This is a genomic window from Variovorax sp. E3, from assembly GCF_016082275.1.
Taxonomy (GTDB): domain Bacteria; phylum Pseudomonadota; class Gammaproteobacteria; order Burkholderiales; family Burkholderiaceae_C; genus Variovorax.
Window position 1 is genome coordinate 56441 of record NZ_MOWM01000005.1, and the last position, 56094, is coordinate 112534.

General features: G+C 64.8%; 51 protein-coding genes, 10 pseudogenes and 2 riboswitches (2 of these 63 only partly in view). Of the genes and pseudogenes, 24 read left to right on the forward strand and 37 right to left on the reverse strand.

Features of this window, described 5'->3' with window-relative positions; all coding sequences use genetic code 11:
- Window positions 1-990 carry the 5' portion of a glycosyltransferase gene (locus BMG07_RS03065; protein ID WP_198083253.1) on the reverse strand. It extends 879 nt beyond the left edge of the window, so only the first 990 of its 1869 coding nucleotides appear in the window; it begins with the start codon at window positions 988-990; the stop codon falls past the left edge of the window.
- Window positions 991-1331: 341 nt separating this feature from the next.
- Here BMG07_RS03065 and BMG07_RS03070 point away from each other — a divergent pair, with 341 nt between their 5' ends.
- On the forward strand, window positions 1332-2135 hold the full coding sequence (locus BMG07_RS03070; RefSeq protein ID WP_198083255.1) for an ABC transporter permease: 804 nt from the start codon (window positions 1332-1334) through the stop codon (window positions 2133-2135).
- A gap of 3 nt (window positions 2136-2138) precedes the next feature.
- Window positions 2139-2840 carry an ABC transporter ATP-binding protein gene (locus BMG07_RS03075; RefSeq protein ID WP_198083257.1) on the forward strand — a complete coding sequence of 234 codons (702 nt, stop codon included), beginning with the start codon at window positions 2139-2141 and terminating at the stop codon, window positions 2838-2840.
- A gap of 3 nt (window positions 2841-2843) precedes the next feature.
- On the opposite strand, the gene BMG07_RS03080 is transcribed toward BMG07_RS03075, so the two are convergent.
- The 11 genes and pseudogenes from BMG07_RS03080 to BMG07_RS03125 all read right to left on the reverse strand — a co-directional run bounded on the left by BMG07_RS03080 (window position 2844) and on the right by BMG07_RS03125 (window position 10805).
- Window positions 2844-3791, reverse strand: a complete 948-nt coding sequence (locus tag BMG07_RS03080; RefSeq protein ID WP_198083259.1) for a glycosyltransferase family 2 protein — start codon at window positions 3789-3791, stop codon at window positions 2844-2846.
- On the reverse strand, window positions 3788-4153 hold the full coding sequence (locus BMG07_RS03085; RefSeq protein ID WP_307866848.1) for a GtrA family protein: 366 nt from the start codon (window positions 4151-4153) through the stop codon (window positions 3788-3790). Before BMG07_RS03085 ends, BMG07_RS03080 begins: the two co-directional genes overlap by 4 nt.
- Window position 4154: 1 nt before the next feature.
- Window positions 4155-5072 carry a transketolase family protein gene (locus BMG07_RS03090; RefSeq protein WP_198083264.1) on the reverse strand — a complete coding sequence of 306 codons (918 nt, stop codon included), beginning with the start codon at window positions 5070-5072 and terminating at the stop codon, window positions 4155-4157.
- Window positions 5069-5881, reverse strand: coding sequence for a transketolase (locus tag BMG07_RS03095; protein ID WP_198083266.1), 813 nt, complete (start codon window positions 5879-5881; stop codon window positions 5069-5071). Before BMG07_RS03095 ends, BMG07_RS03090 begins: the two co-directional genes overlap by 4 nt.
- 25 nt (window positions 5882-5906) lie before the next feature.
- Window positions 5907-6116, reverse strand: coding sequence for a hypothetical protein (locus BMG07_RS03100; protein ID WP_198083367.1), 210 nt, complete (start codon window positions 6114-6116; stop codon window positions 5907-5909).
- Between the two features lie 72 nt (window positions 6117-6188).
- A pseudogene (locus BMG07_RS44645) lies at window positions 6189-6272 on the reverse strand (hypothetical protein); the annotation flags it as partial.
- 47 nt (window positions 6273-6319) lie between these two features.
- A pseudogene (locus BMG07_RS44650) lies at window positions 6320-6841 on the reverse strand (NAD-dependent epimerase/dehydratase family protein); the annotation flags it as partial.
- Between the two features lie 88 nt (window positions 6842-6929).
- Entirely contained in the window at window positions 6930-8261 is a 1332-nt protein-coding gene (gene rfbH / locus BMG07_RS03110) for a lipopolysaccharide biosynthesis protein RfbH (RefSeq protein ID WP_198083270.1), read from the reverse strand.
- Window positions 8254-9342, reverse strand: a complete 1089-nt coding sequence (gene rfbG, locus BMG07_RS03115) for a CDP-glucose 4,6-dehydratase (protein ID WP_198083273.1) — start codon at window positions 9340-9342, stop codon at window positions 8254-8256. The genes rfbH and rfbG overlap by 8 nt, the downstream gene beginning before the upstream one ends.
- Complete coding sequence (rfbF, locus tag BMG07_RS03120; RefSeq protein ID WP_198083274.1) at window positions 9339-10112, reverse strand: glucose-1-phosphate cytidylyltransferase; 774 nt, start codon at window positions 10110-10112, stop codon at window positions 9339-9341. Before rfbF ends, rfbG begins: the two co-directional genes overlap by 4 nt.
- Before the next feature lie 207 nt (window positions 10113-10319).
- On the reverse strand, window positions 10320-10805 hold the full coding sequence (locus BMG07_RS03125) for an acyltransferase (RefSeq protein WP_198083275.1): 486 nt from the start codon (window positions 10803-10805) through the stop codon (window positions 10320-10322).
- Window positions 10806-10878: 73 nt separating this feature from the next.
- Between BMG07_RS03125 and BMG07_RS03130 the strand changes: the two genes are divergently transcribed.
- Together BMG07_RS03130 and BMG07_RS03135 are read left to right on the forward strand one after the other, a co-directional pair.
- Window positions 10879-11232 (forward strand): hypothetical protein, encoded by a 354-nt coding sequence (locus tag BMG07_RS03130; protein WP_198083278.1) that lies wholly within the window; start codon window positions 10879-10881, stop codon window positions 11230-11232.
- A 22-nt stretch (window positions 11233-11254) separates the two neighbouring features.
- Entirely contained in the window at window positions 11255-12571 is a 1317-nt protein-coding gene (locus BMG07_RS03135) for a DUF563 domain-containing protein (RefSeq protein WP_198083280.1), read from the forward strand.
- A 41-nt stretch (window positions 12572-12612) separates the two neighbouring features.
- On the opposite strand, the gene BMG07_RS03140 is transcribed toward BMG07_RS03135, so the two are convergent.
- The 13 genes and pseudogenes from BMG07_RS03140 to BMG07_RS03200 all read right to left on the reverse strand — a co-directional run bounded on the left by BMG07_RS03140 (window position 12613) and on the right by BMG07_RS03200 (window position 24652).
- Window positions 12613-14325: a hypothetical protein gene (locus tag BMG07_RS03140; RefSeq protein WP_198083282.1), complete on the reverse strand. Its 1713-nt coding sequence runs from the start codon at window positions 14323-14325 to the stop codon at window positions 12613-12615.
- The gene (locus BMG07_RS03145; protein ID WP_198083283.1) at window positions 14322-14732 is read right to left on the reverse strand and encodes a GtrA family protein; all 411 of its coding nucleotides are present in this window, start codon (window positions 14730-14732) and stop codon (window positions 14322-14324) included. The genes BMG07_RS03140 and BMG07_RS03145 overlap by 4 nt, the downstream gene beginning before the upstream one ends.
- A gap of 13 nt (window positions 14733-14745) precedes the next feature.
- Complete coding sequence (locus BMG07_RS03150; RefSeq protein WP_198083284.1) at window positions 14746-15663, reverse strand: glycosyltransferase family 2 protein; 918 nt, start codon at window positions 15661-15663, stop codon at window positions 14746-14748.
- Window positions 15660-16331 (reverse strand): bifunctional 2-polyprenyl-6-hydroxyphenol methylase/3-demethylubiquinol 3-O-methyltransferase UbiG, encoded by a 672-nt coding sequence (locus tag BMG07_RS03155; RefSeq protein ID WP_269758592.1) that lies wholly within the window; start codon window positions 16329-16331, stop codon window positions 15660-15662. The genes BMG07_RS03150 and BMG07_RS03155 overlap by 4 nt, the downstream gene beginning before the upstream one ends.
- 70 nt (window positions 16332-16401) lie before the next feature.
- Window positions 16402-16872 (reverse strand): N-acetyltransferase, encoded by a 471-nt coding sequence (locus BMG07_RS03160; protein WP_198083287.1) that lies wholly within the window; start codon window positions 16870-16872, stop codon window positions 16402-16404.
- Window positions 16869-17831 carry a hypothetical protein gene (locus BMG07_RS03165; protein ID WP_198083289.1) on the reverse strand — a complete coding sequence of 321 codons (963 nt, stop codon included), beginning with the start codon at window positions 17829-17831 and terminating at the stop codon, window positions 16869-16871. The genes BMG07_RS03160 and BMG07_RS03165 overlap by 4 nt, the downstream gene beginning before the upstream one ends.
- A gap of 3 nt (window positions 17832-17834) precedes the next feature.
- The gene (locus BMG07_RS03170) at window positions 17835-18803 is read right to left on the reverse strand and encodes a hypothetical protein (protein WP_198083290.1); all 969 of its coding nucleotides are present in this window, start codon (window positions 18801-18803) and stop codon (window positions 17835-17837) included.
- On the reverse strand, window positions 18800-19498 hold the full coding sequence (locus tag BMG07_RS03175) for a WbqC family protein (protein WP_198083292.1): 699 nt from the start codon (window positions 19496-19498) through the stop codon (window positions 18800-18802). The genes BMG07_RS03170 and BMG07_RS03175 overlap by 4 nt, the downstream gene beginning before the upstream one ends.
- A gap of 29 nt (window positions 19499-19527) precedes the next feature.
- Window positions 19528-20634, reverse strand: a complete 1107-nt coding sequence (locus BMG07_RS03180; protein WP_198083293.1) for a DegT/DnrJ/EryC1/StrS aminotransferase family protein — start codon at window positions 20632-20634, stop codon at window positions 19528-19530.
- 21 nt (window positions 20635-20655) lie between these two features.
- A complete protein-coding gene (locus BMG07_RS03185; protein ID WP_198083295.1) occupies window positions 20656-21966 on the reverse strand; it encodes a DUF563 domain-containing protein in 1311 nt (436 codons plus the stop codon).
- Window positions 21861-22367, reverse strand: a complete 507-nt coding sequence (locus BMG07_RS03190; RefSeq protein WP_198083296.1) for a lipopolysaccharide assembly protein LapB — start codon at window positions 22365-22367, stop codon at window positions 21861-21863. The genes BMG07_RS03185 and BMG07_RS03190 overlap by 106 nt, the downstream gene beginning before the upstream one ends.
- A 301-nt stretch (window positions 22368-22668) precedes the next feature.
- The gene (locus tag BMG07_RS03195; protein ID WP_198083297.1) at window positions 22669-23613 is read right to left on the reverse strand and encodes a glycosyltransferase; all 945 of its coding nucleotides are present in this window, start codon (window positions 23611-23613) and stop codon (window positions 22669-22671) included.
- Window positions 23614-23627: 14 nt separating this feature from the next.
- A pseudogene (locus tag BMG07_RS03200) lies at window positions 23628-24652 on the reverse strand (DegT/DnrJ/EryC1/StrS family aminotransferase).
- On the opposite strand from BMG07_RS03200, the gene BMG07_RS43940 reads away from it, so the two are divergent.
- Window positions 24572-24757, forward strand: a complete 186-nt coding sequence (locus tag BMG07_RS43940; protein WP_307866856.1) for a hypothetical protein — start codon at window positions 24572-24574, stop codon at window positions 24755-24757. The pseudogene BMG07_RS03200 and the gene BMG07_RS43940 overlap by 81 nt on opposite strands.
- Here BMG07_RS43940 and BMG07_RS03205 read toward each other — a convergent pair.
- From BMG07_RS03205 to rfbB, 6 genes are all read right to left on the reverse strand, one after another.
- Window positions 24732-25169: an FdtA/QdtA family cupin domain-containing protein gene (locus BMG07_RS03205; RefSeq protein WP_198083298.1), complete on the reverse strand. Its 438-nt coding sequence runs from the start codon at window positions 25167-25169 to the stop codon at window positions 24732-24734. The genes BMG07_RS43940 and BMG07_RS03205 overlap by 26 nt on opposite strands.
- Before the next feature lie 17 nt (window positions 25170-25186).
- Complete coding sequence (locus BMG07_RS03210; RefSeq protein WP_198083299.1) at window positions 25187-26173, reverse strand: DUF563 domain-containing protein; 987 nt, start codon at window positions 26171-26173, stop codon at window positions 25187-25189.
- 819 nt (window positions 26174-26992) lie between these two features.
- Window positions 26993-27541 carry a dTDP-4-dehydrorhamnose 3,5-epimerase gene (gene rfbC, locus BMG07_RS03215; protein WP_198083301.1) on the reverse strand — a complete coding sequence of 183 codons (549 nt, stop codon included), beginning with the start codon at window positions 27539-27541 and terminating at the stop codon, window positions 26993-26995.
- Window positions 27538-28425, reverse strand: a complete 888-nt coding sequence (rfbA, locus tag BMG07_RS03220; protein WP_198083302.1) for a glucose-1-phosphate thymidylyltransferase RfbA — start codon at window positions 28423-28425, stop codon at window positions 27538-27540. The genes rfbC and rfbA overlap by 4 nt, the downstream gene beginning before the upstream one ends.
- A gap of 20 nt (window positions 28426-28445) precedes the next feature.
- Window positions 28446-29336: a dTDP-4-dehydrorhamnose reductase gene (rfbD, locus tag BMG07_RS03225; protein ID WP_198083303.1), complete on the reverse strand. Its 891-nt coding sequence runs from the start codon at window positions 29334-29336 to the stop codon at window positions 28446-28448.
- On the reverse strand, window positions 29333-30403 hold the full coding sequence (gene rfbB / locus BMG07_RS03230) for a dTDP-glucose 4,6-dehydratase (protein WP_198083305.1): 1071 nt from the start codon (window positions 30401-30403) through the stop codon (window positions 29333-29335). The genes rfbD and rfbB overlap by 4 nt, the downstream gene beginning before the upstream one ends.
- A gap of 152 nt (window positions 30404-30555) precedes the next feature.
- Window positions 30556-30656: riboswitch (glycine riboswitch) on the forward strand.
- Window positions 30657-30663: 7 nt separating this feature from the next.
- A riboswitch (glycine riboswitch) is annotated at window positions 30664-30783 on the forward strand.
- 94 nt (window positions 30784-30877) lie between these two features.
- On the opposite strand from rfbB, the gene BMG07_RS03235 reads away from it, so the two are divergent.
- Complete coding sequence (locus BMG07_RS03235; RefSeq protein WP_198083306.1) at window positions 30878-32179, forward strand: D-amino acid dehydrogenase; 1302 nt, start codon at window positions 30878-30880, stop codon at window positions 32177-32179.
- 27 nt (window positions 32180-32206) lie between these two features.
- Here BMG07_RS03235 and BMG07_RS03240 read toward each other — a convergent pair.
- The 3 genes and pseudogenes from BMG07_RS03240 to BMG07_RS03250 all read right to left on the reverse strand — a co-directional run bounded on the left by BMG07_RS03240 (window position 32207) and on the right by BMG07_RS03250 (window position 35836).
- Window positions 32207-33486: pseudogene (locus tag BMG07_RS03240) on the reverse strand (FIST C-terminal domain-containing protein).
- A gap of 45 nt (window positions 33487-33531) precedes the next feature.
- Window positions 33532-34299: a PhaM family polyhydroxyalkanoate granule multifunctional regulatory protein gene (locus tag BMG07_RS03245; protein WP_198083307.1), complete on the reverse strand. Its 768-nt coding sequence runs from the start codon at window positions 34297-34299 to the stop codon at window positions 33532-33534.
- A 91-nt stretch (window positions 34300-34390) separates the two neighbouring features.
- A complete protein-coding gene (locus tag BMG07_RS03250; protein WP_198083308.1) occupies window positions 34391-35836 on the reverse strand; it encodes a PLP-dependent aminotransferase family protein in 1446 nt (481 codons plus the stop codon).
- A 120-nt stretch (window positions 35837-35956) separates the two neighbouring features.
- Between BMG07_RS03250 and BMG07_RS03255 the strand changes: the two genes are divergently transcribed.
- From BMG07_RS03255 to BMG07_RS03305, 11 genes and pseudogenes are all read left to right on the forward strand, one after another.
- Window positions 35957-36556, forward strand: a complete 600-nt coding sequence (locus tag BMG07_RS03255; protein WP_198083310.1) for a LysE family translocator — start codon at window positions 35957-35959, stop codon at window positions 36554-36556.
- A pseudogene (locus BMG07_RS03260) lies at window positions 36553-37520 on the forward strand (DMT family transporter). The gene BMG07_RS03255 and the pseudogene BMG07_RS03260 overlap by 4 nt, the downstream one beginning before the upstream one ends.
- Window positions 37521-37690: 170 nt before the next feature.
- Window positions 37691-38893 carry a PLP-dependent aminotransferase family protein gene (locus BMG07_RS03265; protein WP_198083312.1) on the forward strand — a complete coding sequence of 401 codons (1203 nt, stop codon included), beginning with the start codon at window positions 37691-37693 and terminating at the stop codon, window positions 38891-38893.
- Between the two features lie 8 nt (window positions 38894-38901).
- Window positions 38902-39525, forward strand: coding sequence for a DJ-1/PfpI family protein (locus BMG07_RS03270; RefSeq protein WP_198083313.1), 624 nt, complete (start codon window positions 38902-38904; stop codon window positions 39523-39525).
- A gap of 50 nt (window positions 39526-39575) precedes the next feature.
- A complete protein-coding gene (locus BMG07_RS03275; RefSeq protein ID WP_198083315.1) occupies window positions 39576-40220 on the forward strand; it encodes a LysE family translocator in 645 nt (214 codons plus the stop codon).
- 10 nt (window positions 40221-40230) lie between these two features.
- Window positions 40231-41067, forward strand: coding sequence for a PhzF family phenazine biosynthesis protein (locus tag BMG07_RS03280; RefSeq protein WP_198083317.1), 837 nt, complete (start codon window positions 40231-40233; stop codon window positions 41065-41067).
- A 38-nt stretch (window positions 41068-41105) separates the two neighbouring features.
- Window positions 41106-41747: a glutathione S-transferase family protein gene (locus BMG07_RS03285; protein ID WP_198083319.1), complete on the forward strand. Its 642-nt coding sequence runs from the start codon at window positions 41106-41108 to the stop codon at window positions 41745-41747.
- Between the two features lie 134 nt (window positions 41748-41881).
- Window positions 41882-42804, forward strand: a pseudogene (locus BMG07_RS03290) (PhzF family phenazine biosynthesis protein).
- A gap of 17 nt (window positions 42805-42821) precedes the next feature.
- A complete protein-coding gene (locus tag BMG07_RS03295) occupies window positions 42822-43514 on the forward strand; it encodes a VOC family protein (protein WP_198083321.1) in 693 nt (230 codons plus the stop codon).
- Window positions 43515-43519: 5 nt separating this feature from the next.
- A complete protein-coding gene (locus BMG07_RS03300) occupies window positions 43520-44152 on the forward strand; it encodes a LysE family translocator (RefSeq protein ID WP_198083323.1) in 633 nt (210 codons plus the stop codon).
- Window positions 44153-44195: 43 nt separating this feature from the next.
- The gene (locus BMG07_RS03305) at window positions 44196-45167 is read left to right on the forward strand and encodes a threonine dehydratase (RefSeq protein ID WP_198083324.1); all 972 of its coding nucleotides are present in this window, start codon (window positions 44196-44198) and stop codon (window positions 45165-45167) included.
- 283 nt (window positions 45168-45450) lie between these two features.
- On the opposite strand, the gene BMG07_RS03310 is transcribed toward BMG07_RS03305, so the two are convergent.
- The gene (locus BMG07_RS03310; protein ID WP_198083326.1) at window positions 45451-46281 is read right to left on the reverse strand and encodes a creatininase family protein; all 831 of its coding nucleotides are present in this window, start codon (window positions 46279-46281) and stop codon (window positions 45451-45453) included.
- A gap of 452 nt (window positions 46282-46733) precedes the next feature.
- Between BMG07_RS03310 and BMG07_RS03315 the strand changes: the two genes are divergently transcribed.
- The 6 genes and pseudogenes from BMG07_RS03315 (at window position 46734) to BMG07_RS03340 (ending at window position 54050) form a co-directional block, all read left to right on the forward strand.
- Window positions 46734-47831: a hypothetical protein gene (locus tag BMG07_RS03315; RefSeq protein WP_198083327.1), complete on the forward strand. Its 1098-nt coding sequence runs from the start codon at window positions 46734-46736 to the stop codon at window positions 47829-47831.
- A complete protein-coding gene (locus BMG07_RS03320) occupies window positions 47756-49171 on the forward strand; it encodes a hypothetical protein (RefSeq protein ID WP_198083329.1) in 1416 nt (471 codons plus the stop codon). The genes BMG07_RS03315 and BMG07_RS03320 overlap by 76 nt, the downstream gene beginning before the upstream one ends.
- Window positions 49171-51168 (forward strand): annotated as a pseudogene (pgaB, locus tag BMG07_RS03325) (poly-beta-1,6-N-acetyl-D-glucosamine N-deacetylase PgaB); the annotation flags it as partial. The gene BMG07_RS03320 and the pseudogene pgaB, both read left to right, overlap by 1 nt.
- A gap of 124 nt (window positions 51169-51292) precedes the next feature.
- Window positions 51293-52570: a poly-beta-1,6-N-acetyl-D-glucosamine synthase gene (gene pgaC / locus BMG07_RS03330; RefSeq protein ID WP_198083366.1), complete on the forward strand. Its 1278-nt coding sequence runs from the start codon at window positions 51293-51295 to the stop codon at window positions 52568-52570.
- A complete protein-coding gene (gene pgaD, locus BMG07_RS03335) occupies window positions 52560-53147 on the forward strand; it encodes a poly-beta-1,6-N-acetyl-D-glucosamine biosynthesis protein PgaD (protein ID WP_198083331.1) in 588 nt (195 codons plus the stop codon). The genes pgaC and pgaD overlap by 11 nt, the downstream gene beginning before the upstream one ends.
- A 106-nt stretch (window positions 53148-53253) precedes the next feature.
- Window positions 53254-54050, forward strand: a pseudogene (locus BMG07_RS03340) (SDR family oxidoreductase).
- A 16-nt stretch (window positions 54051-54066) separates the two neighbouring features.
- Here the strand turns inward: BMG07_RS03340 and BMG07_RS03345 are convergent.
- Window positions 54067-54972, reverse strand: a complete 906-nt coding sequence (locus tag BMG07_RS03345) for a LysR family transcriptional regulator (protein ID WP_198083333.1) — start codon at window positions 54970-54972, stop codon at window positions 54067-54069.
- 86 nt (window positions 54973-55058) lie between these two features.
- Between BMG07_RS03345 and BMG07_RS03350 the strand changes: the two are divergent.
- Window positions 55059-56068, forward strand: a pseudogene (locus tag BMG07_RS03350) (zinc-binding alcohol dehydrogenase family protein).
- A gap of 4 nt (window positions 56069-56072) precedes the next feature.
- Here BMG07_RS03350 and BMG07_RS03355 read toward each other — a convergent pair.
- Window positions 56073-56094: pseudogene (locus tag BMG07_RS03355) on the reverse strand (chloride channel protein) (it continues 1743 nt past the right edge of the window).

The window sequence follows — 56094 nt, forward strand, 5'->3', positions numbered from 1 at the left end:
CCGATAGCCGAAGCCGAGGTATTCCGCCGTCGCGCGAACCTGCGTGCGTTCGAAATGCTCGTTGAGCGCCCGCTCCCCGGCCAGCGCGGCATAGGGCTTGGCGTTCATCGACTTGGCCGTGCTTTCCGCGTGCACGCGCCAGTGGTAGAGCACGCGCGGGATGTGGCGTATCTGGCGAGCCTCGACATGCTCCATGCAGCGCAGCACCAGGTCCCAGTCCTGCGAACCCTCCAGGCCCTGGCGGAAGCCGCCGACGGCGCGCACGAGGTCCGTGGACAGCACGCCCAGGTGGCTGAACATGTTCTGCGAGCGGAAAAGGTCGATGTTCCAGTCGGACTTGAAATACGGCCCCGAGCGGTTGCCGGCCTCGTCGACCTTGTCCTCGTCGGAATAGATCAAACGCACATCGGGGTGCTCGGCGATGCATTCGGCGACCCAGAACAGCGCGTCCACCGGCAGGAGGTCGTCGTGGTCCATGAGCGCGATCCAGGTGCCGGACGCGACTTCCAGCGCGCTGTTCGATGCCGCCGAGATATGGCCGTTCTTTGGACGGAACACCACCTTGATGCGCGGATCGGACTCGGTGTACGACTGCAGCACCGCGCGCACCTCGGGCGAGGGCGAGGCGTCGTCGGCAATGCACAGCTCCCAGTTCGGGTAGATCTGCGCGCGCACCGACTCGATGGCTTCGCGCAGCCAGGCCGGATTGGGGTTGTAGGCCGGCATGACCACCGAGATCAGCGGGCGGTTCTGCATCGCCGCCACGCGCTGGGCGACCTTGTCCCTGCGCTCGGGGGTGGGCGTGTCGTAGTCGCGGACCCAGCGCACGTAGTCGTTGTGCCCGGCAATGCGCCGGCCCAGTTCCCACTTCATGCCGCGCCAGCCCGCCTTGCGGAAGACCCGCCAGGCGCGCTGGACACGGCCGGCGACGCCCGGGCTTTTCCAGAGCACTGTCCAATAGAAGTCGAGGAGCCGAGATACAGATTTCATAGACGAGCCGTCGGCCGGGACGGGCGAGGGGAACTTTTTCTTGGGTTGCACGCCGAATGGGCTGCTGCGGACGGGAGGCGCAGGACTGAAGGCCCGCAAGACGGCAATTATCTTCGCTTGGCCCGCGCCTCCCCGCGCGGTGCATGGAACGCCTGGCCAAACCACGCCCGGGCTCTCTCCCTTCCCTGCCCGGTAAAATCGTTCAGATCACACAAAGGACAAGAAATGAGGCCGCTCTCCGACGCCGTTGACGAGGCATCCATGCCCGCCAAGGTAGAGTCCGGAGGCTCTTCGGGCGAAGACGCTTGCGTTTTCCGCACCGCAGACTCGTATCGACGCACATGAGCCAAGTTCATTCCAACCTTCACCGCAGCGCGCTGGCCGACTGGTGGGGAGGCACACGCCGCACGGACATCTGGTGGACCCTCGCATGGTTCGACATCGTTCTGCGCTACAGGCGCTCGATGCTGGGACCGCTGTGGCTCACGCTGAGCATGGGCGTGATGATCGGCGGCATGGGTCCGCTGTATGCCTCGCTCTTCGGCACCCATCTGGACAAGTTCTTCCCGCACCTGGCGCTTGGCGTGATCTTCTGGAGTCTCTTCTCCACCGTGGTCACAGACGCCTGCAATGCCTTCGTCGGCTCGTCCAACTATCTGAAGCAGGGTTACTTTCCGATCAGCCTGTTCGTATGGCGAGGCTTGGCGCGCAACCTGATCCAGTTCGCCCACCAGATCGTGCTGTACATCCCCGTTGCCCTCTGGGCCGGCGTCTCGCTGTCGTGGTCGGCCTTGTTGATCATTCCGGCGTTCCTGATCCTTATCGTCAACGCGCATGCGCTCGGCCTGCTGCTGGGCCTCATTTGCACCCGCTACCGCGACGTGACTCAGATCGTCACCAGCATCATGCAGATGCTGATGTTCCTCACGCCCGTCTTCTGGCTGCCCGAGAACCTTCCGGGCCGCGCCAAGTACGTGCTGTGGAACCCCTTCGCACAAATGCTCGACCTGCTGCGCACACCGCTGATGGGTGGCGTCGCCCACATCCACAGCTGGATCGGCATCGGCGTGTGGACGGTGTTGTGCCTGACGCTCGCGAGCGTGCTGTTCGTCAAATACCGCCGCCGCGTCGTCTACTGGCTCTGATCCATGGCATCCATTTCACTCAAGAACGTTTCAGTCAGCTTTCCCATCTACGGCGCTGGCTCGGCCTCCCTCAAGAAGACGCTGGCGGCTTCGGTCACCGGCGGGCGCTTCGGCAAGGAAACCGGGGTCACCGTGGTGCAGGCGCTCAGCGGCCTCAACCTCGAGCTCAAGAGCGGCGACCGGCTGGGCCTGATCGGCCACAACGGCGCGGGCAAGTCCACGCTGCTGCGCACGCTGGCGGGCGTCTACGAGCCGTCCTCGGGCGAATTCACGCGCCAGGGTTCAGTGGCCAGCCTGATCGATCCCGCGCTGGGCATCGAGATGGACGCCACCGGCGTCGAGAACATCATGCTGCGCGGCCTCGTGATGGGCATGAGCAAGAAGGAAGTCGACCGGCTCACGCCCGAGATCTGCGAGTTCAGCGGGCTGGGCGAATACGTCAACATGCCGGTTCGCACCTACTCGACCGGCATGATGATGCGCCTCGCGTTCTCGATCTCGACCAGCGTCGAAGCCGACATCCTGCTGATGGACGAATGGCTGTCGGTGGGCGATGCGGCCTTTACCGAAAAGGCCGAGAAGCGGATGCGCGACGTGGTGTCGAAGTCGGGGATTCTGGTGCTGGCGTCGCACTCGCCTGAGCTGATTGCCAAGGAGTGCAATCGGGTGATCCACCTGGAACACGGGCGGATCGTCGAGCGCTAGTAGCTAGTCGGCTGGCGAGTTGTCGAAGTTCAGCCGTTCACGCTCCACGACCAGGGGACGCTTCATGACGTGCGTGAGGATTGCCCCTACATATTCGCCCAAAAGGCCGATGAAGAAGAGCTGAACCGATGCGAAGAAGAACATCCCGATGAGGATGGGCGCGGTACCGGCTGAAAATTCGCTCCAGAACAAGATCTTCAGAAAGAAATAGAGCAGCGACACCACAAGGCTCAGCCCCGACAACGCAAAACCCGCCATCGTCGCGATGCGCAACGGCACGCGGGAGTGCGAAGTGATGCCCAGCATGGCAATGTCGTAGAGGGTGTAGAAGTTGTTCTTGGTGATCCCGCGCTTGCGGCGCGGCTGGTTGTAGGGCACCTGTACCGCTTCGAAGCCCACCTCCGACACCAGGCCACGCAGATACGGATATGGATCGTCGATGCGGCGGAGTTCTTCCAACACCTTTCGGTCGTAGAGACCGAAGCCCGTGAAATTCTGGATCAGCTTCACGTCGGCAATGCGCGTCACCGTGCGGTAGTAGGCGCGGCGGATTGCAAACATCAGGCCGGATTCGTCGGCCGTGGGTTTGACACCCACCACCAGCTTGGCGCCATCGCGCCAGTGCTCGACGAAGGCCTTCATCAGCTCGGGCGGGTCTTGCAGGTCGGCGACCAGCAGAATCGCGGCGTCGCCCCGCGCCTGCAACAGGCCGTAGTACGGGGAACGGATGTGCCCGAAATTTCGGGCATTGAAGATCACCTTCACCTTGGGATCGGCCGCGGCCATGGCGCGCAGCAGCTCGGGGGTGCGGTCGGACGAAAAGTTGTCGATGAACAGATGCTCGTACGTCACGCCCTCGATCGACTCGAGGACCGCGCGCGCCTGCCTGTGAATCTCCTCGACGTTCTCTTCCTCGTTGTAGCAGGGGGTGACGACGGTGATGTGTTTCATGGAGAGGCAAAGACAAAGCGGCGCTGCAGCACGAAGGCCACCAACGCCAAGGGAAGAAGGACTGCCGCGTTCGCCAGGTACACATTGAGGCCGAGGCGCAGCAAGAGCGCGACCGACCCGACATTGAGCAGATAGACGACACCGTACACGGCCACGAAGCGGCCGAGCTGCGACAGGGGCGCGCCACCAAAGACAAGTCGCCCCGTACTCTGGAAGTTGAAGGCGACTCCGAGAACAGTGGCCAACGCGATGGCCGCCGGATAGGGCAGGCCCGCCCAGACGAACCCCGCGAACAGCGCATAGCCGACGGCGGTGTTCAGCCCTCCGACCAGCAGGAAACGCAGCAGCTGCGAACTCAGCACCTCAAGACGCCTTCCACTTCGCGACGAATGGCGCCACGCGTTCGCGCACCGATGCCAGGTCGAGCCCGTGCTCGCGAAGGGCGTGCGCATAGGATCCGCAGGTCTCGGAGAAGCGCTCGCCCACGCCGATGCGCAGCAACGGCACAGGGCAAGTCTCGGAAATGCTCTCCAGAACGGCCGCGCCGAGCCCGCCTGCAACCGAATGCTCCTCGAGCGTCACGAAGGCCTTGGTCCGCGAGGCCAGCGCACCCAGTTGCGCCGCGTCCAGCGGCTTGATCCAGGGCGCACTCCACACGGGCACATCGAGTTCTTCGCCCAACGCGCACGCCGCCTTGACCATCGAGCCCGTGGCAATCAGGCTTACCGCATGCCCACCAGTGCGAACCGGGATCAGCGCACCGCGATGCAGATCGGGCATCGCCTCATGAACGGCGCCCAGGTCCGCCTTGCCCATGCGCAGGTACACCGGGCCGGCCTGCCGCAGCGCGGTTGCCATGCATGCGGTGAGTTCATGCGCATCACAAGGCGACATGATGTCGATGTGCGGCACGGCGCGCAGGCAGGCAACGTCCTCGAAACTCTGATGGCTCGTGCCCAGCGTGCTGTACACGAGCCCGGCACCGTCGCCAGTGAAGATGACAGGCAATTTCTCGTAGCAGACATCGATCTTGATCTGCTCGACCACCCGCACCGGCACAAACGCACTCAGCCCATAGACGATGGGCCTGAAGCCGGCCTTGGCCAACCCCGCGGCCACGCCGACCATGTTCTGCTCGGCGATCCCTGCGTTGATGTACTGCCCGGGGCAGCGCTTGCGGAATTCGTCGAACAGCGCGTAACCGTGATCTCCCGTGAGGAGCACGACACGCTCGTCGCGGGTCGCGGCCTCGACGAGGGCGGCGGAAAACGCGGCCCTCATGCCACGGCTCCGTCGAGTTCACGCAGTGCCTGCGCGTAGAGATCGGCGTTAAGGCGCGAGTAGTGCCAAGCGTTGACATTCTCCATGTAGGACACCCCCTTGCCCTTGACCGTCTTTGCGACCAGCGCCTTCGGACGGCCATTCCGCCCCGCCTCCAGCTCGCCGACGGCCACGGAGATTGCATCCATGTCATGACCGTCGACCGCCAGCACGTCGAACCCGAAGGCCGAGAACTTGGCGTTGAGATCGCCCAGTTGCATCACTTCGTCGGTGGTGCCCATGGCCTGAAAACCGTTTGCGTCCACGATGACCATGAGGTTGTCGAGCTTCGCATGCGCGGCGAACAGCATCGCCTCCCAGATCGGCCCCTCGTTGATTTCGCCGTCGCCGATCACGGCATAGCATTTCTGCCCGGTCTTCCGGCGCGAGGCGGCCAATGCCAGCCCCACGCCGACCGAAAGCCCATGCCCCAGCGTGCCCGAGGTGACCTCGCAGCCGGGCACGTGCGCATCGGACAACCCCTTGAGCCGCGAACCGTCGTGGAAGTAGTTGTCGATGTCCGAGCGATCGAGCCATCCGAGTTCATACAGGCACGCGTACTGCGCCATCACGCCGTGTCCCTTGCTCAAAACGAGGTAGTCGCGCATCGGGTCGGCGGCGTCGAGTTTGTCGTAGCGCATGTGGCGCCCGTACAGGCACGACAGCAACTCGATGATCGAGAAGGCACACCCCAGGTGAACGGCGTTGCCCGCATAGGCCATCTCGACCACTGTCTTGCGCAGGGAGGAAGGATCGAATTGAGATTTCATGCTGAAAAAAGAAAGATGATTTGCATCAATCGAGCGGCGCGTGCCACGACAGCGTTCTGCGGATGCCCTCTTCGAGGTCGACCGCATTGACCAGGCCGAGCTCTTGCGCGGCGCGCCGCAGCGAAGGCACGTAGCGCGGCCCCGCGAGTCCTGGCGTTGGCTGCCCGACGACATGCACTGGGATGCCCGTGCCGGCCGCACGCGTCACCTCATCGGCAAGCTGCGCGATCGTCACTTCAGCATCGCCACCGACGTTGTAGGCGCGCCCCGGCTTGCCCAGCACCAGGCAGCACAGGAGCCAGCGCGCCATGTCGCTCGCGTATTGGTAGGAACGGACGGCCTCGCCCGTCCCCTGCACGACGATGCCTTGGCCGCGCGCCGCCTGTTCCACGAACTGGGCCGCGGCGGCACCGCTCGCGCTTGCAGGCAAGGGCCGAGAAAAGCGAAGCAGCGCGCAATCACCACACCGAACGGCCAGCCTTCGGCGACAACGCTTTCAGCACCGCGCTTGGCGCGGGTGTATGCATTGGCACTCTCCGCTTCGCTCCACGGTTGGTCTTCGGCGAATGCCTCGACGCCGATGGCGCTGCCGTATACCGCGCCCGAACTGACATGCAGAAACCTGCGCGCACCACTTGCCGCGGCAAGCTCGCAGGCCCGACGGGCCCCTGCCATAGCCAGCCGCTCAAGATCCTTGGCCGTCGATTGCACAGGCGCGACGGGCAATGCCGCATGAATGACCGAGGAGAACGGCCTGCGAGGAAAAGCGAAGTCGGCGATGTCACCCTTCAGCAATTCCACGGCCGCGGCATTTGCCAGATGCGGGCTGCCTTGCGCGAACCGGTCCGGCTCGCGGGTCAGCACGGTCAGTGTCAGCCCGAGCTTCAGCACATGCTCGGCATGCAGCAGGCATTCGAGCAGCCACTTGCCCACGAAGCCGGTGCCACCGGTCAGGAACATCGATTGACCGCGAAGCTCCGCCCAAACCTCCGGTGCGGTCAGCCGCAAGACTTCATCGAGTTCCGCGACCGGAACGGGACGGACCAGGTCAGTCAAAACGCAGGCCGAGATAGGTCTCGATGCTGGCGACGGAATGGTCGAGCATGGCCTCGGTCAGGCCGGGGTACACGCCGATCCAGAATGTGTCGCTCATGATCCGGTCGGTGTTCTTCAGCTCGCCAACCACCCTGTAGTTGCGCCCGACCATGTAGGGCTGGCGCAGCAGGTTGCCTGCGAACAGAAGCCGCGTGCCGACCTTCTGCTGGTCGAGATAGGTCAGCAGATCGACGCGCCGGGTGTTCGCCGCTTCGCGCAGCGTGATCGGGAAACCGAACCACGATGGCTCGGAGCCGGGCGTGGGCTCGGGCAACTCCAGGAATTCTTCACAGCTGCTCAGGCGGTCCTTGAGGTAGGCGAAATTCTTCTTGCGCGCCGCGACGAACCCGTCGAGCCGGTCGAGTTGCGCCAATGCGCATGCGGCCTGCATATCGGTGATCTTGAGGTTGTAGCCCAGATGGGAATACGTGTACTTGTGGTCGTAGCCTTCGGGCAGGTCGCCGAGCTTCCAGCAGAAACGCTTGCCGCAGGTGTTGTCCTTGCCAGGCGGGCAATAGCAGTCGCGACCCCAGTCCCGGATGGACTCGGCAATCAGCCGCAGTTCGTCGTTGTTGGTGAACACCGCGCCGCCTTCGCCCATGGTGATGTGGTGGGCGGGGTAGAAGCTCAGCGTGCCGATGTCGCCGAAGGTGCCGACCATCTGCCCCTCGTAGCGGGCACCGAGTGCATCGCAGCAGTCCTCCACCAGCCAGAGCCCGTGCTTTTCGCAGGCCGCCTTGACGACCTTCAGGTTGTACGGATTGCCCAGTGTGTGCGCGAGCATGATCGCCTTGGTGCGCGGTCCGATCGCGGCCTCCAGTTGATCCGCATCGATGTTGTAGGTGGGAATATGCACGTCGACGAACACCGGGACAGCGCCGCATTGCAGGATCGGATTCACCGTGGTGGGGAACCCCGCCGCCACGCCGATGACTTCGTCACCGGGCCGGATGGCCCGATCACCGAGCTTGGGGGACGTCAGCGCGGAGAACGCAACCAGATTGGCCGACGATCCTGAATTCACGGTCATCAGGTGCTTCACGCCCAGATATTGCGCCAGGCGGCTTTCGAAAAGCGTGTTGAAACGCCCGGTGGTCAGCCACGCATCCAGCGAGGCATCGACCATCAATTGCATTTCCGGTGCGCCCACGACTTTGCCCGAAGGCGGGATCAAGGTCTCGCCTGGAACAAAGGAGGCGGGAGCGCTGGCCAATTCGCCGTATTCGGCCACGAGCGCAAGGATTTTCTTGCGCAGTTCATTTTTCTGGAAAGAGATTTCAGTCATCGGTGGGAGTGCTTTCGTATTTTTCGATTTGTGCGAGCGTGAATGCGGTCATGTCGCGACCGTCAAGCCAGGCGCGCTGCCAGTCGACGATCACGCCGAGGCTCCGGCCAAGATTCCAGCGGGGGAGCCAGCCCAAGGTCTGGCGCGCCTTGGAGCAATCGAGCTTGAGCCAATTGGCTTCATGCGGCTGCCCCTGCCCCGTCTGCGAGTCGGTATGCCAACGCGCACCGTCGCCCCAAAGCCCCACCAACTGGTCCGCGATCCAGGAGACAGGACGGGCGTCGGCATCGGCCGGGCCGAAGTTCCAAGGCTGCGCCCACACAGGCCCTTGCGTGAACAAGCGCTCCGCCAACATCATGTAGCCGTGCAATGGCTCCAGCACATGCTGCCACGGGCGTATCGCATGAGGATTCCGGATGTCCGCCGTGCGCCCTTCGCCGAAAGCCCGCAGCAAATCCGGCACCAAGCGGTCAGCAGACCAATCGCCGCCGCCAATCACATTGCCCGCGCGGGCAGTTGCAAGAGCGACACCGTGCTCGCCATGGCGCGCTTCGTTGAAAAAGGAAGAGCGATACGACGCCACCACGAGCTCGGCACACCCTTTGCTGTTGCTGTAGGGGTCATACCCGCCCATCGGCTCGTTCTCACGGTAGCCCCATGGCCACTCACGGTTCTCATAGCACTTGTCACTGGTCACGACCACGACCGCTTTGACGCTGCCGCAGGCGCGCACGGCCTCCAGCAGATTGACGGTGCCCATCACGTTGGTGGAATAGGTTTCCACCGGGTCTGCATAGGAATGCCGCACAAGGGGCTGCGCCGCCAGATGAAAGACGACATCCGGACGGCACTCCTGCAGGGCCGACCGAAGCTTGGGAAGGTCACGGATATCGGCAATCACGGAATTGGCGACCGAACGGCCCGATGCCAGCGCATACAGACTGGGCTGCGTGGACGGCTCCAGCGCATAGCCTGTGACAACCGCACCGAGCTTTTCAAGCCAAAGCGCAAGCCAACCGCCCTTGAAGCCGGTGTGCCCCGTCAGGAATACCCGCTTGCCGCGCCAAAAAGAAGCGGTCATTTCCAGACCTTCCATGGCGCGTTGGCTCCCGCCCAGAGCTCCTCGAGATGTGTCTTGTCGCGCAGGGTGTCCATCGGCTGCCAGAAGCCGCTGTGCTTGAATGCGGCGAGTTGTCCCTGGGCCGCCAGACGCTCTAGCGGTTCGTGCTCCCATACGGTGGTGTCGTCCTTGATGTAGTCCAGCACTGCGGGAGAGAGCACGAAAAATCCGCCGTTGATCATGGCGCCATCCCCCTTGGGCTTCTCCTTGAAGCTGCGGACCTTGTCGCCTTCGAAATCAAGCGCACCGAATCGGCCTGGCGGCAGAGCCGCAGTGAGTGTGGCACTGACTTTCTGGGCCTTGTGGAACGCAATGAGGGCCGTGATGTCGACGTCGGCCACGCCGTCGCCATACGTGAAGCAGAAGTGCTCTTCGTCCTGCACGTAGGGCGCGACACGCTTGAGGCGCCCCCCGGTCATGGTGTTCTCGCCTGTATCAATGAGCGTCACCCGCCAAGGCTCGGCGTTTCGCTGATGAACTTCCATGGAATTTCCCAGCATGTCGAAAGTGACATCGGACATGTGAAGAAAGTAATTGGCGAAATATTCCTTTATTACATAGCCCTTATAGCCACAGCAAATCACGAAATCGTTAACGCCGTGCGCGGCATAGATTTTCATGATGTGCCAGAGAATCGGCTTTCCGCCAACTTCAATCATGGGCTTCGGCTTGACGCCGGTCTCCTCGGAAATTCGTGTTCCCAAGCCCCCTGCCAGAATTACCGCCTTCATTCACCCTCCTTGCGCATTTAAACTTCAATCACACCGAGATCGATCGATCTTTACCACTCAAAGTCACTCCACTCAACAGTCAACACTGTTTTTCAATCGACGCAGAGATTGCCGTTTACTGTTATTTTTAGATTTGATAATTATCTGCCGCGAAAGCGGCCCACGACATCCATGCCACCGCTCTTGCAGGCACACCCGATTACAGCATCATTTTTCAGGGGTCAAAAACTTCACATGGCGCGCAGGCGACCCCACCACCAGAGAGAACGGCTCTACGTCGCGGGTAACGACAGCCCCTGCGGCTATCATTGCACCTCGCCCAATGGTCAAGCCAGGCGTCAAAACAGCCCCCGCACCGATCGATGCCCCCTGGCAGACGGTGGTGCGCAGGAAGGCAGCCGGATAAACCTTTGACCTCGGATACATGTCGTTGGTGAATCGGACACCAGGACCTACAAAAACATTGTCCTCAAGGGTAATTCCATCCCACAAATAAACACCCGATTTCAGGGTGACGTTGCTTCCAACAACAACATCACTCTCTATGAAACAATGCGCAGATATATTGCAATTACTACCAATGCGCGCACCCGCAAGCACCACGTTAAATTGCCATATCTTGGTTTCCGCGCCAATATCCGTGGCCTGAACGTCGGCCAGAGGGTGAATGAAAGCTGCACTATTTGAAGTCATTGTGTAAAAAATTCGTTATTTCGTCGCGGAAACCAGATAATTTGAATCAGACTGCAACACACAGAGCTCTGCTATGAAAAAAATTCGCTCTCTGATACTGCGCGCCCTCTCATTGACCGGCGTCGTGGATGACAAATATTATAAACAAAAATACCGTGACGTCGCAATGTCGGGGCTCGATTGCAACTATCACTATTTCAGGTACGGAATAGTCGAAGGAAGACATCCGAACCTCACACTGGAGAAATTCTCGATCTGGCGCTGGAACACCACGACAAAATGGCTGATCAGGCTTTTTCTCGATGAGAACTTTTATCTAAACTCATATCAGGACGTTAAAAGTGAAGGCCTGTCCGCAGCTGACCACTACACACTGAAAGGCCGAAAAGAAAAAAAGAAATCTCAACCAGCTGGCGGCAAGCATTGAAGATCTTTTATTTTTCCTCAAATTGGAGATCAAACTCCGGACCCAAGGAAAATCCATTCAAGAGTCGACGCTGGAAAACTATAAATACATGATTTTCGAGGCGGCACGGCAAGGCCGCGTCGCAAAGCTCAAGGCAAAAGCGATCTCTCGGCAACTCAATGCCCGGGATTCGGGAGAGAACATTCTCCTGAAAAAATTCGCGACCATCGATTTTTCGGGCCTGCCGAAGGTCGGCCAATCACTCGAAGAAATAGAACCCCCTTTTCCGATGACCTTTCACGAACCGGAAGTCATCGGATCGAGACAGGAGCGTCCTCTCAGGACCGTCGAGGTACCTCAAAAATGGATCGCCTCCATCGACAACGCAACGGTTGTCGGCGGATTCCAGGTGCTGGCGAACAATCGGCTGGTCATTTACGAGCCAGCAGCCAATCCGCACCGGGGCTTTGTTGCCGGCATTTGGCAGTACATCGTTTCTCTCGATCAGAAGAGCGAAATCCTTTTGTGGTTTCGCTATAAGAAAGAAGTCGCTCTTCCATCGGCAATTCTGCTGAGTGGCCGCTGCAGTCCGAACTATTACCACTGGCTCGTCGAATATCTGGGAAGGTGCTACATTCTGGCAAAAAAAGAGACGCTTCAGAATATCCCACTGATCGTCGACGACGGCATGTTTCCCCAGGAATTCGACTCCCTGCAAGCCATGCTTCCAGATTGGCCCATATATCGACTGGATAACTCGACGCTGCTGAAAGTCAAAAAACTTTATGTGCCGTCGACGTGCACCAACCTCGCCGACAACCTGCGAGAACCCATGTGGAAGTGTTCGGCCATCTGCTTTCGCACACTGGCTCACATGCAAGCCACGGTCTTCAGGAAATTCGGAATCGACCCTGCGCAGACAGGGCGTCGAAAGATCTTTCTGGCGCGCCGAAGCGGAAGAAACATCACGAATACGGCGGAACTGGAAGAGGTATTGACCTCGTTCGGCTACGAGATCGTCGACACGGGGCAGCTGTCGTTCGAGCAGCAAGTGCGCCTTTTCTCCGAGGCGGGCGCGATCGTCGGAGCGATGGGGGCGGCATTCACCAACCTGATTTTCTGTCGCCCTGGAACCAAGGTCCTGGCACTGTCTTCCCCCTATACCCAGCTCTTTTGCTCACAGTCCAACATGGCGCTGTTTGCCGGCTGCCAGTACCGGATCCTGACGGGCGAACATCCGTTATTCAACCCGGGCGATGAACACACAGTGTCCGACCCTAGCCTGTTTCTCGACAGCTACACCATCGATGCGACAAAGCTCGCCAGTGCACTGGCAGACATCGAGGCCCTGGCAGCTTGAAATCACCCGATGAAACATTGCGATGACCTTGCCTCGTGGACTCAAGAAGCCGGAACCCGACCTTTCCAGATGCGGATTCGCTGCTCGCCGTATGGATAAGTCGCTTCACCGCAATAACGAAAAGCAGATGGAAAGTCGGCCAGTTGCGACGGGAACGCGGGGAGGCTGCCGTCTGCATTCATCTTGACCGCGATCGCCGCCTCGTTGACGACGGAAGGCACACGCGCCAGCACCGCCTCGGCCTGGGCAACGTTGTTGAGCCAGGGTGTGATGGCTGGCACGGCATTCAATGCCAATGCCGCTCCCGGGATGTTGTAGAGCCCCAGGAACGGGGTTCCAGCCGTGATGCCGCAGCGTGCTGCTGCCGCGTCCATGTCATGCACGAACTGCTTCGTCGGCGCATCGACGCGAACAAGCCCCAACGCACCGATGGAAACCGGCAGATCCTGTTCGCGCATGCTCGAACTCATGTTGTAGGGCAGCTTCGACTGATAGACCAGAATTTGCGTGCTCGTCATGAGCACGAAACCCGCAAGAAGGGCAAGAGAAACGAAACGCTCCCGGAAGGCACTTTTCCGGGCGTAGGCGGCCAGTGCGGCAAGGCCGCCCCATGGAGCCAGCGAAACGATGACCTGGCTGAATAGCGCATTGCCCGTGCCCATCGCAACGCTGTACGGCAAAAGAACGAGACCGGCGGCGAGCCACCGCTCACGCACCGAAAGCGACGTCCAACCGCTCAGCACCAACAGCGCAAGCAGTATCAGCGCGTGCTGCATGTACTTGATGTATTGGTCGGCGCCGTAGGCAAAGTAGTCCGCACTGACGATCACGTGTCCGAGCGCGACCACAACCAGAACCGCCGACGCCCAACGACGCCAGACAGCGTGAACGATCACCGCCCCAATGAGGAACGCGTGAACCTTCAACGCGGCGACCGTGTGAACGGAGAATTCGACGGCGTAACGCCAAAGCCGCGTCAGGATCGGCTCGCCTTGGACCATGCGAAACAAATCCATGCCCCCCACGAAAGCCTCGAGCGCGGCGCCCGGGGTCGTCTGAAGCAGAAGGAGCACAGCCACGCACGCTGCGGCACCTGCCCCGAGGAATATCACAGCCGACCAGCGCGGGCGCCCAGCACCATCAAGCAGCGCAGCGCAGACGGCAACGAGCAGCCAGGTGGCCACCCCCGCGGACGGCTTGCATACGAACTCCACACCGACAGCCGCCCCTGCGGCGATCAACGATGCGAAGCGCAACATGCCCGAAGGCTGCCCACATGCAATCAGCATCCACCCAAAGGCAGCGTACGCGCCCGCAGATGCCAACAGGTTGTAGCTGGGCGAGACATTGATGGTGATCGCGTAGAGCAAGCCGCAAATGACGGAGACACTCAAGACCGACAGGCGTTGAGGCCACGAGCCGCGGTTAGCGGTCATCCGGAGAATGCCCAGGCCCAGCACCGCCGAACTCCCGATCAGCACCACGAGACCGGCGGCCCTGAAAGTTGTCAGGCTGCCGGTGATGTCCCAGAGCGGGCTCATGGCCCATTGCTGCGCGCTGATGTAGAGCCGCGTCGCGTCGGGATACATGGCCAGCAGCAGGTAATAGGCCTCGTCGGTGATCTCGAAGCCCCGGTTCAGCGACCATCCGCAGTAGAGCAGCACAGCGGCCAGCGCGACCGACGCGAACACCGCAACACCGCGATCCGTCAGTGCGTTTGCGCGCCGGCTCGGCTCGCGCACAGCGTCACTCACTGACCCACCTCTCGCTCAGCCCGCAGCGACCACAGCTTTGCCGACAGAAAATTGAAGACCACGATCACCGGGATCAACAGCATCTGCCCGTAGAAAGGCGGAATGCGGGTTCTTGAAGTCAGCAGATGCAGAAGCACGACATTCAACCCCACGGAGACGAGCCCCGCGGCAATGTACTTGGCGAAACGCGCGCCGAACGTGATTCGTTCGCTCGGCTTGAACACCCAGAAATAGTTGAGGGTGTATGTGAGGCACATGCCGATGAGCGCGACGATGACCAATGCAATCAGATGATTGACATGCAGTACGACGACGCCCAGGTAGAAGAGAACCAACGTGAAAACGAAGTTCAGCGCCCCGATGACGGTGAACTTCGAAAACTGCTTCGTGAGGGCCGGAAGACTCACCGCAAGGCCGGGCTCAGAGCCTGTCCCTGATCACGTAGTTCGGCCGCTTGCGCACTTCCTCGTTGATGCGCCACACGTACTCGCCCACCACGCCGAGCATCACCATGATCAACCCGCCCACCAGCAGGATGGCAATCATGATGGGAGCCCAGCCGTTGAACGGCGTGTCGCCCCGCATCCATGCAAACACGATACTGAGGCTGTACAACACACCGAGTGCGGATGTCACGAGGCCGACGAGCGAAATGAAGCGAATCGGCAGATACGATGCATCGAGCATCGCATCCAGAAAATTCTTGAGCTTCTTGGCAAAGTTGTATTGCGACTTCCCGATGGTTCGCTTCTGCCGTTCATAGGGAATGAAACTCGTCCGGTAGCCCGTCCACAGCAGGTCGCCCTGGAAGAAACGGTGGCGCACGTCGATGGCATTGAACTCGTCCATCACCCGGCGGTCCATCAGCACGAAGTCGAAGCCGCCCGCGGGCATTTGCGGAATGGCCATGCGAAGCATCCCATAGGCCATGCGGGAATAGGTTTTGGCGAGCCAGCTGTCTTCACGCTCGATGCGATGGCAAATGACGATTTCCGAGCCGGCCAGCCACTGATCGACCATCTGGGGGATCAGCGTCACAGGGTCCTGCAGATCGGCCGAGATGTTGATGACCGCGTCTCCCGAGGCCTCCTTGAAGCCCGCCAGCATGGCGGCCATCTGGCCGAAGTTGCGCGTGAAGGTCAGTCCCTTCACGTTCGGATCGGCCGCGCAAAGCTGGCGTATCTCCGCGAGAGACCCATCGGTCGAGCCGTCGTCCACGAAGATGACTTCGTAGGCATGCGCCGCCAGTTGATCGGCGAACACGCCCCTGATCTTCTCGAAGGTCTTGGAGATCGCGCCTTCGTTCTGATAGACGGCGACAACGAACGAGACCTTCATTTGCTCGGTCCCCGTTCACACATCAGGAAGATGCTGGAGCAAAGATCGGGATAGACCTGCCCGAGCTGATAGCAGCCCTCGAGGTACTCCTTCGAGATGATGTCGGTCGCCAGCAGGCGGTCCCACTGGAAGTTCGCGAGCGCCTTGAAGAAGATGCCGCTGCGATGCACGACACGCAGTCCGGCGGCCACGGCATCACGCTCCAGCGTATCGAGCGAATAGGTGCAGCGGTGACCATGCTGGTCTTCCGCCGGCGTGACGGCCGCGTTGTGCGTGATGAGCCCCATCTTCACGGCGATCTGCCGCGAAGGCGCGTTGGCATTCGGGCAGACCAGGAAGAAGCGCCCGCCATCCGCCAGCCATTCGTCATTGATGCGCTTGAGCAGGCCGACGGGGTCGTCCAGGTGCTCCAGCACATGGGTGAGCACGATGTTGTCGTACCGGCGCGGCAGCTTGGCCGTTTCGAATCGCGAATGGATGAAATCGATCTTGTCGCCCAGCTTGCGCTTCGCTTCCGTCAGGGCGACATCCGATGCTTCCACGCAGGTAATGTCGTTGAAGTAGCCGGTCAACCGCCGCGTGAAATCGCCCTTGAAGCTGCCCAGTTCCAGCACGCTGCCCGCACGGTTCATGAACGGCTCGAAGGACCGCAGCATGTAGGGGTGCATCACGTCGAAGTCGAAGCCATAGGCGTATTGATGGTCCGCCGTGTCAGCGATTTCTGCGTCGTAGTTGCGTTCAGTGTTCATCTGTTCCTCCGCTCACCGCGGGTCGTTGCATGTGTATCTGGTCGCCCGTCCGGGATTCGGGCTCGAAGCCCATCCTGGCGTACAGGCGGACAGCCGCCTCGCTGTTGCCGTTGACTTCGAGCCTGAAGCGCTTGAGCCTCTGTGCATCCAGGCGGGCAAAGCAAAGCTGAAACAGCCGCTGCGCCAGCCCCGCCCCGCGGCACGTCGGTGCTACGCTGACATTGGTCACAAACAGGTCCGGCCCCGTATTTTCGTACACGGCCACAAGCCCGACGAGGCGCCCATCGGGGCTCCAGGCTTCGAAGCGAACCGCCTTGTCGGCAATCTTGGCGCTGTACGCCCCGATGTCGACGCGAGCGGCCAGGGGCGGCTCGAAACTGTCGCTGCACTCCAGGAGATGCCCGGCGATCTCGGCAGGCGACGCCCGATTGACCGCGAGTTCGAACTGGCCGCAGGTCATTCGAGCACTGCGAGTCCGAAGCCATGGCGCCCGAACTCGTTGCCATTGTAAAGAAGGTAGGTCTTGTCCCGGAACGTGAAGGCATGCGGATAGCACTGCATATCGGAGTCCCACTCGCCCTCCGGCACCGCGAGACCAGGCTCGTCGTCGTTCCGGACCCAATTCTGAAGATCGTCCGAATAGGCGTGGCCGATTGCATAGCCCCGCCCCTTGGTCTGGCGAAAATCGAAAGATTGGCGGTAGCAGAAGAACATGTGGAACCGGCTACCCACCTTGACCACCGTCGGCAACGCCTGGCTCTCGTCGGGGCCCAGGCGATCCGGAATGATCTGTTTCGCCTCTTCCTTCGTCCAGTTGACGCGGTCCGTCGACGTGGCGTGGCCGATCTTGTAGGTACGGTCGGGGGCCGCGCCGTCCTGATACTGCTTCCAGCCGGTACCGAAGATGTACCACATGTGAAACACGCCATCGATGGGCAGGACGAACGCATCGCCCACCAAGCAAGGCTCGTGCAAAGACGCGCCCATGACCGGCCCATGCCCGAGCTTGGAGAAAGTCAGCCCGTTGTCGCTGCTTTGCGCCAATCCGACGGCCGTATCGACCGAGACCGACACCCGGCGGTTCCAGCCGCAAGTGAAGGCGAAGATATCGCCGTCGTGGCGCACGATGTTGATCGGGAAGATGCCGTGCTCGTCGAAGCAGCCGAGTTCGCCGAGCGGAATCACCGGCTTGTCGGACACGCGAATGACCGTGCGCAGGTCGGCAGCCATGTCGACGAACGCCACGTGGCTCAGGAACTTGCCGTTCCTGGGATCGACGGCGCGCGTAGAGAAATAGATGCGCACGAAGTCGTCGAAGACCAGCGTCTGCGGCGATTGGGCGAACTGCACACAGCCGTTGGGCAGCGCGTGCGCCGTCGGGTCGAAGATCTTCCCGAGTCTTTTCCATTGCTTCGTCATGTCTTACTCCAGCCTTCCGTCCAGCAGGGCCAGGCCGAAGCCCTCACGACCCACGCCGTTGCCCAGATAAGCCATGTAGGTGCGTCCGTCGACCTCGAAGACATGCGGATAGCTCACCATCTCCGAATCCCAACCCGTTTCCGAGACATCGATTCCCGCCTTGCTGTCGTCTCGCGTCCAGTGAAGCAGGTCCTCGCTGGAGGCATAGCCGATCCGATAGCCGAAGGTCTTTCCGCGATAGCCCGCGCTGTAGCGGTAGCAGAAGAACATGTGGTACTTCCCGTTGGCATGAAACACGTCCGGGCTGGCTTGGGCCTCGTCTTCCTCGATGCGGCTCTCGATGAGATCGCGATCTTCCTTGCGCCACGTGGTCCCGTCGTCCGAGGTGGCCATGCGGATCTTGTAGACAGGCTCGGCCCGGCCGTCGACCATCTTCCATTTGCGTCCGGCGATGTACCAGAGGTACCACTTGCCGTTGAAGCGCCGGATCTTGGGCCCGCTCATCACGAAAGGTTCGTTGGGCGAGTAGCCGATCACCGGCCCCGCGCCCAATTTGGTGAATGTTTCGCCGTTGTCGCGGCTGACCGCGCAACCGATGGCCACGTTGAAAGGCACCGACTCGCAGCGCGTCCATCCGGCGTAGTAGGCGCGAACCTCGTCTCCGTTCCTTGCGACCGACACGGGATAGATACCGAACTCGTCGAACGCACCCAATGGACCCAACGGCAGGATCGGGTTCTGGCTGATGTTCACGACCTTGCGAAGATCGCGGCGATCCAGATCGAGAAACGCCGAGTAGCTGACGTATTGGCCCTTCGCGTCCGCCTTCGGACGGCACGAGAAGTACACCCGCACGAAATCGTCGAACAAAAGCGTCGCGGGCGCCTGTGCGAATTCGTTCATCCACTCGCGGCCATGCTGTTCGCCGGGGCTGAAAATCTTGCCCCATTTTTTCCAGGTGAACATCTTCAAATCAATTCGTATTGGGTTAACAACGAGCTCTTGATCTCGTCGACGGGGTTGAACATGATGACGTCGATCATCGACAACCAAGGCACGAAGGGCGCACCGAACTGCCTGTATTCGAACGGCTTCGAGCGAATGAACTGCAACACGATGTTCTGGCCCGCGAAGCGCTCGCGCGAATAGAGCTCCAGGCCTCCGATGGTGTTGATGTAGGTGTCCGCGTTGCAAGCCGTGCAGATCGACAGCACGCGATCTTCGCCCTTCAGCTCGTGGTCGGCGGGTACATGCGAAGAGATCTCGATGCGCGTTCCGATGTCGAGGTACTTGCAGGTTGCCACGATCGATGCATGAAGATAGCGAAACAGGTTCGTCTCGTTGCTCATCACGATTTCGTGGGCCAGTTCGATGCCTTGCTCGAAATACGGCGCTCCCCGGTACGAGCCGATGAACTGGTTGAGCAATTTCTGCCTGTTGAAGTCCGCCGACAGTTCGCGCTCCCGAACGTCCAGCACATCGGAATCCTTTTTCAGCGGCAGCGAGAACACCGCGTCCGCGCCGTTCTGCAGCAGCCGGTTGCGGTTGATCCAGCCCTTCTTCGTGTACTTGATGTTGTCGTACACCACGAAGAGATCCACGGCCGCAATCAGCTGGAAGTACCCGATGTACGGCAGAAAGTAGGGCTGCATGATCCCGACTTTCATCGTTGCTCGCTCCAGTTCGGCCGCAGTGCTCATGCGGCCGCGATCAGACTGACGATCCGCTCGACCTGCGACATCTCGAGGTCCGGATAGATCGGCAGGCAAAGAATGCGCTCCGCCGCGCGGCTGGCATTCGGCAAGTGATCACGGCTTGCCGTGGGCAGGCCCCGGTACATCGGGAACTCGGAAATGAGCGGATAGAAGTACCGGCGCGGGTGAATGCCGTTTGCCTTGAGATGCTCATAGAGCCCATCGCGCGACAGGCGGAATTCGGGGCCCACGAGAATCGGGAAGTAGGCGTAGTTGGCCACCGTCTCACCGGCATCCGCCAGGCACACGATGCCTGGCACGTCTTGCAGCAATCGCCGATATGCGGCGTCGATGGCGCGCCTCAGGTCCAGTGCCTTGTGCAGATGTTTCAACTGCAGCAACCCGAGCGCGGCATTGAACTCGCTCATCTTTCCGTTGATGCCCGGCGCGACGACCGTCACCTCCCCGACGTGACCAAAATTCTTCAACTGGTCGATGCGAGTCTTGGTGATCGCATCCTTGCAGATGATTGCGCCGCCCTCAAAGGTATTGAAGACCTTCGTGGCATGGAAGCTCAAGACCGACATGTCGCCGTGATTGAGGATGCTGCCGCTTTCGTCCTGCACGCCGAACGCATGCGCCGCGTCGTAGATCACCCGCAGGTTGTAGTTGTCCGCAATCGCCTGGATGGCGCGCGTGTCGCAGGGATGCCCGTAGCAATGCACCGGCATGATCGCTGTCGTCTGCGGCGTAATGAGCGCTTCGATCCGCTTCGGGTCCAGATTCAGCGTATGCGGATCGACGTCTGCGAACACCGGCTTGATGCCGTTCCACAGCAGTGAGTGCGATGTGGCAACGAACGAGTACGGCGTGGTGATCACCTCGCCAGTGATCCGCAACGACTGCAGCGCCGTGACCAATGCGATGGTCCCGTTGGTGAAAAGCGCGATGTGCTCGACCCCCAGGTACTCGCAAAGCGCCTTTTCCAGTTCCTGATGAAACGGCCCGCCGTTCGTCAGGATCTTGTTGTCCCAGATCTGCTGCAGGTAAGGCAGGAATTCGTCCAGCGGCGGCAGGTACGGCTGGGTGACGTAAAGAGGCTTGTTCATGGGGTTTCTGGTTTCTGAGCGTCAGGATTGCAGCATCTGGTGCACCTTGGCGTGCACCTTGGCGGCGGAAACAACGTAGTCGGAATGCTTGAAGTCTGTGCTCTCCACAGCCTCGCCCTCAAGAAATTCGGGATGAAACCCGAGATCGAGCATCGGCCCCAGCCAGCCGCCCCAGTTGAAGCTGTTTTGCTGCCCCAGGATCAACGCCTTGACCTCTGGCGCAGCGAAGATGAGGCTGTTCAGCGCGGAGCCGTTCGGCGCCACGACGAATTCGGCTTCGCCGAAGGTGCGGACTTGCTGCTCGAAATCGAGTTCTTCCATGAAGACCGTCTCGAATCCCATCGACTGCAAATCTTCAATGAGTTCGCTTTCGTTGCGCAGCAGCCGCCAGCTGCTGTTCTTCCGCGAAAGAAACAAGCGGCGCGAGCGCTGGCCGGGAAGCTTCCAACGCTCGGCGATCCTGTCCTTGATGTATTGCATGGACTCGGCGCTCCACGAGGCCTGATGCTCCGGCGGAACACCATGATCCCTGAACAATTCCACGGGGAAGAACGTGGTCGTCGGCGCGACATGGAGGCACCCTACTTCCAGTACCTGGCCACTTTCGATGCGATGCAACGAGTTGCCGACAAGCGCAGCCAAAAAGTCGAAATGCGACTGCGGCATGGCGGCATCGACAACGATCGGCAACTGCGCGAAGCGCGGACTTCTTTCAAAGTAGCGCAGCTTCGGAAGAAACTCGGCAAACCAGTGGCCATAGGCATTGCTGGCAAGTCCAGAGAGCATGATTCCTTCGTCCAGCCTGTTGCTGGCACCCAGCGGCGCAAGCAACAGGGCGTCGGGCCGTTGCGCAATGACAGTCTTGTCGTAGGCAAGACTGACCTGCTCACCGTAATGCGGATGCGACAGCACATCCGACAACACATCCGTCTCTCCGGCGTAGATGAGGCTCGAGTTACCCACGATCTTCGCATTGCGTACTTCGGCAATGTACGGCGCACTGCCCAGCACATGCTTCTCCTGGGGGTCACGGCTGTACGTCTCCGTTGGCGTGACCAGCCGAATCGACACCGGCTCGCCCAGGCTCACATAGCTCTCACCATGTGCGAGTGCCCAGTCCTGCACAGCACGAACGCGGCGGAAAGACGCCTTCGACTCCCCTGCCTCTTCTGCCCGGCTCAGCAAGGCGATCAGATCGGCATCGCGCCGCCAGAAGAACAGGAACTTCAACACCAGCGGATCGGGGAGCTTGCCCTCGGCATGAAGCTTGTCGAAAAGCGCCGAGAGCGCCGCCCCTTCTTCGGCCTCCCGCATCGGCAGCGCAATATCCATGGCCGCCTCGAAGGCTCGACGACCGATGCGGCCTCCAGGGTGCAGCAGGTCATGTACCTGACGAGCGCTTCTCGCGGATGGCCCAAGGCTTTCTCGGCCTGAGCGAGCAGCAGATTGGCGTAGAAGTCGCCGGCGTTCAGTGCCACGGCCGGGATGAGATGCCGCTGCGCTTCAGCGGGCCTTCCGCTTTGGAAATAGGCGTAGCCCAGGAACAGCGACGCCACGAAGCTCGTCTCGGGCTTCTTGATGGTCGAAAGACAAAGTTCGATGGCGCCATCGAAATCACGTTGCCCCGCCAGCGCCATCCATTTGGCATGCTCTGCATAAATGTCGATCGGGGGCGATGCCACTACCGCCTCACTGACCGGCACGATCGGGGCCGGTTCGGCATCGGCACTCACGGGCGCCGGCGCTCCACCTCTAAGCCTGCGTGCGACGGTTTGAATTATTCTGGACAGCATCGGAAAGGATCTATTCCTGAGTTGGGGAGGCCCGGTGCGCCATCGATGCCGGCGCTGCATGAATGCAGGGAGCGATCCAGGGCTTGCCGAGGTTGGATTTCTGCAAAGAGGCAAGATTTCTTCGCTGGACCGATGAATCCCTGCGAGCACCGCGAAGGCACCGAACTGCCTTCAATCCGACGGATTCATGCTGGCGCAGAGCGCATCCGCATTCACGAGAATCGGGCAAATTTTACGATTGTCACAAAGATTTCTGGGCCAATCGGTTGAGATTCAGGCCCAGGCGGCTTGCCTTTGCCATGAAAGACGGATCCTCGGCCAATGCGATGGCGTACTCGAGGCCCGCCATGCGCAGTTCGTCCCGAGGATGCGACAGAAGCAGGCTGGCCTTGTCGAACAGGGTCAATGGCACCGAACTGTCAGGCACGGGCTCGAAGAAATAGGGGAAAGCACGTCGAAGCTCCTCCGGCATGCCAGTGTCGAGCAAGGTCTTGATGACTGGAATCGTTTCGGCGGCCGAAGCCAGGCTTCCGCCCTGCAAGGACAGGTTGCCAGAGTGGCGGCGGTACCGAACCACACGAGGCCCCAATTCGGCAAGACTCAAACCGGCCGCCGCGGCTCTCAACCAGTAGTCGTAATCCTGCAGTTGCACGAGCCCCGGGCGAAAAACGCCCAAACTCTGCACAGCCTCTCGGCGCATGAAGGCCGTCGGCGCGCACAGGAAGTTGCCCTGCAAAATCAACGCCCGCAACATCGACGGAACCGGCGAATTGTTGAAGAACACCGGAAAACTCGCATCGGCCATTGGCCCCCCGACTTCGTCGATCAGGAAGGGCTTGGAAAAGACGATGTCATGCGACGTCGTGCGCATGATTTCCAGTTGCACCTCGATCCGGTCTTCAACGCAGAGGTCATCCCCTCCGAGCAGCGCAATGAAAGAGCCGGCGGCCGCGGCCAAGCCGGTGTTGATGGCGGCTGAAGGCCCCGCATTCTTCTGTCGCAGCAGAACGATCTGCTCGCCAAACTCAGCTTCAAGAAGTTCCGGCCCGTTGTCCGTAGACCCATCGTCCACGGCGATGACCTGCAGATTCCGATAGGTCTGCCGAACGGCGCTGCCCACTGTCTCAACAACAAACTTGGCTTGGTTGAAGATGGGGATGACGACACTGACCAGCGGCAAGGGCATTGACGTGGCGTGACCTATGCGAAGAACTTGCGAATCTGCGCCACCACCGCGTCGACCTGCTCGGGCTGCATTTGCGGCCAGATCGGCAGAGACAAGGTTTCGTTGGCTGCAGCCGTTGCCAAGGGAAGGCTGTCCGCGGGCAAGCCGAGCTCGGCATAGGCCCCTTGCACGTGCGGCGGAATGGGGTAGTGAACCAACGTCTGGATACCTTGCGCCGTCAGGTGCGCTGACAGTTCGGCACGACGGCCGGTGCTGATCACATAGAGGTGGTACACGTGCGTGCTGTCGCTCGGCACGTGCGGAATGCGGATGTCACCCACCCCGCGGAGTCCTTCGGAATAGCGCGCCGCCAGCGCACGACGCTGCTCATTCCAGGCATCGAGCCGACCAAGCTTCGTGCGCAAGAGCGCAGCCTGTAGTTCGTCGAGCCGGGAATTCACGCCCGCGACCTCATGCACGTACTTCTGGCTCGAGCCGTAGTTGCGCAACATGCGCAGTTCGGCAGCGAGTTCATCGTCGTTGGTGACAACGGCACCGGCGTCGCCCATGGCGCCCAGATTCTTGGTCGGATAGAAGCTGAAAGCGGCCGCATCGCCAAGGACGCCGGTCCGCTTGCCGTTGTGCGTGGCACCGTGGGCCTGTGCCGCGTCTTCGAACACGAAGATGCCGAGCGGGCGGGCAATCTCATTGATCGCGTCCATTGCAGCGGGCAGCCCATACAGGTGCACCGGAATGATCGCCTTGGTCCGGCTGGTCAACTTCTCCTTGATGCGCGCGGGATCAAGAAGGTAGGTTGCCGGATCGATCTCGACCGGGACAGGCGTTGCGCCCACCATCGAGACACCCAGCCATGTCGCGATGAAGGTCTGCGAAGGCACGAGCACCTCTCACCGGCCTTGATGCCGCGCGCGCGCAGCGTCAACGCGAGCGCGTCGAGACCGTTGCCCACGCCAATGCAATGCTTCGCGCCACAGTAGGCAGCGAATTCATTTTCGAAGGCGACGAGTTCGCCACCCATGATCACATGGCCGCTCTTCATGACCTTGGAAAAGGCCTGCGTGAAATCGTCGGCCATTTCGGCATGGCCAGCGTGAATATCAAAAAACGGAATCATGGGTTTATCCTTTTCGCGCAACAGAAATGAAATCTTCGTAATTTCGGATGTAGTCGGACTCTTCGTATTTCATGGATGCCAGCACCAGACAGACCGCACCCGAAGAAAAATTGTTCAACTCCCGCCAGACCAGGGATTTCATCAGAATCCCTTGAAAAGGACGATTGCAGGTAACGGTTTTTCTTTCGAAGCCATTGTCCAGAATGACATCGAAACTCCCCGCCACCGCAATGATCAATTGCTGCAGGTTATGGTGCGCATGCCCTCCACGGGCTTCGCCCGCTGGAACATCGTACAAATAGTACACACGCTGGACATCAAAGGGAATATGTCGACCACCCTCGATGAAAGTCAAATTTCCTCTTGGATCACTCAAGCGCTCCAAGTCAATCAATTCAACCGCATCAGACAGGGATGTCCCGGATTTTTTAATCTCTTTCATCATTGTTCCCTTGCTCATTATCTTATGCGCGAGATGGCCTCGATCACGGCATCTTCGTCGACATAATAATCATCGTGTAAGCTGTAAATATCGTCTCGCGCGTTCGCACGGGGTCCCTGCAAAACCGTCACCGCCGCGGCGGACACCCGCCCCAGGAGCTCCCAGAAGTAGAGCTGGTGACTCGGATGATCTGAAGCCAGCACAAGCACACGAGTGCCCGGTCGACACCAAACCATATTGCTCATCTGCGCGCCCGTGGGGCCCACAATCATTTCGGCGTCCTGGAATATTCGAATTTGCTCTTCGAGATTCAATTCATCAGGGCATACGATCTCGAAGCCGTTTTCCAGCAAGCGATTTTCAATCTGCTTTTGATTCAATAAATTTCGGTAACTTCCGTTGCGACTGGCAAAAATCTTTCGCCTTCCACTGCCGGGAGCAATGGGGAAGAACTGTTTGCAACGATCAATGGCGATGCTGATGCGCCCCACGTCAAGACCAGTTTGCCGAGCCGCACGGCCCCCCTCGTAGGCATCAATGACCGACGTGAGGTCGGAGGGATAGTACATCTCCTCCACGCGATACAGCGTCCCCTTCTCCAGGGCAATGACGGGCCTGCGCGCTGTATTTGAAATATCGAAAAGCTTCGCGATATTGGAATGAAGATCGCCAGTCACGAGAAATGGCACCATCGGCGGAACCCCCGCTTCTTCCGCGAGAACCATTCGCGGCAATGTTTCCGCGATGAAATGAAAATAATTATTTTCATATTCATGCATGACATTCAATCCCGACTCGACCCAGGCACCCTGACGCAGCATTGCCTCTATGTTCAACCGACCGGGAACCGCCGAGCGGGTAGCCTTTTTGTATTTGATGGCGACGTCCGGCTGCGCGAGAAAATATGCATTCTCGTCATGCAGCAACGCTCCAGAAGGAGCAACAAGATAGCGCGTGCCAGCAAGCAGAATCGATTTCTCCAAGCGCGCAACGTAGGCACCCATCGGGTAGTCCGGCGCACCATCCACCCCTTCGCAGACCCTCTGGCCACCTGGAAAGTATCGTGGGCGTCATGCCCTCCGCTCAAGTCCTCCGAGGACCGCACGGCGCGCACTGGCAGCTCGACCGAGCAAGGTACAGCCGACAGGGCAGGAGGCAATTCCGCCAGAAAACTCGAGAGCGCCGTCCAGGAATCGAAATGCACGGGCCGCTTGGGGAGGCGCCCTTCGGCAGCGCCAAATCTCAAGAAGTGCGCCAGAGGGCTTGCTCTTGTCGCGGCAACATCGGGGTATTTCTCGAGGTACCACTTCGGATCGAATTTGGGACTCGGTGGATCACCGGCGCGCTCGCCTACTTCGAAATAATGAACGAAAGGATTTTTTCGGCCCGAGCGCAATTCAGGATGCCGCGCCACATACCACGCCGTATCGAACATGGGGTTGGGGTCCCCCGTCATGAATCCGACCTTCAGGTAATGGTCGAGGGGATTCTCGAGGACGGCTTTTTTTCCAAGCCCCTTTGCATACCAGCCCGCGTCAAAAAGCAGCGCAAGGGACGGCACCTTTCTTGGTACTCGCTTGCGGAATGCGCTCCTGGCAGCCCTGTAGAGGTGCCTGGCTTGTTCCTTGATTGGCAAACTGCTCACGAACTGCCGCCTTCAGGCGCTGGCGAGACTCTTCAGAAACAGCGAACCCCAGAGGCACTTGCGCCCGATGGGTGCAGCAGAGTCAAGGCGTTTCGTCATTTCTTGGGGATTCTCAAAAGTGGGCAAGCACTGATGCTTGCTCGAGCATCAGGAATTCAAACCGTCGTCGGGTGGCTACCTAGTCGCCCAGATCGGCCGAGGCAAAAGTGGGCGCCGCAGCATCCTTCGCTGACAGCTTGGGTGCTACGCCGATATCGGGCCAGGCAATCGACAATGTCTTGTCGTCCCATGCGATGCACCGCTCATGCTTTGGCGCATAGTAGTCCGTCGTCTTGTAGAGAAAGTCCGCGGATTCACTGAGTACCAGGAAACCGTGAGCCAACCCTGGAGGAACCCACAGTTGCGTGTGATTCTCTTCAGACAGCTCGCTTCCAACCCATTGGCCGAAAGTGGGCGATGACCTGCGGATGTCCACGGCAACATCGAAAACCGCACCACGCACCACGCGCACCAGCTTGCCCTGCGGCTGTTGCACCTGATAGTGCAAACCACGCAGCACCCCTTTGGCCGAGCGCGAATGATTGTCCTGAACGAACTCGACATGCGCGCCGACCGCATCGTCGAACGCCTTCTGATTGAAGCTCTCGAAGAAGAAGCCCCGGGCATCACCGAAAACAGTGGGCTCGATCAACAGCACATCAGCAATGGCCGTCCGCGTGACCTTCATGAACGCACTCCCTCGGCCAACAGGTGGTTGAGGTATTTGCCGTAGCCGTTTTTCTGAAGCGGCGCGGCGAGCTTGGCAAGCTGCTCGCTATCGATGAACCCGTGACGCCACGCAATTTCCTCAGGGCAGGCGATCTTGAGCCCCTGTCGATGCTCCAGCGTTGCGATGAACTGCCCCGCTTCCAACAGGCTCTCGTGCGTGCCCGTATCGAGCCATGCGTAACCGCGCTGCATGATCTGGACATTGAGCCGGCCAAGATCAAGGTAGGCTTGATTGACTGCGGTGATTTCGAGTTCACCGCGCGCGCTGGGCTTCACCGCCTTGGCAATATCGACGACCTGGTTGTCGTAGAAATACAGCCCCGTCACCGCGTAATTGCTCTTGGGCTTCAACGGCTTTTCCTCGATGCTGCTGGCCTTGCCCTGTGCATCGAAAGCCACCACGCCATAGCGCTCGGGATCATGGACGTGATACGCAAACACGGTTGCTCCGACCTTCTGCTCGTCGGCATCGCCGAGCAATTGAACGAAGTCGTGCCCATAGAAAATGTTGTCGCCAAGCACAAGCGCACTGGGCGCATTGCCGACGAACTTGTCGCCGATGATGAACGCCTGCGCCAGGCCATCGGGACTCGGCTGAACGGCATACTGCAGATTGATGCCCCACTGGCTACCGTCGCCCAGCAGCTGCTGAAAGCGAGGGGTGTCCTGCGGGGTACTGATGATCAGGATGTCGCGCATGCCGCCGAGCATCAGCGTGCTCAGCGGGTAATAGATCATCGGTTTGTCGTACACCGGGAGCAGTTGCTTGCTCATGGCAAGCGTCGCGGGATGCAGCCGGGTGCCCGAGCCGCCGGCGAGGATGATGCCTTTGCGTTGCGTCATATTTGTTCTTTGCGAGTGAGTCAGAGCGTTTCGCGCAGCATGCGCGCAACGCCGTTTTGCCAAGGAGGCATGGTCAGATCGAAAGTGGTTTCCAGCTTCGCGGTGTCGAGGCGCGAGTTGTGCGGCCGCGTCGCGGGCGTTGGAAATGCGCTCGTCGGAACGGCCTCCACGGCCTCGGCCTGCGCCTTGAGCTCCACGCCGGCCTGACGGGCCTCCTCGAGAACGAAACGCGCATAGCCGTGCCAGGTGGTTTCCCCGCTCGCCACGGCGTGGTAGATACCAGCCTTGGCAGAGTCCTTCAACGTGGCCCGGATGGCATGCGCGGTGATATCGGCAAGCAATTCGGCGCCCGTAGGCGCACCAAACTGATCGTTGATGACCGTGAGGCGGTCGCGCTCTTTGGCAAGCCGCAGCATGGTCTTGGCAAAGTTTCCGCCTCGCGCCGCATATACCCAGCTCGTTCGAAAAATAAGGTGCCTTGCGCAGTTGCCGGCGACCAATTGCTCACCTTCGAGCTTGGTCCGGCCGTAGACGCTAAGAGGACCCGTGGCATCGGCCTCTTTCCAGGGCGCGCTGCCGCTGCCATCGAACACGTAGTCGGTGGAGTAATGCACGATCAGCGCGCCAACGCGCTGCGCGGCCTCGGCAAGAACACCGGGGGCCGTGGCATTGAGCTTTCGAGCGAGCTCAGGCTCGCTTTCGGCCTTGTCGACTGCAGTGTGAGCCGCGGCATTGACGATGACGTCAGGCCGCAGCTTCATCACGGTATCCGCCAGTTGCGCCGGGCTGCTGAAATCGGCATGAAAGTCGGTGCTCGCAGAGCCGAGCGCAATCAGCTCGCCCAGCGGAGCCAGGCTGCGCTGCAGCTCCCATCCGACCTGTCCGCCTTTGCCCAGCAGCAGCAACTTCATGCCGCGGCCTTCGCGTCGTACTGCTTCTCCACCCACTCGCGGTATGCGCCGCTTTGCACGTTGCTCACCCAATCGCCGTTGGCCAGGTACCACTCGACGGTCTTGCGAATGCCGGTGTCAAAAGTCTCGGCCGGCTTCCAACCGAGTTCGCGCTCGAGCTTGCGCGCATCGATCGCGTAGCGACGGTCGTGACCCGGGCGGTCGGTGACGTAGCTGATCTGCTCCTTGTACGGCTTGGCGTCGGCGCGGGGACGCAGTTCGTCGAGCAGCGCACAGACCGTGTTCACGATCTCGATGTTCGGCTTCTCGTTCCAGCCGCCCACGTTGTAGGTCTCGCCCAGGCGGCCAGCCTCCAGCACGCGGCGGATGGCGCTGCAGTGGTCCTTCACATAAAGCCAGTCGCGCACCTGCATGCCGTCGCCGTACACGGGCAGGTTCTTGCCGGCCAGCGCGTTGACGATCATCAAGGGAATGAGCTTCTCGGGGAAATGGAACGGGCCGTAGTTGTTCGAGCAATTGGTGGTGACCACCGGCAGGCCGTAGGTATGGTGCCAGGCGCGCACCAGGTGGTCGCTGGCGGCCTTGCTGGCCGAGTACGGGCTGTTCGGCTCGTACTTGTTCTCTTCGGTGAAGGCGGGGTCGGTCTTCGACAGCGAGCCGTAGACCTCGTCGGTCGACACGTGCAGGAAACGGAAGGCGGCCTTCTGGTCGACCGGCAGCGCGCTCCAGAAACCTCGCACCGATTCGAGCAGGCGGAAGGTGCCGAGCACGTTGGTCTGCACGAAGTCTTCCGGGCCATGGATCGAGCGGTCGACGTGCGATTCCGCCGCGAAGTTCACCACGGCGCGCGGCTTGTGTTCGGCCAGGAGGCGGTCGATCAGCGCGCTGTCACCGATATCGCCTTGCACGAAGATATGCTTCGGGCTGCCCTTGAGCGACGCGAGGGTCTCCAGGTTGCCGGCGTAGGTGAGTTTGTCGAGATTGACGACCGGCTCGTCGTTCCGAGCGATCCAGTCGAGTACGAAATTGGCGCCAATGAAGCCTGCGCCGCCGGTTACCAGAATCATGGGGTCTCCCGCGAAATGTCTTGTCTGTTGACCGCCTTATGACAGTCTTCCGGGCATTATCCCATCGGCCATGTGTTTCAAGACGCGTCCAGAACCGGGCTTCATGACGAGCTCGTGAAGGACTTGGCGCCCACCAAACCCGCGCCTACAATCCCCCCAATGCAGGAGAGCGGGCCACCCAGGTGGCCCCACCGAAGGCGCAAACTCCCATAAACGCTCAGGTCGGCCCGAACAAGGGGTCTGTACTGCATCAACTGAAACGAAAGCCGTCTGGAGAGCCATCACACCGCCCAACGTGGTCGTCGTGATGCACCGAAGGAGCAAACCCTCTGCGGGCGCAGCGGGTGAATCTCTCAGGTACCGAGGACAGGGGGAGCGGCAACTTGGACAGCGGTCGTCCGGTTGCCTGCTATTGAAAAAGTAGCATTAAAACCACACCCGCCGTTCAAGCGCTGCACCTCAAAGGTACTTGCAATGCGCGTGATCGTTCTTGGCGCCGGCCTGCTCGGCGTGACTTCGGCTTATTACCTCCAGCAACTCGGCCACGATGTGACCGTGATCGACCGGCAGGCCACCCCCGCCGCCGAAACCAGCTTCGCCAACGGCGGGCAGATCTCGGTCAGCCATGCCGAGCCCTGGGCCAACCCCAGCGCACCGCTCAAGGTGCTGCAATGGCTGGGCAAGGAAGACGCCCCGCTGCTCTTTCGCATCCGCGCCGACATGCGCCAGTGGCTCTGGGGCCTGCAATTTCTGCGCGAATGCACGCCGTCGCGTACGCGCCACAACATCGAACAGATCGTTCGTTTGGGCACATACAGCCGCGAGATGTTGCAGCAATTGCGCCGCGACACCAATCTGGCCTACGACCAGCGCACCCAGGGCATCCTGCACTTCTATACGACGCAGAAAGAATTCGACGGCGCCCTCGCGCCCGCTGAGCAGATGCGCGCGCTGGGCTGCGAGCGCCAGGTCATCTCGGCCGACGAGGCCGTGAAGATCGAGCCCGCCCTCGCCCACATCCGCCCGAAGCTCGCCGGCGCCACCTACACGGCCGAGGACGAGTCGGGCGACGCCAACCGCTTCGCGCGCGAGCTGTCCCGCCTCGCGGCCAAGGCCGGCGTGAAGTTCCTGATGAGCCACAACATCACCGCCCTGCGCGAAGCGGGCGGCAGCATCGACCACGTCGAAGTCACCGACAGCGAAGGCCGTTTCCAGCGCATCCGCGGCGACGCCTTCGTGATGGCGATGGGTTCGCTGAGCCCGCTGCTCGCGGCGCCGCTGGGCATTCGCCTGCCGATCTACCCGGCCAAGGGCTACTCGGTGACGCTGCCCGTCAAGGACGCATCGAAGGCCCACCAGGTCTCGCTGACCGACGACGAATTCAAGCTGGTGTTCTCCCGCTACACCTCGGCGTCGGGTGACCGCCTGCGCATCGCCGGCACCGCCGAGCTCAACGGCTACGACCGCGACCTGAACCAGGTGCGCTGTGAAGCCATCGTGCGCCGTGTCGAAGAATTGTTCCCCGGCGCCGGCGACACCACGCGGGCCCAGTTCTGGACCGGCCTGCGCCCCGCCACGCCGAGCAACGTGCCGCTGATCGGCAAGACGAAACTGCCGAACCTGTTCCTGAACACGGGCCACGGCACGCTCGGCTGGACGCACGCCTGCGGCTCGGGCAAGTCGATCGCGCGGATCGTGAGCGGACTGGCACCGGAAGTCGATTTCGCGTTCACCGGCATGCCGGCACCGCAGCCGCGCGTACTGCAACCGGCTTGATCGAACGAGCGACCAGCCGCTGTTCGCTCAGTCGTTGCCGGTAAACACTGTCAGCACCCCCGTATACCCATACAGGTGGTGCCGAGCGATTTCCCCGGCGGCAAAAAAACCGACCAGCGGCACGTCGCCCAGCGCGTGCCGCACGATCTGCAATTCGGCGCCCGGCGCGCCGAAGTGCGGACCGCCGCGCCCCGAGCAGCTCACGTACACCGCCCCGGCAATGCGCCGCGCCGGGTGCGGCGCCGCCTCGGCCTCGCCCGCCGCCACGGCGCGCGCGGTGGCCAGCGTCTGCTCTTCGGGCTCCAGTTCTTCGCGGATCTCGGCGCAGATGCGCATCAGGTCGGCCCGCGCAGCCTGCGCATTGCGCCGGCAGAAGGTCAGCCGCATGCCGGCCTCGGCCGTGTCCGCGATGGCGATGCCGCGCCGCGTCGGATCGAGCCCGATGATGTGGCGCACCAGCACGTCGGCGCCCAAATCGCCGGTGCGGCGGATGCCGTCGCTGCCCGCGTCGGCCAACCCCACCAGCGTGTTGCGCACGGCGTCGATGGCTTCCTGCGGCCGCTCGAGCGACACCTGCAGGTCGGCCAGCAGCACGTCGAGCGCGGGCTCGCCGTCGAGCTTGAGCAACAGGTTGCCGTCGGCCTCGGTGATCTCGCGCTCGCGCACCGCGCCCGAGCGCAGCGGCTGGCAGCCCTGGGTGACACGCGACACCAGCCGCACGCCCTCGCCGAACACCACGCCCGACAAGCCGCCTGAAAACACGCCGCCCGCGGCGCCCTGCCCGCGGATGTTGCCGTTGCCGCCGACCGCGAACTGCAGCGCGCTGCCGCGACCCGACGACAACCCGCCGAACAGGTAGCCGGTGTCGGTGCGGCCCGCCATCTCGGCGATCAGCTCGGTCAAATCGGGGGTGGCCGGGTCGGCGTGCACGAGGGCGGTGTGCGCCTCGAAACCGCTCATTTCGGAGTTGCCCAGCGGCGCCACGCCCGAGAACACGCGGTACTGGTCGCTCGGCAGCGCGCAGAGCATCAGGGTCATGCCTGGCTCGTCGAAATATTCGGCGTTGTTGGCCGACACGCCGACGCCGACGGTACCCGACCAGTCGGTCACCTCGGGCAGTTCGGCGCTCAGGTGGTCGAGGATGTCCTGCGCCTCGGAGGCGTAGTGGTCGGTGATGTAGAGCAGCCCGAGCGTCGGCGCGACGCGTAGTCGGGCAGCGCCATCTGTGCGCGCAACTGGGCCAGCACGAGGCCGGCGGCCATGCGCCATTGCGGGTGGGTGGCATGGCCGGAGGGAAACAGTTTCATGATGCGTGCCAACCCGTTCTCTTCCAAAAATATAGGGGTATGACGTCAGCGCCGGCCGGAGGTTCGCTTGCGCGCGGCGGCGGTGGTCGACGTCTTCTTCTTGGCGGCCGGGGCCGCCGTTTTCCTTGTTGCGGCAGGCGCCTTCTTGACGGCCGGCTTGCCGCCCATCACCTTGCCGACCGCGTCGGCCAGCGGCTGGGCCATGGCCGGCACTTTCAGCTGCGCCGCGTCCTGCAGCGCCGAGCTGGCGATCTGCTGGAACTGCTCGGTCAGCGAGCCCCACCACTGCATCGGGTCGACCACGCCGTCGGCGGCCTTCGATTTGGCCGAGGCGGTCTTGCCGCGCGCCTTCTTCGGCGCCGGCGCTTCCCCGACGGGCGCCTCGTCTTCGTCCTCGACCTCGACCTCTTCAGGCTCGGGTTCGGGCGCCGCCGCCGCAGCAGCGGCGGGCGCGGGGGCCGCTGCAGCGGGCGCCATCGCCGCCGCCTGCTTGGTGAACGCGCTGGCGATGTCTTCCATCCGAACGTTCATGCCGCGCAGCGTCGACAGCGTCATCTTCTGCACCTCGAGCGCCTGGATGGTCGCCTTGAGCGCATGGCCGTTCTGCTCGAGCCAGTACTGCACCGTCTTGAGCTCCTGGATGCGCTTGTCGACCTCCTCCACGCTCAGCGTGGGCGCCACCCAGCTCGCAAGGCTCGGAATGCCGGGCACGGCGCCGGCACCCGAACCGGCGGCACCGCCGGCCAGGTTCTTCAGGAAGTCGAATCCGGGGACGAACTGGCTGAAGTCGAAGGGCTTGCTGGCGTTGCTCATGCGGGAGGTCTCCTGGGAGGGTTTTCTTGTGTTCCCAGCTTACTCCAAGCCTTTGCCATTGCGCCTGACCGGCGCGGGCTTTTACCGACGGTCAGAGCCCGCCGCGAACCTTGCTGAAAACCTTCCAGAACGTGGCGTCCTGCGAGGTCGCGAAGTTGATGCGCATCATGGTGCTCGGCGGCCGGCGCGCATGGAACAGCGAGCCCGGCGCCAGCAGGTAGCCCTGGTCGAGCATGCGCTGCGTGAGCGCGTCGGTGTCCACGCCGGTGTCGACCCAGCCGAACAGCCCCGCCGGCTCCGACGCGAAGGTGCAGCCGTGCGACATGGCCAGCTTCACCGCCCGCCCGCGCGCCCCGTCGAGCCGGATGCGCACGCGCTCCGAATGCCGGCGCAGTTGCCCCTGGTCGATGCACCACGACAGCGCCCGCTCGAACAGCGTAGGCGAGGTCAGCGTGGCCAGCAGCTTGGTCTCCAGCAGCCGCTCCTTCAGCGCCGGCGGCGCGGCCAGGAAGCCGATGCGCCAGTTGGGCGCCAGGATCTTGGCGAAGCCGCTCACGTAGATGGTGCGCTGCAGTCCGTCGAGCGCGCTGAGCCGCGTGGCGTGCTCGGGCGCGAGGTGGCTGTAGGTGTCGTCCTCGACGATGTGGAAGTCGTGCTCGTTGGCCAGCTGCAGCACGCGGTGCGCGCTGCCCGGCGTGAGGCTGTAGCCGGTCGGGTTGTGCAGCACGCTCACGCTCACGAACAGCTTGGGGCTGTGCAGCTTGCAGTACTGCGCCATCACCTCCAGGTCGGGCCCGTCGGCGCGGCGCGGCACCGGCAGGATGCGCATGCCCAGCGCCTCGAGCCGCGCGAATTCGAGCGCCCAGCCCGGCTCCTCGACCATCACCGGGTCGCCCGCGCGCAGCAGCGTGCGGCTCACGATGTCCAGCGCATGCGTGGCGCCGATGGTGGTCACGATCTGGTCGGGCGAGGCCGGCACGTTGATGCCCACCAGCTTCTGCGACAGGCTGCGCCGCAGGCTCATGTCGCCGGCCGGCTCACCGTACTGGAGCGACAGCTCCTGCAGCGCGGCTGTACTGGTCATGCGCCGCACGGCGGTGGGCATGAAGGTCGACGACATCCAGTCGGGCGGGAACACGCCCATGCCCGGCTGCGGCTTGTCGCTCGGCCGGTGGAACATGCTGCGGATCAGCGAGCTGGCGTCGGCCGGTACACGCGAGGCCATCATCTGCACAGCGATTGCCGCAGGCATGCCGCTCACGCCGTTGGCGTCGGTGCCGTGGGCCGGGCGGCCGTCCTGTACTGGCGCCGAATCGCGCACGTAGAAGCCGCGCTGCCGGCGGGCCTCGACCAGCCCCTGCGCCAGCAGCTGGTCGTAGGCCGCCACCACCGTGTACGGGCTCACCCCCTGCTGGCGCGCGCATTCGCGCACCGAAGGCAGCCGGGCGCCGGGCGGCAGCAGCCGGGTGCGGATGCGCTCGGCCAGGCGGTCGGCCAGTTGGCCGGTGAGCGACTGGGTGGAGGTTCTTGTCAGCATGCGTGAGCGCCCCAGAAGAGCCGCAGGGGCTCTGTGCCGAAGGATTGACCAATACAGATTGCCCGTTTGTTCGACTATCTGTACTGGCACTGTAATGGTCCCGAGTTTAGAGTGTGTGTCATGAACTGGCAAGAATTCACCGCGCTGCTGGTGCTGGCCACGGCGATGAGTTTCTCGCCCGGTCCCAACACCACGCTCTCGACAGCCCTGGCGGCCAACGGCGGCCTGCCGCGCGCGATGCGCTTCGTGGTCGCGGTGCCGGTCGGCTGGACGCTGCTGCTGGTGCTGTGCGCCGCCGGCATCGGCGCGCTGGTGGTGGCGGTGCCGCCGCTGCGCGTGGCCATCAAGGCGCTGGGCATCGGCTACCTGCTGTGGCTGGCCTACAAGTTGAGCGGCAGCGCCACGCTCGGCAGGGCCGACAGCGCCAATCTCTCGGTCGGCTTCGGCCAGGGCGTGATGCTGCAGTTCGTCAACATCAAGGCCTGGCTGCTGGCGCTCACGCTCGTGGCCGGCTGGATCGCCGGACAGCCCGACGCGCTGCGCCGCTTCGCCATCGTGGCGCCGGTGATGCTGTTCTTCGCCTTCACCAGCAACTTCGCCTATGCGCTGGTCGGCGCGCTGCTGCGCGAGTGGCTCTCCAAGGGCAAGCGGCTGCTGTGGTTCAACCGCGCGATGGGCCTGGTGCTGGTGCTCACGGCGTGGTGGATGGTGAGCGTATGAAGCCGGGCATCAAGGACGAGACGCTGGGCATGTGGCTCGGGGTGATCGGCGTGGCGCTGTTCGCGGTCACGCTGCCGATGACGCGGCTGGCCACCGGCACGCAGGCCGCGCCGCAGCTGTCGCCGTGGTTCGTCACGCTCGGGCGCGCGGCGCTGGCCGGCGTGCTGTCGGCCGTGTTCCTGCTGGTCACGCGCTCGCCGCGCCCCGCCGCGCACCAGTGGCGGCCGCTGGGCATGGCGGTGCTGGGCAACGTCGTCGGCTATCCGCTGCTGCTGGGCTATGCGCTGCGCGTGGTCACGGCCAGCCATGCGGCGGTGGTGACGGCGCTGCTGCCGCTGGTGACCGCGGCCGTGGCGGCCTGGGTGCTGCACCAGCGCGCGCGGCTCGGCTTCTGGCTCTGCGCCGTGGCGGGCAGCCTGCTGGTGGTGGCGTTCTCGGTGCTGCGCGCGAGCCAGACCGGGCACGGCTTCGGCTTCGAGTGGGCCGACCTGCTGCTGGTCGGCGCGGTCATCGCGGCCTCGTTCGCTACATCTACGGCGCACAGGTCACGCCGTCGCTGGGCGCCGAGCGCGTGATCTGTTGGGTCTGCGTGATGGCGCTGCCCGTCACGCTGCCGGCCACGCTGGCGCTGTGGCCGCGGCAACCCATTGCCACCTCGGCCTGGCTGGGCTTCGTCTACGTCGGCATGTTCTCGATGTGGATCGGCTTCTTCGCCTGGTACCGCGGCCTGGCGCTGGGCGGCGCGCTGCGTGTGAGCCAGACGCAACTGCTGCAACCGTTCCTGTCGATCCTCGTGTCGATCCCGCTGCTGGGCGAGCCGCTGGACGTGGTGACGCTGGGCTTCGCCATCGCGGTGGTGGCCACGGTGGTCGTCGGCAAGCGGCTGTCGCAGCCGCAACAGGCCGCACATGCGGCACCGGCCGCCGTGCTTCCCGCCGGCGCCGCCAGGTCCGGGAGAAGCTGATGTTCTGCCATGTCACCGCCGGGCCTGCGCCCACGCTGCGGCCAGGGCCATTACCGTTACCGCGCTTACCCGCGCGCCCCGGACGGCAACAAAATCCACGCTGTGCACGGTCACGACACCGCGCCCCTATTGCTTGACTTGAATCACCTCACCGACTGAAAGAAGACCCCATGAACTGGAAACTCGCCGCACGCGCCGCAAAGATGAACCCCTCGGTGCTGCGTGAAATCCTCAAGGTCACCGAGCGCCCCGGCATCATCAGCCTGGCCGGCGGCCTGCCCTCGCCCAAGACCTTCCCGATCCAGGCCTTCGCCGATGCCTGCGCCGAAGTGCTGCACAACGACGGCCAGGCCGCGCTGCAGTACGCCGCCAGCGAAGGCTACGCGCCGCTGCGCCAGGCCGTGGCCGACATGCTGCAGTGGAACGTCGACCCCTCGCAGGTGCTCATCACCACCGGCTCGCAGCAGGGCCTGGACCTGGTGGCCAAGGTGCTGATCGATCCGGGCAGCAAGGTGCTGGTCGAAACGCCCACCTACCTGGGCGCGCTGCAGGCCTTCGGCCCGATGGAGCCCAACCCGGTCGGCGTGGCTAGCGACGACGAAGGCGTGGTGGTCGAAGACCTCGTGGCCAAGGCCAAGGACGCGCGCTTCGTCTACCTGCTGCCCAACTTCCAGAACCCCACCGGCCGCACCATGACCGAGGCGCGCCGCGCCGCCGTGTCGGCCGCCGCAGCGGCAGCGGACCTGCCCATCGTCGAGGACAACCCCTACGGCGAACTCTGGTTCGACGAAGCCCCGCCGCTGCCGCTGGCCGCGCGCAACCCCGAGGGCGTGATCTACCTGGGCTCGTTCTCCAAGGTGCTGGCCCCCGGCCTGCGCCTGGGCTTCCTGGTGGCGCCGAAGTCGATCTACCCGAAGCTGCTGCAGGCCAAGCAGGCCGTCGACCTGCACACGCCGATCTTCACGCAGCGCATGGTCTCGGCCGTCATGAAGGACGGCTTCCTGGAGCGCCACGTGCCCACCATCCGCGCCCTGTACAAGCGCCAGCGCGACGCGATGATCGCCGCGCTGCAGCGCGAGATGAAGGGCCTGGACGTGAAGTTCAACGCCCCCAAGGGCGGCATGTTCCTGTGGGCGCGCCTGCCCGAGGGCATCGACACCGTGACACTGCTGCCCAAGGCGGTGGAGCGCAACGTGGCCTTCGTGCCCGGCGCGCCGTTCTACGCGGGCCAGGGCGATCCGCGCACGCTGCGCCTGTCGTTCGTGACGGCCAGCGTCGAGGAGATCGACACCGCCATCGCCGCGCTCGCGCAGACGCTGCGCGAAGAGCTCGCGCTGGTCGGCGACAAGAAGCTCGCCGCCGCGCAGATCTGAGCCGCGCCATGCACGTCGCCATCCTCACCTTCGACGGCTTCAACGAGCTCGACTCGCTGATCGCGCTCGGGGTGCTCAACCGCATCAAGACACCCGGCTGGCGCGTGACGCTGGCCTCGCCCAGCGCCACGGTCACCTCGATGAACGGGGTGACGGTGCATGCCACCTCCACGCTCGAAGCCGCCTGCGACGCGGACGCCGTGCTCGTGGGCAGCGGCATCCGCACGCGCGAGATCGCGAACGACGCCGCCATCATGGGCGTGCTGCGCAAGCTCGACGCCTCGCGCCAGCTGATCGGCGCGCAGTGCTCGGGCACGCTGCTGCTCGCCAAGCTCGGCCTGCTGGGCACGGTGCCCGCGTGCACCGACCTCACGACCAAGCCGTGGGTGCAGGAAGCCGGCATCGAGGTGCTCAACCAGCCCTTCTTTGCCAGGGGCAACGTGGCCACCGCCGGCGGCTGCCTGTCGGCGCCCTACCTCGCGGCGTGGTTCATCGCGCGCAGCGAAGGCATCGAGGCGGCGAAAAGCGCGCTGCACTACGTCGCGCCGGTCGGCGAGAAAGACGACTACGTGACGCGCGCCCTCGGCAACATCGAACCGTACCTGCAACCGGCCGTGGCCGACGCCGCCTGACCCGGAACACAACGCAACGCAACGCGCCCACCACCACTAAAGACCTGACCATGATCGGCCTCGCGACCCTTTCGCTGTTCCTGCTGGCGGTGCTGGCGCTGTTCCTGTCGCCGGGCCCGAACATGGCCTTCGTGCTCTCGCACGGCGTGGCGCACGGGCCGCGCGGCGGGTTCGCGGCGGCGCTCGGCATCACGGCGGCCGACCTGGTGCACACGCTGTTCGCCGCCACCGGCGTCACCGCGCTGGTGGCCGCGTGGCCGCCCTCGTTCGACCTGCTGCGCTATGCGGGCGCGCTGTACCTGGTGTGGCTCGCGGCGCAGGCCCTGCGTAGCGGCATTGGCGGCGGTCTTCGCGTCGGCGCGCAGGCGCGGCCAGCTGGCTTCGGGCGCATCGTGCGCATGGCGCTGCTGAACAACCTGGTCAATCCGAAGGCGCTGCTGTTCTTCATGGTGTTCCTGCCGCAGTTCGTCGATCCGGCGCGCGGCAGCGTGCCGCTGCAACTGGTGCAGCTGGGCGTGGTGCTGTCGATGGCCGCGCTGGCCTTCAACACGCTGCTGGGCGCGTGCAGCGGACAGGTCGGGCGCTGGCTGCACAACCGCCCCGGCGCGGCGCGTTTCCAGAGCGGCCTGCTGGCGGCCGTGATGCTGGGGCTGGCCGTGCGCCTGCTTTTCCTCGACCGCCCTTCACCCCGCTGAAAAGGCGCCCATGAACGTCCTGAAAATCGCAGCCTTCTCCGATGGCGAGACGGGCGGCAACCCCGCCGGCGTCGTCATCGCGCACGCCCTGCCCAGCGCGGCGCAAATGCAGGCCACCGCCGCGGAAGTCGGCTTCTCGGAAACCGCGTTCGCCGCCCGCACGGACGACGGCCGCTGGCGCGTGCGCTATTTCGCGCCGCAGTCCGAAGTGCCGTTCTGCGGCCACGCGACCATCGCGCTGGGCGCGGCGCTGGCCATGCAGCACGGCGACGGTGTGTTCCCGCTCACCCTCAACCACGCGCAGATCACGGTCGAGGGCCGGCGCGAAGGCGGCGTGGTCGCGGCGGCGCTGCAGTCGCCGCCCACGCGCAGCGCCGCGGCATCGCCCGACATGAGCGCCGCCGCCATGGCCCTGTTCGACCTGAGCCCCGACGACCTCGACCCGCGCATTCCCGTCGCGCTGATCCACGGCGGCGCCGACCACGTGGTGCTGGCGCTGAAAAGCCGCGCCCGGCTGGCCGCCATGGCCTACGACTTCGAGGCCGGCCGCAAGCTCATGGCCGGTGCCGGGCTCGCCACCATGGTCCTCGTTCACGCCGAGGCGCCCCGGCTCTTTCACACGCGCAACCCCTTCGCGTCCGGCGGCGTCTATGAAGACCCCGCGACCGGCGCCGCCACCGCCGCGCTGGCCGGCTACCTGCGCGACCTCGCATGGCCGCACGGCGGCGCCATCGACGTGGTGCAGGGCGAAGACATGGGCATGCTGTCGAAGCTGCATGCCGACATTCCGCCCGCGCCGGGCAGCTCGATCCGCGTGTCCGGCACCGCGCGCGTCATGCCGGCGTGAGCCACCGACCGAATCAAGAAAGAAAAGGAAAACCGTTCATGCTCAATATCTGGGGCCGCATCAGCTCGATCAACGTCCGCAAAGTGGTGTGGTGCGCACAGGAACTCGGGCTCGACTTCCAGCGCACCGAGGCCGGCGGCAAGTTCGGCGTGGTGCAAACGCCCGAATACCTCGCGCTCAACCCGAACGCGATGGTGCCCACCATCGACGACGGCGAAGGCGCCGAGCGCGTGACGCTGTGGGAGTCGAACGTGATCGTTCGCTATCTCTGCGCCAGGCACTCGCACGGCACCTTCTACCCGAGCGAGCTGCCCGCGCGCTTCGACGCCGAGCGCTGGATGGACTGGCAGCAGACCACGCTCAACCGCGCGAGTCGCGACGCCTTCATCCAGTGGGTGCGCACGCCGCCGTCGGAGCGCCAGCCCGCGCTGATCGAGGCCTCGGTGCGCGAAAGCGAAGCGCTGTTCGCCATGCTCGACGCGCACCTCGCCACGCGCGCCTTCCTGGGCGGCGACAGCTTCACCATGGCCGACATTCCGGTCGGCTGCGAAGCGCACCGCTGGTTCGGCCTGCCGGCCGCGGAATACCGCCGGCCCAACTGGCCGAACGTCGAGCGCTGGTACGCCGACCTGCTTTCCCGCCCGGGCACGCGCGGCGTGCTCGACCTGAGCCTGGAATGACCCCCAGTCTTCGCGCACTTCGTGTCGCTTCGCCAACCCCCTTCCAGGGGGCAACACCAGTGGCCCGGCAAAGCCGGTTCCACGGTGTCCCCTCGACAGACATTGCTCTCTGACCCGATCCTCTCGAGTTACCCATGAAATCCCGCCCCTTCAAGCAAGTCGACGTCTTCACCGCCACGGCCTATCGCGGCAATCCGCTCGCCGTGGTCATCGACGGCAGCGACCTGGACGACGCCACGATGCAGCGCTTCGCGCAGTGGACCAACCTGTCCGAGACCACGTTCCTGCTGCCCCCGACCGAGCCCACCGCCGACTACCGCGTGCGCATCTTCACGCCCGGCGGCGAGCTGCCCTTTGCCGGCCACCCGACCATCGGCACCTGCCACGCGTGGCTGCAGGCCGGCGGCAAGCCCAAGGCGGCCGGCCGCGTGGTGCAGCAGTGCGGCGCCGGCCTGGTGCCACTGCGCCGCGAGGGCGAGCGCCTGGCCTTTGCCGCGCCGCCGCTCAAGCGCAGCGCGCCCAGCCCCTCGCTGCTGGCCAAGGTGGCCGGCGCGCTGGGCCTGAAGGCGCAGCAGATCATCGCGGCGCAGGTGCTGGACAACGGCCCGGTCTGGTTCGGCCTGCTGGTCAACGACGCCGACGCGTGCTGGCGCTCACGCCCGACCACCGCGCGCTCAAGGAACTGGGCGTGAAGGCCGGCGTGGCGGGCGTGCCCACGGCCGTCGACACCTCGCCGCTGATCGGCCGCTCCAACCGCGAGGCCCGCGCCTTCGGCAACCGCCCGGCCGCCGAGTACAACGACGGCGCCAAGATCGACCTGGAGGTGCGCGCCTTCGCCGAGCCCGTGGGCGTGCAGGAAGACCCCGTCACCGGCAGCCTCAACGCGAGCCTGGCCGAATGGCTGATTGCCGACGGCCACATGCCCGATCGCTATCTCGCCGCGCAGGGCCAGTGCCTCGGCCGCGCCGGTCGCGTGTACATCGAGCGCGACGCCGACGGCACGATCTGGGTCGGCGGCGACGCCGTGACCTGCATCGACGGCCAGGTCACGCTGTAGTCGACGAAACGCCCGCCATGCTCGCGCAGCTCGACCACCTCGTGATCGCCGCCGCCTCGCTCGACGAGGGCGTGGCGTGGTGCGAAGCCACCCTGGGCGTCGTGCCCGGACCGGGCGGCACGCATCCGCTGATGGGCACGCACAACCGGTTGCTCCACATCGCGAGCGACGCGTTCCCGGCGGCCTACCTGGAGATCATCGCGATCGAGCCGGGCAAGCGGCCCTCGCGGCCCAAGACGCACCGCTGGTTCGACCTCGACGATGCCGCGCTGCAGGCCGGGCTCGCGCGGCACGGCCCGCGGCTGATCCATTTCGTCGCACGCGTGCCCGATGCCCACGCGGCCACGCGCGCACTGGCGCATGAAGAACATGCGCACATCGATCGCGGCCAGCTGCTCGAGGCCTCGCGCGACACGCCGGCCGGCCGGCTCGAGTGGCGCATCACCGTGCGCGACGACGGCCAGCGGCTGTTCTACGGCGCATTGCCCACGCTGATCCAGTGGGGGCCCGTGCACCCGACCGACGCCATGCCGAAGTCGGGCCTCGCGATGCGCGCGCTGCGCGCCGTGCACCCGCGCGCGCCCGCCCTCGCGGCGGCCTTGTCGGCCGTCGGCATGCAGGGCATGGCCGTCGATGCCGGCCCGCCCAATCTCATCGCCGTGCTCGACACGCCGCGCGGCCCCGTGACGCTCGAATCCAAAGGACTCTGACGACCATGCTGACCCTTACCGAAATCGCCTGGTTCGCCCTCGCCTCGCTGCTGCTGGCGCTCACGCCGGGGCCGAACATGATCTATTGCGTCTCGCGCACGCTGATCCAGGGGCGCCGCGCCGGGCTCATCTCGCTGGGCGGCGTGCTGGCGGCCTTCCTGGTGCATCTGTTCGCGGCGGCGCTCGGCCTCACGGCGCTGCTGCTGGCCGTGCCGCTCGCGTTCGATGCGATCCGCCTGGCCGGCGCGGCGTACCTGCTGTGGCTCGCGTGGCAGGCCGTCAAGCCCGGCGGCAACGCACCCTTCGAGGCGCGCGTGCTGCCGGCCGATCCGCCGGCCAAGCTGTTTCGCATGGGCTTTCTCACGAACCTGCTGAACCCGAAGGTGGCGATGTTCTACCTGTCGTTCTTTCCGCAGTTCATTCACCCCGAGCGCGGCTCGGTGCTGGTGCAGAGCATGCAGCTGGGCATGGCGCAGATGGCGAGCAGCGCGGTGGTCAACACGGTGATGATCGTCGGCGCCGCGAGCATCACGGCCGTGCTGTCGCAAAGCGCGGGCTGGCTGCGCGCACAGCGCTACATCATGGGCAGCGTGCTCGCCGCGCTGGCCGTGCGCGTGGCGCTGACCGAACGCAAGTAATCGAGCAAACAAGCAAGCCCGTCAACAAGACAAAGGACACGCCGTGAGGTTCACCCGCGAAGAGATCGAAGCCGCGCAACGCACCGTGCACGCCGCCATGCCGCCCACGCCGCAGTACGCCTGGCCGCTGCTCGCGCAGCGCCTGGGCGCCACGGTGTGGGCCAAGCACGAGAACCATACGCCGGCCGGCGCGTTCAAGATCCGCGGCGGGCTGACGTATTTCGAAACGCTGGCGCGCGAGCAGCCCGAGGTGCGCCACGCCATCAGCGCGACACGCGGCAACCACGGGCAGTCGGTCGGCTTCGCAACGCGGCGCCATGGGCTGGCCGCGACCATCGTGGTGCCGCGCGGCAACTCGACCGAGAAGAACGCCGCGATGCGCGCGCTCGGTGTCACGCTGATCGAGCACGGCGACGATTTCCAGGCCGCCTCCGAGCACGCGGCGGTGCTGGCCGAGCGCGACGGGCTGCACCGCGTGCCGTCGTTCCACCGCGAGCTGGTGCGCGGGGTGTCGACGGCGTATGTCGAGTTCTTCAGCGCGCTGTCGCCAACGCCGCCCGACGTGCTGTTCGTGCCCATCGGCCTGGGTTCGGGCTTCGCGGCTGCGGCAGCGGCACGCGCGCATTGCGGCGTGTCGACCCAGCTCATCGGCGTGGTGTCGGCGCACGCCACCGCGTACCGCGATTCCTTCCGCGCCGGCAAACCGGTGGACTCGCCCGTGACGACGCGGCTGGCCGACGGCATGGCCTGCCGCACGCCGGTGCCCGAGTCGGTCGAGGTGATCCTGCGCGAGGCCGACGACGTGATCACGGTGACCGACGACGAGATCGCCGAAGCCATGCGCATTCTTTTCAGCGACACGCACAACGTGGCCGAGGGCGCGGGTGCGGCGGCGTTGGCAGCGGCGCTTCAGCAGCAGGAGCGGTGGCGGGGCAAGACGGTGGGGATCAGCGTGAGCGGGGGCAATGTCGACTCGGACATGTTCGCGGGGGTACTTGCAGGTTCGGCTTCCTGATTGGGCGTTGTTGTTCAGGGCGTGTGCACAGGACACCGGGTATCTCCCTCCGCGAATGTCCCCCGGGCTTCGCCCTCCTCCTTTATTTCGCTGCGGGAGACACCCGATGCCCTATGCACGTGGGCACGCTGTCGGTGTGCGGCCGATCAACCAGTGCTCTGAAAACGCTCACGTCGGCGGTGTGCTCTGCGCAGCGAAATAAAGGAGGAGCCCGAAGGGCGGGGGACATTCGCGGAGCAGAGCACACCGTCGGCGTGAGCGCCCCACGAACCAAGCCTTCACGTCACGGCAGCGGCGCCGTATTCGCCGTGCTCAACGGCAACCTGGACACCTCGGCCAACAGCAAAGCCAACTGCTGCGCGGCCGCATCGATCACCGCCTGGCCATTGGCCGCGGTCGCCGCGGACGCATTGCCCGCCGCACCGTGCGCGTTGTAGTCCTCCATCGCCCAGCCGAGCTTGGCGCTCTTGCCGTTGCCGAGGATCGCGTAGTCAGCTGAACGCTGCTGCGACGTCGAGTCGAAGTTCCGCGCCTCGCCCATGCGCACGAGTTGCGGCGTGAGCGCCAGCATCATCGATGTCTCGATCTCGCCCGCGTGCACGCCGAAGCGGTGTTCGTGCGCGCTGAACCGCGCGCCCGCATCGCCCAACGGCAGGTTGAACCAGCTCACGCTGTAGACGATGAGCCCGTGCGCCGCGCGCAGCTCGCGCGCCACGATGTCCATCGCACCCACATGGCCGCCGTGCGCGTTGAACAGCACCAGCTTCTTCACGCCCGCGCGCGCCACGCCCGCGCCTATTTCGTTCCACATGCGGATCAGCGTCTCGGCCGACAGCGTGAGCGTGCCCGCGAAGCGTGCGTGCTCGGGGCTCAGGCCGATCTGTTGCGTGGGCAGGAACAGCACGGGCAGTTCAGGCGGCAGCAGCGGCAGCGACGCGGCCACGATGCCGTCGGCCAGCACCGTGTCCACGCCCAGGGGCAAATGCGGGCCGTGCTGCTCGGTCGCGCCCAGCGGCAATACCGCGACGGTGGCCGCCGCGTCGAGCCCCGCGAAATCGCGCGTGGTGAGCTGGGACCAGAAACGGGGCAACGAGGAGGCCGAAGGTGCATTCATCACGTGATCTTAGGCCGGGCGAGCCCCTGTTTCGAAGCGCCGTTGTCTGACAAAACTTGTCGAATGCAGCGCGAAAAACGCCAATCTGTTCACGTTTATAACCATTTCCTGGCACTTAAGTTTGCCTTTGTTAACACTTCTATCTAGAGTCGTTTCCAGAGTCAATTTTTATAGAGCCACCTGCCCGGCATGTCCGGGCCGGCGGCTCGGCTTTTGTCGCGGCGGCGGGCTGCACAAGAGGCGCATTCCAAGGGAGCAGAGTGTTCATCCAGAAAAAAGCTGGAGGCACTGTCACGGCTGGGCGTCCATCGGCGCTCGCCTGTGCTTTGTCTCGTCACCTCGAACATGCGGCACGAGGATTTCCACCGATCGTTTGCGCCCTGGTACTGGGTACCTCGGCCACGGCTTTTGCGCAGGCGCCTGTTGCAGTTGTCACACCCGCCGCGAACCCGGTGGTTACCTACGACGCGCAGCAGCACGACGCGCTGATCGTCGCGCGCCGCGCCGGCCGCATCGACGCCGCGCAGGCGCTGCAGCAACTGAAGGACTGGCTCGCGGGGCCGCTGGCCGATGCCGATCGCCGGCGCGTGGCGTCCGACGCTGTTGCCATCGCCGCGGCCGACAGCCAGTTCGCCGAAGCCGTCGCCCTGGCCCGCCAGGCGCCGCTCGCCACGCTGAACGACTACGCGCTGGGCCCGCTCGCACTGGCCGCGCGCCGCACGCACGACCTCGCCTTGCAGGGCGAGGCCATCGCGCTGTGGCGCGCGCGCCAGCCGAACGCCCGCGAGCCGCGCATCCATGAAGTCTTCTGGCGCCTCGACAGCGGCGACGTGGCGGGTGCGAAGGCCATCTACGACACCCTGGCCCGACAGCCCGCGCCGCAGATCGAAGACCGCGTGGCCCTGCTCGAACTGCGCGCCGCCGTGGCGCGCGCCGAGAAGCAACCGCTGCAAGCCTTCGCCGCCTACACCGAGGCCCGCGCGCTGCGGCCCGACCGCCCCGACCTGCGCCGCGAAGCCGACTTTCTGCTCGCCGACAGCGGCGCCGCGTCGACCGCGTTCGAGGACGCCGATGCCGCCGAGCGCGCACGGCCCGGCAGCTTTTCGCCGCTGGCCTTGTCCACGCTGCAGCAGCAGGCGCTGGCACAGCGGCTGCGCTGGGCCATCCAGGAGCGCGACCAGCGCCTGGGCGCGGCGCGCGTGGCGGCGCTTGACCGTGTGCTCGCCGACCAGGAAAGCGCGCTGACCCGGCTCGACGCATCCGCCGCCAAGGCCGCGCCGCAAGACGCCGACGCCTGGCGCGCCCTGCGCGTGCGGTTGCTGTCCGACCGCATGCTGGCGCTGGTCGAACGCGGCCGGCCCGCCGATGCCATTGCCCTTTACGACACGCTGCACGCGGCGGGCGCCGACCTGCCCTTCTACGGCCTGGGCGCCGCGGCCCGCGCGTCGCGCAGGAGCGCCGCTCGATCGATGCCGTGCCGCTGTACGAAGCGGCCGTGGCCAAGGGCGGCGCCGACCTGCCGATGCCCGACGACATCTATTTCGGCCTGATCTACGCCTACCAGGACACCGGCCGCTTCGAGGACGCCGAAGCGCTGCTGAAGCGGCTCGAAGAGGCCACGCCCGCGCTGATGCGCCTCACGCCCGAAGCCGGCCGGCCCAACGGCCAGTACACCGACGTGAGCGGCATGCGCGGCCTGCTGCAGCTCTACACCGACCGCGCGGCGCTGGCGCAGCAGAGCTTCTCGACGCTCACGCGCGAGGCGCCGCTGAACGCCGGCTACGCCTACGGGGCGGGCCAGACCGAGCGGCTGCGCGAACATCCCGAGGCCGCCGTGGCGCGCTTCGAGGCGCAGGCGGCCGACCAGCCCTACGACATCAGCGCGCGCGCCGGCCACATCGAAGCCCTGCTCGACGCCGGCGAATTCCGCCAGGCCCGCGAGCGCGCCGAGTCGCTCGCGGCCGACGTGCCCGAGACCGCCGAGCTGCGCGACGTGCAGCGCAAGCGGCGCGCCATCACGGGGCCCCGGCTCGATGTCGAGGCCGAAGCCTCGTCGGGCGGCGCCGCCATTGCCAACCACGAATGGCGCATCGACAGCCGGCTCAGCTCCGGCCTCATCGACGACCGGTGGCGCGTGTTCTACGACCAGACGCTGGGCCGTGGCACCACCGACATCGGCAACGCCAACTGGGCGCGCGGCGGCCTGGGCCTGAGCTGGCAGCAAGGCCGCTGGCTGGCCGAAGGCGTGCTGCAGCACGCCAACAGCGGCCCCTACCGCAACAGCGTGGCCGGCCGCATCGACTACCGCGCGAGCGACGCGTGGCGGCTGTCGGCCACCTACGACGGCGACAGCAAGGAGCTGCCGTGGAAGGCCCGCGTGACCGGCGTCGGCGCGCACGAGACCGGCGCCGGCGTGGGCTACGTGGTGAACGAATCGCGTCGCTTCGACCTGCAGTGGCAGCGCCTGGACTTCAGCGACGGCAACCAGCGCAACGGCCTGGAGCTGGGCTGGCGCGAACGCTGGGTGAGCACGCCGCGCTTCCAGCTCGAGACGCGGCTGGGCGCCGGCACCAGCCGGAGCCGGGACATCGACACGCCCTACTTCAACCCCTCCAGCGACACCACCGTGCAGCTCGCGGTGCGCGCGCAGTGGCTCAACTGGAAGCGCGACGACCGCCAGTTCTTCCAGGCCGTGGAACTCACCGGCGGCAACTACCGCCAGGCCGGCTTCGGCAGCGGCCCGCTGTGGAGCCTTCGCTACGAACACCGCTGGGACCTGGGCCCCAAGTTCACGCTGCGCTACGGCCTGAGCATTTCCGGCCATCCCTACGACGGCGCACGCGAACGGCAGCGCGGCGTCTTCCTGAACCTCTCGATGCCCCTGCAGTGATGCGAACGACGACAACGACAACCAACACCCCCGCGGCCTTCCTGCGCGCGGCCCTGCTGTGGCTGCTGCCGGCGCTGGCGCTTTCTCTGCTGCTGGCGCATTCCGCCTTCGCACAGCCGTTGCCGCCGGCCGATGCCAACGACGGCGTGACGTTTCGCGTGCTGTCCTTCCACGACGTGCGCACCGGCGTGCGCGCCAGCTTCGAGCACTCGCCCGACGAAACCGCCATCGACGACAGCACGCTGGCCGACGTGTTCGCCTGGCTGCAATACAACGGCTACCACCCGGTGAGCCTGCAGCAGATCGTCGATGCGCGCGCCGGCGGCAAGCCGCTGCCCGCGCAACCCGTGCTGCTGACCTTCGACGACGGCTACCGCAGCGCCTACACCAAGGTGTTCCCGCTGCTCAAGCGCTACAACTATCCCGCGCTGTTCGCGCTGGTGACGAGCTGGCTCGACGTGCCCGAAGGCCAGCTGGTTCACTGGGGCGACAAGCCCGCGCCGCGCGAGAACTTCCTGCTGTGGCCCGAAGTCGCCGAGATGGCGCGCTCGGGCCTGGTCGAGTTCGCGAGCCACACCGACGCGATGCACACCGGCGTGCTCGCCAACCCGCAGGGCAACATGCTGCCGTCGGCGGCCACGCACCGCTACGACGCAAAGACCGGCCGCTACGAAGACGACGCCACCTACGTGCGCCGCATCGAGACCGACCTGCGCCGCAGCCGCGAGATCATCGAAGCGCGCACCGGCGCCAAGGTGCGCGCCACCGTGTGGCCCTACGGCGCCTACAACACGGCCGCGCTGGAAGCCTCGAAGCGCGCGGGCATGCCCATCACCTTCACGCTCGACGACGGCGCCAACACGGGTGCCGTGCCGCTCACGCGCATCCGCCGCGCGCTGGCCGCCTACGACAACCAGGCGCCCGACTACGCGCAGCTGCTGCGCAGCCCGGTGGGCGGCGAGGTGCGCCCGGTCAACCGCGTGATGCACGTCGACCTCGACTACGTGTACGACCCCGACCCGGCCCAGCAGGAGCGCAACCTGTCGGCGCTGATCGACCGCGTGGCCGCCGTGCGCCCGCGCTCGGTGTTCCTGCAGGCCTATGCCGATCCCGACGGCGACGGCGTGGCCGACGCGATGTACTTTCCCAACCGCCACCTGCCGATGCGCGCCGACCTGTTCGGCCGCGCCGCATGGCAGCTGCGCACGCGCACCGGCGTGAAGGTCTACGCGTGGATGCCGGTCACGGCCTTCCGCCTGCCGGCATCGAACCCGCTCGCCACGCACACGGTGGTGGCGCAGGGCGGCAAGACGCCGGCCGACCGCTACCACCGCCTCACGCCCTTCGACCCCGCGGTGCGCGCGCTGGTCGGTGACATCTACGAAGACCTGGGCCGCCACACCTTCTTCGAGGGCGTGCTGTTCCACGACGACGCGACGCTGTCCGACGACGAGGACGCGAGCCCCGCCGCACTGGCCACTTACGCGCAGTGGGGCCTGCCGCCCGACGTGGCCGCGATCCGCGCCGACCCCGCGCTGACGGCGCGCTGGACCGCCGCCAAGACGCGCTACCTGATCGACTTCACGCACGAGCTGGCGGCGCGCGTGGGCGCCTGGCGGCCCGCGCTGGAAACCGCGCGCAACCTCTATGCGCGCCCGGTGCTCGAGCCGCAGGCCGAGCAGTGGTTCGCGCAGAACTACGAGGCCTCGCTCGCGGCCTACGACTACGTCGGGCTGATGGCCATGCCGCGCATGGAGCAGGAAGCCGATGGCGACGCGTGGCTCCAGCGCCTGGCGCGCCGCGCGGCCGACACGCCGCGCGGCCTCGACGGCACCGTGTTCGAACTGCAGGCGCGCGACTGGCGCACCGGCAAGCCCGTGGCCGATGCCGAACTGGCGCGCCAATGGACGCTGCTGCAGCGCGCCGGCGTGCGCCACCTGGGCTACTACCCCGACGACTTCCTGAACAACCAGCCCTCGCTCGACGTGGTGCGCCGGGCCATCTCGGTGCGCACCGTGCTGCCGCGCGCGCTGCAATCGTCGGCGGCCGCCTCGGCCAAGGCCGAGACCCCATCGCAAACGCCGACACCGCAAACGCCCCGGCGCAAGGAGAACGGTCGCCATGACCACCAGCCACTTCCTCGCGCAGACGCTGCCGTCGCTGCTGTTCGGCTTCGTCTTCTACTACCCCTTCTTCATGGCCTACGTGTGGATGGCCGGGGGCCTTTCGCATGCGTGGGTGTTCGAGCGCAAGCGCGACGTCGACGTCAACCCGCTCGATCTGCTGCCCTCGCGCCCGCTGGTGACGGTGGTCGTGCCTTGCTTCAACGAGGTGCCGCACCTGCGCGAAGTGATCGAACAGCTGATGCGCACGCGCTATCCGAACTACGAGGTGATTGCCGTGAACGACGGCAGCACCGACGGCACCGGCGAGCTGCTCGACCTGATGACCCAGGAGTACAGCCGTCTGCGCGTGATCCACAACGCCAGCAACCAGGGCAAGGCCGTCGGCCTGAACACCGCCTGCCAGCTGGCGCGCGGCGAATACATCCTGGGCATCGACGGCGACGCGCTGATCGACGAAGACGCCATTGCGTGGATGCTTCAGTCCATGCTGGCGTCGGAGCGCATCGGCGCGGTCACGGGCAACCCGCGCATCCGCACCCGCACCACGCTGCTGGGGCGCATGCAGGTGGGCGAGTTCTCTTCGATCATCGGGCTCATCAAGCGCTCGCAGCAGCTGGTGGGCACGCTCTTCACGGTGTCGGGCGTGATCGCGATGTTCCGCCGGCGCGCGGTGATCGACGTGGGCTTCTGGAGCCCCGACGTGCTGACCGAGGACATCGACATGAGCTGGAAGCTGCAGCTCGGCGGCTGGCAGCTGCGCTTCGAGCCGCGCGCGCTGTGCTGGATCCTGATGCCCGAGACCTTGCGCGGTCTCTGGAAGCAGCGCCAGCGCTGGGCCATCGGCGGCATCCAGACCATGCTGCGCAACACCACGCGCATTCTCCAGCCGCGCCACTGGCGCATGTGGCTGATCTACGTGGAGTACATGACGAGCGTGGTGTGGGCCTATGCGATGGCGGTGGTGCTCGTCATCAGCCTGGTGCGGCCTTTCTTGCCGACCGAGTCGGCCTGGCACTCGGCGCTGCTGCCGCACTGGCAGGGCACGCTGCTGGCCATGACCTGCATCCTGCAGATGCTGCTGAGCCTGTGGATCGATCGCCGCTACGACCGCGACCTGATGCGCTATTTCGCCGGAACGATCTGGTACCCGATCGCGTTCTGGACCATCACGATGGCGACCACCGTCATCGCCCTTCCCAAAGCCCTGATACGCCGGCGCGGCAAGCGCGCGGTGTGGACGAGCCCTGACCGAGGAGTTTCCGATGCCCCATGAGAAGACCCCCGTCTCCCACAGCCGCTTTCCCGAAGTGCACGACGACACGCCGCCGCCGAGCCGCCGCCGCTCCTGGGGGCAGCCCGAGGTGGAAGAACCGATCATCGATGCGGCGCGCATCTCGCTGCGCGCCTTCGGCAACGGCCGCTCGCCGCAGCGCACGATGGCCATGTATTTGTGGCTGCGCGTGCTGCGCCCGGCCGTCACCATCGCCATCTGGTTCTGCGCTATCTGGTATGCGTGGCCCTACGTGCTGGGCGCGCGCTCGCAGCCCGAGGTGCTGCACCTGCTGGGCCTGTACGCGGTGGTGATCGGGGTGATCCTGGTGTCGATGCTGGTGATGGCGCCGTGGCGCCGCCGCCAGCAGAAGCGCGAGGCGCCGCCGGACCAGGAACAGTCGTCGCTGTTCGCGCTGGCCTCGTACATCGAGGTGCCGCCCGCGCGCCTGTCGACCTGGCAGCGCACGCGCCAGCTGCTGGTGCACCACGACCACGACGGCCACCTGCGCGACGCGACCGACACCGCGCCGGGCACGCTGGAGCCCGAGCCGCTGCAGCGCGCGGCCGCGCGGCGCTGACCGAGCACTCAAGAGGGCCGCGCACCGGCGCTTACGGCCGCGTCCGTGCAGGGGTTTGGCGGCGGTGCTTCAATCGCCGCCACACCCAACCACCCAGGACCCTCTCATGGACCTCCAACTCCAGGACCAGCACGTACTCATCACCGGCGGCAGCAAGGGCATCGGCCTAGCCTGCGCGCTCGGCTTCCTGCGCGAAGGCGCGCGCGTGAGCCTCGTCTCGCGCGACCTGCGCAACCTGGAGCAGGCGCAGAAGTCTCTCGCCGAATCCTTCGCGCAGGCCGAGGGTCGCGTGTCGGTGCATGCCGCCGACCTCAAGGACCCGGCCGGCGCCGAGGCCGCGCTCGACGCGGCCGAGAAAGTGTTCGGCCCGGTCGACGTGCTCGTCAACTCGGCCGGCGCCGCGCGCCGCACCCCGCCCGACGACCTGACCGCCGCGTCGTGGCACGACGCGATGGACGCCAAGTACTTCACCTACGTCCACATGATCCACCCCGTGGTCCGGCGCATGGGCCAGCGCGGGCGCGGCGCCATCGTCAACGTGATTGGCCAGGGCGGCAAGGTCGCGAACCCGGTGCACATGGCGGGCGGCGCGGCCAACGCGGCGCTGATGCTGGTGAGCGCGGGCATGGCCGCGGCCTATGCCGGCAAGGGCGTGCGCGTGAACGCGGTGAACCCCGGCCTCACGCTGACCGAGCGGCTGCAGGAAGGCATGAAGGCCGACGCGAAGATCCAGGGCATCGACACCGACGAGGCGCTGGCGCGCGCCAAGGCGCGGCTGCCGCTGGGCCGCATCGCCACGCCGGAAGAAATCGCCAACACCGTGCTGTTCCTGGCGTCGGCCAAGGCCAGCTACGTGACGGGCGCATCGTGGCGATGGACGGCGCCGTGACGCCGATGATCTGACCAGTTGGCCAGCCAACTAGCTGGCCGTGAGGGCCTCGAACTTCATGGCCAGGAAATCGACGAACGCCCGCACGCGCGCGGGCACGAAGCGCCCGCTCGGCAGCAGCGCGTGCAGCGGGTACGGCTCGGTGTCCCAGTCGGGCAGCAGCCGCACCAGCCGGCCTTCGCGGATGTCGTTGCGCACGTCGAGCACCGACTTCAGCGAAATGCCGTGGCCCGCCACCGTCCACTCGCGCGCGAGCGAGGCGTCGTCCACGCTGCGGTTGCCGTTCACGCGCACCTCGGTCCACTGGCCGTGCTGCGCGAAGCGCCAGATGCGGTGGCGCCGGCCGCTGCGGTTGAAGATCAGGCAGTTGTGGTGCACCAGGTCTTGCGGCACCTTCGGCGCGCCGTGGCGGCGCAGGTAGTCGGGCGAGGCGGTCAGCACCGGGTTGGTCAACGCGAAGGGCCGCGCCACCAGCCGCGAGTCGGCCAGCGCGCCGTAGCGCAGCGCCACGTCGACCTCGTCGCGCATCACGTCCAGCGGGCGGTCGCCGACCGACAGCGACAGCTGCACGCCGGGGTGCAGCGCCAGGAACTCGTCGAACCACGGCAGCAGCGTGCTGCGCGTGAGGTCCGAGGGCGAGGCCACGCGCAGCGTGCCCACCAGTTCGCCGCGGTCGGCCGTGACCAGCGACTCGCCCTCGTCCAGCAGTTCGAAGGCGCGCACCGCGTAGTCCAGCAGCGTCTGGCCCTGCGGCGTGAGGCGCATCGCGCGCGTCGAGCGCTCGAACAGCCGCGCGCCGAGCTGCGCCTCCAGCCGCTTGAGCGTGGCGCTGGCCGCCGCCGGCGTGATGCCCAGCGCATGCGCCGCCGCCGTGAGCGTGCCGCCGCGCGCCGTGTGCACCAGCACCCGCAGGTCGGCGATATTTTCAATCTTCATTTGAAAGTGTTGCTGGTTCAGGCCGTCTTATCAATTCGGCCTTGCGATCCTACATTCGAGGCATCGTCACTGAAAGGTCCATTGCCATGAAAGCCGTCGGCTACTACCAGCCCCTTCCCATCGACAACCCCGAATCGCTGCAGGACATCGAGCTGCCCGCCCCCGTGGCCGGCGCGCGCGACCTGCTGGTGCGCGTGAAGGCCGTGTCGGTCAACCCGGTCGACACCAAGGTCCGCAAGAACGCCGCGCCCGAGGCCGGCCAGGCCAAGGTGCTGGGCTGGGACGCGTCGGCACCGTCGAGGCCGTCGGCAGCGGCGTGAAGAACTTCAAGGTGGGCGACCGCGTGTACTACGCGGGTTCGATCATCCGCCCGGGCGCCAACGCCGAGTTGCACGCGGTGGACGAGCGCATCGCCGCCCTTGCGCCCAAGAGCCTCGACGACGCGCAGGCCGCCGCGCTGCCGCTGACCACCATCACCGCCTACGAGCTGCTGTTCGACCGCCTGCGCGTGCCCAAGGGCGGCGGCGAAGGCCAGACGCTGCTGATCACCGGCGGCGCGGGCGGCGTGGGCTCCATCCTCATCCAGCTCGCGCGGCAACTGACGAAGCTGCGCGTCGTCGCCACCGCCTCGCGCGCCGAGACGCGCGAATGGTGCCTGGCGCTGGGCGCGCACACCGTCATCGACCACTCGAAGCCGCTCGCGGCCGAGCTCAAGGCGGCGGGCATCGCCGAGGTCGACATGGTCGCCAGCCTCACGCAGACCGAGCAGCACTATGCGCAGATCATCGAAAGCCTCAAGCCCCAAGGCCAGCTCGCGGTAATCGACGACATGAAGCTGCTCGACGCGATGCCGCTGAAGACCAAGTGCATTTCGCTGCACTGGGAAATGATGTTCGCGCGCTCGCGCTTCGAAACGCCCGACATCGCCGAGCAAGGCGCGCTGCTGGCCGAGGTGGCGGCACTGGTCGACGCGGGCCGCGTGCGCACCACGGCGAACGCGAGCTTCGGCACGATCAACGCGGCGAACCTTCGCAAGGCGCATGCGCTGATCGAGAGCGGGAAGGCGCAGGGGAAGGTGGTGCTGGCGGGGTTCTAGGCGGCTACGGCGACTGCCACGGCAGC

What these genes read in the sequence shown, in the direction of transcription:
- BMG07_RS03070 (WP_198083255.1), top strand. Translation starts at nt 1,332, where the DNA reads ATGAGCCAAGTTCATTCCAACCTTCACCGCAGCGCGCTGGCCGACTGG.
- BMG07_RS03075 (WP_198083257.1), top strand. Translation starts at nt 2,139, where the DNA reads ATGGCATCCATTTCACTCAAGAACGTTTCAGTCAGCTTTCCCATCTAC.
- BMG07_RS03080 (WP_198083259.1), bottom strand. Translation starts at nt 3,791, where the DNA reads ATGAAACACATCACCGTCGTCACCCCCTGCTACAACGAGGAAGAGAAC.
- BMG07_RS03090 (WP_198083264.1), bottom strand. Translation starts at nt 5,072, where the DNA reads ATGAGGGCCGCGTTTTCCGCCGCCCTCGTCGAGGCCGCGACCCGCGAC.
- BMG07_RS03095 (WP_198083266.1), bottom strand. Translation starts at nt 5,881, where the DNA reads ATGAAATCTCAATTCGATCCTTCCTCCCTGCGCAAGACAGTGGTCGAG.
- rfbH (WP_198083270.1), bottom strand. Translation starts at nt 8,261, where the DNA reads ATGACTGAAATCTCTTTCCAGAAAAATGAACTGCGCAAGAAAATCCTT.
- rfbG (WP_198083273.1), bottom strand. Translation starts at nt 9,342, where the DNA reads ATGACCGCTTCTTTTTGGCGCGGCAAGCGGGTATTCCTGACGGGGCAC.
- rfbF (WP_198083274.1), bottom strand. Translation starts at nt 10,112, where the DNA reads ATGAAGGCGGTAATTCTGGCAGGGGGCTTGGGAACACGAATTTCCGAG.
- BMG07_RS03125 (WP_198083275.1), bottom strand. Translation starts at nt 10,805, where the DNA reads ATGACTTCAAATAGTGCAGCTTTCATTCACCCTCTGGCCGACGTTCAG.
- BMG07_RS03130 (WP_198083278.1), top strand. Translation starts at nt 10,879, where the DNA reads ATGAAAAAAATTCGCTCTCTGATACTGCGCGCCCTCTCATTGACCGGC.
- BMG07_RS03150 (WP_198083284.1), bottom strand. Translation starts at nt 15,663, where the DNA reads ATGAAGGTCTCGTTCGTTGTCGCCGTCTATCAGAACGAAGGCGCGATC.
- BMG07_RS03155 (WP_269758592.1), bottom strand. Translation starts at nt 16,331, where the DNA reads ATGCACCCCTACATGCTGCGGTCCTTCGAGCCGTTCATGAACCGTGCG.
- BMG07_RS03160 (WP_198083287.1), bottom strand. Translation starts at nt 16,872, where the DNA reads ATGACCTGCGGCCAGTTCGAACTCGCGGTCAATCGGGCGTCGCCTGCC.
- BMG07_RS03165 (WP_198083289.1), bottom strand. Translation starts at nt 17,831, where the DNA reads ATGACGAAGCAATGGAAAAGACTCGGGAAGATCTTCGACCCGACGGCG.
- BMG07_RS03175 (WP_198083292.1), bottom strand. Translation starts at nt 19,498, where the DNA reads ATGAAAGTCGGGATCATGCAGCCCTACTTTCTGCCGTACATCGGGTAC.
- BMG07_RS03180 (WP_198083293.1), bottom strand. Translation starts at nt 20,634, where the DNA reads ATGAACAAGCCTCTTTACGTCACCCAGCCGTACCTGCCGCCGCTGGAC.
- BMG07_RS03185 (WP_198083295.1), bottom strand. Translation starts at nt 21,966, where the DNA reads ATGGATATTGCGCTGCCGATGCGGGAGGCCGAAGAAGGGGCGGCGCTC.
- BMG07_RS03195 (WP_198083297.1), bottom strand. Translation starts at nt 23,613, where the DNA reads ATGCCCTTGCCGCTGGTCAGTGTCGTCATCCCCATCTTCAACCAAGCC.
- BMG07_RS43940 (WP_307866856.1), top strand. Translation starts at nt 24,572, where the DNA reads ATGCTTCGCGCCACAGTAGGCAGCGAATTCATTTTCGAAGGCGACGAG.
- BMG07_RS03205 (WP_198083298.1), bottom strand. Translation starts at nt 25,169, where the DNA reads ATGAAAGAGATTAAAAAATCCGGGACATCCCTGTCTGATGCGGTTGAA.
- BMG07_RS03210 (WP_198083299.1), bottom strand. Translation starts at nt 26,173, where the DNA reads ATGGGTGCCTACGTTGCGCGCTTGGAGAAATCGATTCTGCTTGCTGGC.
- rfbC (WP_198083301.1), bottom strand. Translation starts at nt 27,541, where the DNA reads ATGAAGGTCACGCGGACGGCCATTGCTGATGTGCTGTTGATCGAGCCC.
- rfbA (WP_198083302.1), bottom strand. Translation starts at nt 28,425, where the DNA reads ATGACGCAACGCAAAGGCATCATCCTCGCCGGCGGCTCGGGCACCCGG.
- rfbD (WP_198083303.1), bottom strand. Translation starts at nt 29,336, where the DNA reads ATGAAGTTGCTGCTGCTGGGCAAAGGCGGACAGGTCGGATGGGAGCTG.
- rfbB (WP_198083305.1), bottom strand. Translation starts at nt 30,403, where the DNA reads ATGATTCTGGTAACCGGCGGCGCAGGCTTCATTGGCGCCAATTTCGTA.
- BMG07_RS03235 (WP_198083306.1), top strand. Translation starts at nt 30,878, where the DNA reads ATGCGCGTGATCGTTCTTGGCGCCGGCCTGCTCGGCGTGACTTCGGCT.
- BMG07_RS03245 (WP_198083307.1), bottom strand. Translation starts at nt 34,299, where the DNA reads ATGAGCAACGCCAGCAAGCCCTTCGACTTCAGCCAGTTCGTCCCCGGA.
- BMG07_RS03250 (WP_198083308.1), bottom strand. Translation starts at nt 35,836, where the DNA reads ATGCTGACAAGAACCTCCACCCAGTCGCTCACCGGCCAACTGGCCGAC.
- BMG07_RS03255 (WP_198083310.1), top strand. Translation starts at nt 35,957, where the DNA reads ATGAACTGGCAAGAATTCACCGCGCTGCTGGTGCTGGCCACGGCGATG.
- BMG07_RS03265 (WP_198083312.1), top strand. Translation starts at nt 37,691, where the DNA reads ATGAACTGGAAACTCGCCGCACGCGCCGCAAAGATGAACCCCTCGGTG.
- BMG07_RS03270 (WP_198083313.1), top strand. Translation starts at nt 38,902, where the DNA reads ATGCACGTCGCCATCCTCACCTTCGACGGCTTCAACGAGCTCGACTCG.
- BMG07_RS03275 (WP_198083315.1), top strand. Translation starts at nt 39,576, where the DNA reads ATGATCGGCCTCGCGACCCTTTCGCTGTTCCTGCTGGCGGTGCTGGCG.
- BMG07_RS03280 (WP_198083317.1), top strand. Translation starts at nt 40,231, where the DNA reads ATGAACGTCCTGAAAATCGCAGCCTTCTCCGATGGCGAGACGGGCGGC.
- BMG07_RS03285 (WP_198083319.1), top strand. Translation starts at nt 41,106, where the DNA reads ATGCTCAATATCTGGGGCCGCATCAGCTCGATCAACGTCCGCAAAGTG.
- BMG07_RS03295 (WP_198083321.1), top strand. Translation starts at nt 42,822, where the DNA reads ATGCTCGCGCAGCTCGACCACCTCGTGATCGCCGCCGCCTCGCTCGAC.
- BMG07_RS03300 (WP_198083323.1), top strand. Translation starts at nt 43,520, where the DNA reads ATGCTGACCCTTACCGAAATCGCCTGGTTCGCCCTCGCCTCGCTGCTG.
- BMG07_RS03310 (WP_198083326.1), bottom strand. Translation starts at nt 46,281, where the DNA reads ATGAATGCACCTTCGGCCTCCTCGTTGCCCCGTTTCTGGTCCCAGCTC.
- pgaC (WP_198083366.1), top strand. Translation starts at nt 51,293, where the DNA reads ATGACCACCAGCCACTTCCTCGCGCAGACGCTGCCGTCGCTGCTGTTC.
- pgaD (WP_198083331.1), top strand. Translation starts at nt 52,560, where the DNA reads ATGCCCCATGAGAAGACCCCCGTCTCCCACAGCCGCTTTCCCGAAGTG.
- BMG07_RS03345 (WP_198083333.1), bottom strand. Translation starts at nt 54,972, where the DNA reads ATGAAGATTGAAAATATCGCCGACCTGCGGGTGCTGGTGCACACGGCG.